The 57,671-nt window shown below is 58.4% G+C and carries 49 protein-coding genes and 1 riboswitch (2 of these 50 cut by a window edge); of the genes, 21 read left to right on the forward strand and 28 right to left on the reverse strand.

Annotation, left to right across the window (positions count from 1 at the left end):
- The 9 genes from ACVBEG_RS02495 to ACVBEG_RS02535 all read right to left on the reverse strand — a co-directional run.
- On the reverse strand, window positions 1-56 hold the beginning of the coding sequence (locus tag ACVBEG_RS02495) for a sensor domain-containing diguanylate cyclase (RefSeq protein ID WP_322217698.1). The gene continues 1,432 nt to the left of window position 1, outside the view; 56 of the gene's 1,488 nt are visible here — the first part of the coding sequence; it begins with the start codon at window positions 54-56; its stop codon lies beyond the left edge, outside the window.
- An 80-nt stretch (window positions 57-136) separates the two neighbouring features.
- On the reverse strand, window positions 137-3,487 hold the full coding sequence (locus ACVBEG_RS02500; protein ID WP_447107318.1) for a dermonecrotic toxin domain-containing protein: 3,351 nt from the start codon (window positions 3,485-3,487) through the stop codon (window positions 137-139).
- 169 nt (window positions 3,488-3,656) lie between these two features.
- A complete protein-coding gene (gene atzF, locus ACVBEG_RS02505; protein WP_447107319.1) occupies window positions 3,657-5,468 on the reverse strand; it encodes an allophanate hydrolase in 1,812 nt (603 codons plus the stop codon).
- A 30-nt stretch (window positions 5,469-5,498) separates the two neighbouring features.
- Window positions 5,499-9,116, reverse strand: coding sequence for an urea carboxylase (gene uca, locus ACVBEG_RS02510; RefSeq protein ID WP_447107320.1), 3,618 nt, complete (start codon window positions 9,114-9,116; stop codon window positions 5,499-5,501).
- Window positions 9,117-9,314: 198 nt separating this feature from the next.
- On the reverse strand, window positions 9,315-9,944 hold the full coding sequence (locus ACVBEG_RS02515) for an urea amidolyase associated protein UAAP2 (protein ID WP_447107321.1): 630 nt from the start codon (window positions 9,942-9,944) through the stop codon (window positions 9,315-9,317).
- Window positions 9,945-9,955: 11 nt separating this feature from the next.
- Window positions 9,956-10,681, reverse strand: a complete 726-nt coding sequence (locus ACVBEG_RS02520; RefSeq protein WP_322181563.1) for an urea amidolyase associated protein UAAP1 — start codon at window positions 10,679-10,681, stop codon at window positions 9,956-9,958.
- Between the two features lie 24 nt (window positions 10,682-10,705).
- Window positions 10,706-11,470 carry an ABC transporter ATP-binding protein gene (locus ACVBEG_RS02525; protein WP_219062127.1) on the reverse strand — a complete coding sequence of 255 codons (765 nt, stop codon included), beginning with the start codon at window positions 11,468-11,470 and terminating at the stop codon, window positions 10,706-10,708.
- Window positions 11,467-12,282 carry an ABC transporter permease gene (locus tag ACVBEG_RS02530; protein WP_322181559.1) on the reverse strand — a complete coding sequence of 272 codons (816 nt, stop codon included), beginning with the start codon at window positions 12,280-12,282 and terminating at the stop codon, window positions 11,467-11,469. Before ACVBEG_RS02530 ends, ACVBEG_RS02525 begins: the two co-directional genes overlap by 4 nt.
- 27 nt (window positions 12,283-12,309) lie before the next feature.
- Window positions 12,310-13,389, reverse strand: a complete 1,080-nt coding sequence (locus ACVBEG_RS02535; protein ID WP_416152007.1) for a putative urea ABC transporter substrate-binding protein — start codon at window positions 13,387-13,389, stop codon at window positions 12,310-12,312.
- A gap of 63 nt (window positions 13,390-13,452) precedes the next feature.
- A riboswitch (guanidine-I (ykkC/yxkD leader) is annotated at window positions 13,453-13,554 on the reverse strand.
- Window positions 13,555-13,857: 303 nt separating this feature from the next.
- Here ACVBEG_RS02535 and ACVBEG_RS02540 point away from each other — a divergent pair.
- Entirely contained in the window at window positions 13,858-14,307 is a 450-nt protein-coding gene (locus ACVBEG_RS02540; protein ID WP_322181557.1) for a hypothetical protein, read from the forward strand.
- A 37-nt stretch (window positions 14,308-14,344) separates the two neighbouring features.
- Here the strand turns inward: ACVBEG_RS02540 and ACVBEG_RS02545 are convergent, their stop codons facing one another.
- Complete coding sequence (locus ACVBEG_RS02545; protein WP_323569165.1) at window positions 14,345-15,457, reverse strand: enoyl-CoA hydratase/isomerase family protein; 1,113 nt, start codon at window positions 15,455-15,457, stop codon at window positions 14,345-14,347.
- A gap of 188 nt (window positions 15,458-15,645) precedes the next feature.
- Here ACVBEG_RS02545 and ung point away from each other — a divergent pair, with 188 nt between their 5' ends.
- Window positions 15,646-16,338 (forward strand): uracil-DNA glycosylase, encoded by a 693-nt coding sequence (gene ung / locus ACVBEG_RS02550; RefSeq protein WP_219062123.1) that lies wholly within the window; start codon window positions 15,646-15,648, stop codon window positions 16,336-16,338.
- Between the two features lie 94 nt (window positions 16,339-16,432).
- Here the strand turns inward: ung and ACVBEG_RS02555 are convergent, their stop codons facing one another.
- From ACVBEG_RS02555 to ACVBEG_RS02575, 5 genes are all read right to left on the reverse strand, one after another.
- Entirely contained in the window at window positions 16,433-17,464 is a 1,032-nt protein-coding gene (locus ACVBEG_RS02555; protein WP_323565654.1) for an AbrB family transcriptional regulator, read from the reverse strand.
- Window positions 17,457-18,971, reverse strand: coding sequence for a tripartite tricarboxylate transporter permease (locus ACVBEG_RS02560; protein ID WP_447107322.1), 1,515 nt, complete (start codon window positions 18,969-18,971; stop codon window positions 17,457-17,459). The genes ACVBEG_RS02555 and ACVBEG_RS02560 overlap by 8 nt, the downstream gene beginning before the upstream one ends.
- Window position 18,972: 1 nt before the next feature.
- Window positions 18,973-19,431, reverse strand: a complete 459-nt coding sequence (locus ACVBEG_RS02565; RefSeq protein WP_322181549.1) for a tripartite tricarboxylate transporter TctB family protein — start codon at window positions 19,429-19,431, stop codon at window positions 18,973-18,975.
- Between the two features lie 64 nt (window positions 19,432-19,495).
- Window positions 19,496-20,476 carry a Bug family tripartite tricarboxylate transporter substrate binding protein gene (locus tag ACVBEG_RS02570; protein WP_322181547.1) on the reverse strand — a complete coding sequence of 327 codons (981 nt, stop codon included), beginning with the start codon at window positions 20,474-20,476 and terminating at the stop codon, window positions 19,496-19,498.
- A 47-nt stretch (window positions 20,477-20,523) separates the two neighbouring features.
- On the reverse strand, window positions 20,524-21,819 hold the full coding sequence (locus ACVBEG_RS02575; protein ID WP_322181545.1) for an OprD family porin: 1,296 nt from the start codon (window positions 21,817-21,819) through the stop codon (window positions 20,524-20,526).
- A gap of 217 nt (window positions 21,820-22,036) precedes the next feature.
- Here ACVBEG_RS02575 and ACVBEG_RS02580 point away from each other — a divergent pair, with 217 nt between their 5' ends.
- Entirely contained in the window at window positions 22,037-22,708 is a 672-nt protein-coding gene (locus ACVBEG_RS02580) for a response regulator (RefSeq protein WP_322181543.1), read from the forward strand.
- On the forward strand, window positions 22,701-24,110 hold the full coding sequence (locus ACVBEG_RS02585; protein WP_322181541.1) for a sensor histidine kinase: 1,410 nt from the start codon (window positions 22,701-22,703) through the stop codon (window positions 24,108-24,110). Before ACVBEG_RS02580 ends, ACVBEG_RS02585 begins: the two co-directional genes overlap by 8 nt.
- On the opposite strand, the gene ACVBEG_RS02590 is transcribed toward ACVBEG_RS02585, so the two are convergent.
- The gene (locus ACVBEG_RS02590; protein WP_322217663.1) at window positions 24,104-24,925 is read right to left on the reverse strand and encodes an HDOD domain-containing protein; all 822 of its coding nucleotides are present in this window, start codon (window positions 24,923-24,925) and stop codon (window positions 24,104-24,106) included. The genes ACVBEG_RS02585 and ACVBEG_RS02590 overlap by 7 nt on opposite strands.
- Window positions 24,926-25,031: 106 nt before the next feature.
- Window positions 25,032-25,973 carry a CAF17-like 4Fe-4S cluster assembly/insertion protein YgfZ gene (gene ygfZ, locus ACVBEG_RS02595; RefSeq protein ID WP_322181537.1) on the reverse strand — a complete coding sequence of 314 codons (942 nt, stop codon included), beginning with the start codon at window positions 25,971-25,973 and terminating at the stop codon, window positions 25,032-25,034.
- A gap of 159 nt (window positions 25,974-26,132) precedes the next feature.
- Here ygfZ and ACVBEG_RS02600 point away from each other — a divergent pair, with 159 nt between their 5' ends.
- Both ACVBEG_RS02600 and ACVBEG_RS02605 read left to right on the forward strand, forming a co-directional pair.
- Window positions 26,133-26,387 (forward strand): FAD assembly factor SdhE, encoded by a 255-nt coding sequence (locus tag ACVBEG_RS02600; protein WP_322181535.1) that lies wholly within the window; start codon window positions 26,133-26,135, stop codon window positions 26,385-26,387.
- Window positions 26,371-26,838 carry a protein YgfX gene (locus ACVBEG_RS02605; RefSeq protein ID WP_322181533.1) on the forward strand — a complete coding sequence of 156 codons (468 nt, stop codon included), beginning with the start codon at window positions 26,371-26,373 and terminating at the stop codon, window positions 26,836-26,838. The genes ACVBEG_RS02600 and ACVBEG_RS02605 overlap by 17 nt, the downstream gene beginning before the upstream one ends.
- Here the strand turns inward: ACVBEG_RS02605 and nadB are convergent.
- On the reverse strand, window positions 26,807-28,423 hold the full coding sequence (gene nadB, locus ACVBEG_RS02610; RefSeq protein ID WP_322181531.1) for an L-aspartate oxidase: 1,617 nt from the start codon (window positions 28,421-28,423) through the stop codon (window positions 26,807-26,809). The genes ACVBEG_RS02605 and nadB overlap by 32 nt on opposite strands.
- Before the next feature lie 508 nt (window positions 28,424-28,931).
- Between nadB and rpoE the strand changes: the two genes are divergently transcribed.
- The 11 genes from rpoE (at window position 28,932) to pdxJ (ending at window position 39,347) form a co-directional block, all read left to right on the forward strand.
- Window positions 28,932-29,513, forward strand: a complete 582-nt coding sequence (gene rpoE / locus ACVBEG_RS02615) for an RNA polymerase sigma factor RpoE (RefSeq protein WP_219062107.1) — start codon at window positions 28,932-28,934, stop codon at window positions 29,511-29,513.
- Window positions 29,514-29,544: 31 nt separating this feature from the next.
- Complete coding sequence (locus ACVBEG_RS02620) at window positions 29,545-30,138, forward strand: anti sigma-E factor RseA C-terminal domain-containing protein (RefSeq protein WP_322181529.1); 594 nt, start codon at window positions 29,545-29,547, stop codon at window positions 30,136-30,138.
- 8 nt (window positions 30,139-30,146) lie between these two features.
- Window positions 30,147-31,115 carry a MucB/RseB C-terminal domain-containing protein gene (locus ACVBEG_RS02625; protein ID WP_322181527.1) on the forward strand — a complete coding sequence of 323 codons (969 nt, stop codon included), beginning with the start codon at window positions 30,147-30,149 and terminating at the stop codon, window positions 31,113-31,115.
- Between the two features lie 312 nt (window positions 31,116-31,427).
- Complete coding sequence (locus ACVBEG_RS02630; RefSeq protein WP_322182832.1) at window positions 31,428-32,849, forward strand: DegQ family serine endoprotease; 1,422 nt, start codon at window positions 31,428-31,430, stop codon at window positions 32,847-32,849.
- Window positions 32,850-33,028: 179 nt separating this feature from the next.
- Window positions 33,029-34,828 carry a translation elongation factor 4 gene (gene lepA / locus ACVBEG_RS02635; protein ID WP_322181525.1) on the forward strand — a complete coding sequence of 600 codons (1,800 nt, stop codon included), beginning with the start codon at window positions 33,029-33,031 and terminating at the stop codon, window positions 34,826-34,828.
- 5 nt (window positions 34,829-34,833) lie between these two features.
- Window positions 34,834-35,688, forward strand: coding sequence for a signal peptidase I (gene lepB, locus ACVBEG_RS02640; RefSeq protein WP_322181523.1), 855 nt, complete (start codon window positions 34,834-34,836; stop codon window positions 35,686-35,688).
- Window positions 35,689-35,797: 109 nt separating this feature from the next.
- A complete protein-coding gene (locus tag ACVBEG_RS02645; protein ID WP_322181521.1) occupies window positions 35,798-36,175 on the forward strand; it encodes a DUF4845 domain-containing protein in 378 nt (125 codons plus the stop codon).
- Entirely contained in the window at window positions 36,172-36,861 is a 690-nt protein-coding gene (gene rnc / locus ACVBEG_RS02650; RefSeq protein WP_322181519.1) for a ribonuclease III, read from the forward strand. Before ACVBEG_RS02645 ends, rnc begins: the two co-directional genes overlap by 4 nt.
- On the forward strand, window positions 36,854-37,756 hold the full coding sequence (gene era / locus ACVBEG_RS02655) for a GTPase Era (protein WP_322181517.1): 903 nt from the start codon (window positions 36,854-36,856) through the stop codon (window positions 37,754-37,756). Before rnc ends, era begins: the two co-directional genes overlap by 8 nt.
- A 108-nt stretch (window positions 37,757-37,864) precedes the next feature.
- Window positions 37,865-38,548, forward strand: a complete 684-nt coding sequence (gene recO / locus ACVBEG_RS02660; protein WP_219062098.1) for a DNA repair protein RecO — start codon at window positions 37,865-37,867, stop codon at window positions 38,546-38,548.
- Window positions 38,549-38,600: 52 nt separating this feature from the next.
- On the forward strand, window positions 38,601-39,347 hold the full coding sequence (gene pdxJ, locus ACVBEG_RS02665) for a pyridoxine 5'-phosphate synthase (RefSeq protein ID WP_322217638.1): 747 nt from the start codon (window positions 38,601-38,603) through the stop codon (window positions 39,345-39,347).
- Between the two features lie 56 nt (window positions 39,348-39,403).
- Here the strand turns inward: pdxJ and cmoB are convergent, their stop codons facing one another.
- The 5 genes from cmoB to ACVBEG_RS02690 form a co-directional block, all read right to left on the reverse strand.
- Entirely contained in the window at window positions 39,404-40,363 is a 960-nt protein-coding gene (cmoB, locus tag ACVBEG_RS02670; protein WP_322217636.1) for a tRNA 5-methoxyuridine(34)/uridine 5-oxyacetic acid(34) synthase CmoB, read from the reverse strand.
- Window positions 40,360-41,103 carry a carboxy-S-adenosyl-L-methionine synthase CmoA gene (cmoA, locus tag ACVBEG_RS02675; RefSeq protein ID WP_322217634.1) on the reverse strand — a complete coding sequence of 248 codons (744 nt, stop codon included), beginning with the start codon at window positions 41,101-41,103 and terminating at the stop codon, window positions 40,360-40,362. Before cmoA ends, cmoB begins: the two co-directional genes overlap by 4 nt.
- A 116-nt stretch (window positions 41,104-41,219) precedes the next feature.
- Window positions 41,220-41,612: a protease inhibitor I42 family protein gene (locus tag ACVBEG_RS02680; RefSeq protein ID WP_322181508.1), complete on the reverse strand. Its 393-nt coding sequence runs from the start codon at window positions 41,610-41,612 to the stop codon at window positions 41,220-41,222.
- A 117-nt stretch (window positions 41,613-41,729) separates the two neighbouring features.
- A complete protein-coding gene (lon, locus tag ACVBEG_RS02685) occupies window positions 41,730-44,120 on the reverse strand; it encodes an endopeptidase La (protein WP_322182829.1) in 2,391 nt (796 codons plus the stop codon).
- Window positions 44,121-44,426: 306 nt separating this feature from the next.
- Window positions 44,427-46,871 (reverse strand): glucose/quinate/shikimate family membrane-bound PQQ-dependent dehydrogenase, encoded by a 2,445-nt coding sequence (locus ACVBEG_RS02690; protein WP_322181506.1) that lies wholly within the window; start codon window positions 46,869-46,871, stop codon window positions 44,427-44,429.
- 485 nt (window positions 46,872-47,356) lie between these two features.
- Between ACVBEG_RS02690 and ACVBEG_RS02695 the strand changes: the two genes are divergently transcribed.
- Both ACVBEG_RS02695 and ACVBEG_RS02700 read left to right on the forward strand, forming a co-directional pair.
- Window positions 47,357-47,584 carry a VF530 family protein gene (locus ACVBEG_RS02695; RefSeq protein ID WP_219062087.1) on the forward strand — a complete coding sequence of 76 codons (228 nt, stop codon included), beginning with the start codon at window positions 47,357-47,359 and terminating at the stop codon, window positions 47,582-47,584.
- 42 nt (window positions 47,585-47,626) lie between these two features.
- A complete protein-coding gene (locus ACVBEG_RS02700) occupies window positions 47,627-48,289 on the forward strand; it encodes a Pr6Pr family membrane protein (protein WP_322181503.1) in 663 nt (220 codons plus the stop codon).
- Between the two features lie 39 nt (window positions 48,290-48,328).
- Here the strand turns inward: ACVBEG_RS02700 and ACVBEG_RS02705 are convergent, their stop codons facing one another.
- From ACVBEG_RS02705 to ACVBEG_RS02715, 3 genes are all read right to left on the reverse strand, one after another.
- Window positions 48,329-49,099, reverse strand: a complete 771-nt coding sequence (locus ACVBEG_RS02705) for a siderophore-interacting protein (protein ID WP_322181500.1) — start codon at window positions 49,097-49,099, stop codon at window positions 48,329-48,331.
- Window positions 49,099-49,686: a PadR family transcriptional regulator gene (locus ACVBEG_RS02710; protein ID WP_322181498.1), complete on the reverse strand. Its 588-nt coding sequence runs from the start codon at window positions 49,684-49,686 to the stop codon at window positions 49,099-49,101. The genes ACVBEG_RS02705 and ACVBEG_RS02710 overlap by 1 nt, the downstream gene beginning before the upstream one ends.
- Window positions 49,687-49,763: 77 nt before the next feature.
- Window positions 49,764-52,889 carry a transglycosylase domain-containing protein gene (locus tag ACVBEG_RS02715; protein WP_322181496.1) on the reverse strand — a complete coding sequence of 1,042 codons (3,126 nt, stop codon included), beginning with the start codon at window positions 52,887-52,889 and terminating at the stop codon, window positions 49,764-49,766.
- 532 nt (window positions 52,890-53,421) lie between these two features.
- Here ACVBEG_RS02715 and ACVBEG_RS02720 point away from each other — a divergent pair.
- Window positions 53,422-54,843 carry an amino acid permease gene (locus ACVBEG_RS02720; protein ID WP_322217629.1) on the forward strand — a complete coding sequence of 474 codons (1,422 nt, stop codon included), beginning with the start codon at window positions 53,422-53,424 and terminating at the stop codon, window positions 54,841-54,843.
- Here the strand turns inward: ACVBEG_RS02720 and ACVBEG_RS02725 are convergent.
- Window positions 54,824-55,351, reverse strand: coding sequence for a hypothetical protein (locus ACVBEG_RS02725; protein WP_447107323.1), 528 nt, complete (start codon window positions 55,349-55,351; stop codon window positions 54,824-54,826). The two genes, ACVBEG_RS02720 and ACVBEG_RS02725, sit on opposite strands and share 20 nt — an antisense overlap.
- Window positions 55,352-55,466: 115 nt before the next feature.
- Entirely contained in the window at window positions 55,467-56,594 is a 1,128-nt protein-coding gene (locus ACVBEG_RS02730) for an OpgC domain-containing protein (RefSeq protein ID WP_322217624.1), read from the reverse strand.
- A gap of 242 nt (window positions 56,595-56,836) precedes the next feature.
- On the opposite strand from ACVBEG_RS02730, the gene ACVBEG_RS02735 reads away from it, so the two are divergent.
- A protein-coding gene (locus ACVBEG_RS02735; RefSeq protein WP_447107324.1) for a glycosyltransferase family 39 protein crosses the window boundary here: on the forward strand, window positions 56,837-57,671 show its 5' portion. Its footprint extends 758 nt past the window's final position; only the first 835 of its 1,593 coding nucleotides appear in the window; its start codon is at window positions 56,837-56,839; the stop codon falls past the right edge of the window.

Raw genomic sequence — 57,671 nt, forward strand, 5'->3', positions numbered from 1 at the left:
ACCACCAACGTCAGGATCAACGAACGCTGGGAATTGAGTGGAGAGCGAAGTGGCATGACGAGTCCGGTGAGGAGAAGATCAATAGAGGTCGCATGCTAGCGTGTTGCTACTGTTCTGCGCTATGGCCGATTCAGGTTCACGGTGTAATCGGCATGTTCGCGGTCGGTGCTATATACGCGGGTGAGCGGCCTATCAAAGAGTTGATGGCAGAACAACGGCAGTGCACCAATAAAATTTTGTCGTAGTGGATACCCTGTTCAGACAATGATTTGAAAAGATCCTGCAGGTTCGGATAAGTCATGCCGAGGCGATTTCTGACAGTCAGTACGTCCATGGGCGTAGCGGGAAGACCGTTTAAAGGCGACAGGTTCGAATGACGCACCACGTGACTGATTTCTTGATACGTCTCGCCGCGAGTACTCTGGAATTTCATCAGCGAATAATTCTTGATATTGCCCGGAAGGGATGTTCCGGCCAGCACCTTATCGGTGATGGCATACGGCGGCAGCGGGCCTGGAGGACGCGCGAGGCTGTTGTTTGCGTTATTTAAAATAGAAAACGGTTTGACCCTCTGGCTCACGACTCGGTGAAGCGTTGGGTCGACCAGCTCATAACCATGGGGTGCGTAGGTTCTAAGTTCGGTGCCATTGGGGATCCGTGCAGTGTTAGTCCACGGCAAGTAATGCCCGTGTGTACTTACAACCAGGGTTCTGGCTTGAGCCTTGTCCGAGGTCCAGAGCAGGAATTTTCGACCAAGCTTCCATACTTTGACGGGTAAGGTGCCGAAGGTGCTATGACCGGGAATGTTCCAGGTCTTGAGCAGGCTGTTGGTATTGAAAAATGTTTCCAGGCGGGTTTTACGGGCATTCATTGATCGGCCAAGCCAGGAGCCGAAGCTTTTTGTGGCGGCGGACGTAGCGCTAGCCCCCGCTATGGCTGTTTTCCCCAGAACGTTGAATGTGTTGAACAAACGCAGCAATCGGGGGGTGTAGGGCGCCAGCTGCAACAGCCCTAAAGACAGCACGTTGAGCGCTGTCTGGGTTTTTTCGGTGTTCCGGTTTCCCGGTAATGCTGCTGTCGCGATGCCCAGGTAGATGGACCCGGCGTGAGTCGCAAGAGAGGCCAGCGCCACGGGCGTCAGCAGCAGCGACATGGGCGCCAGCACCAGCTGTAGGTGGTTGAGCTGACGCGTCCAATAGCGCAGCGAAACTTCTTTCGAGGTCACGATGTGTTCATTCGCATCATCTTGATAGTTGCGCTCAAGCGTCTCGCGCATGAAGACGAACGGCGACGAAGTAATGGGCTGCTCGCAGAGGGCTCGGGCTTTGGCTTTATGCAGGTCGTTGGCGTAAACCACGTCTGTCCAGGGCCGAAGCAGGGAGGAAGCCGGGTCGGGGATGCTGTTACCGCTCCAAACATCAAGAAGATACATAAACTTCTCGTGGAGTCTGACCGGTATATAGCTCAACAGCATGCGTTGCCACTGCTTATCCTTGGCGGCGGTTTGTATATAACGGGTAAGTTCGATGTCGCGACTGAATTCGATAAATGCCACCGACTGACCGGCCTGGTACAGCACCGTCAAGGGTGTGTCGGCGTGGGTGAATACCAGCAGACCGGCACAGGGTTGGCATTGCGTGCCTTCTATCAGCGAGGGTTTCAGGTAAAAACCCAACGCTTTGCAGCGGATGCTGGTAGACGTCGTGTCCAGCATTTCGACGATGAGATCGAATCCAGCGCGTGTTAACTGTTTCTGTTTGAGGCTGATCACTGCCTGCGCCATAAAGGTTGTCTTGAACGACTGCTCGATAGCAGTTCCCTGCTTCTCCCAAAACCGGTTGAGTTGTTTCGACATCAGGTCAAGAAAGTTAATGCTCCTGATGTGGCTTTCGATGACCTCCGGGGATATCTCAAGCGCAGCGCCTTCGGACCATTGCCCCTTGCCTGTGGGGTCGGTGTAAACCGTCGTACGGGCGCCGTTATCGATATAACCCACCGGCCGCTCGACCCGGTAGTTACTCAACAGGGCGTTGCTCAGGCTGATCGGGGTTTCGTCGGGGGGTTGAACATACGTGATGGGCGAGTGGGCGCTACCCAATGGGGTGGTCGATGTGCCTCGAACATAGCGAATGAAAACATGATCCGGATTCACATCCAGTTGATGGTCGTTTTTCAGGTAGCCGCGCATCAGTCGGTTGGCGGCCATCAGTGGGTTGGGTATCCGCTTCACGATATCCGGCTGAAGTTCCCAGCGATCAAGAACGCTCACCAGGGTCAGGCCGCGTTCGACCAGCATGAACAAGGCGTCCGTGTGGGTGTGTTGTGAGTGCTGCTCGAATGAAAACGCTTTCTGGGCGCGGGTGAGCGCGGAAAAAATATCCTCATCGAGAGTTTTTATATCGAGAGTGAAGGGCGAGTTCCCTTGTTTGTCGGCAGCGTCCAGATACGACGCGAGCCAAGGCGACGTGTTCAACGCGTCGAGGAGTTTTTGCCTCATTAACTCAGGGTTGTCGCTGATGTATTCGAAAACGGCAGGTTTTTGACCGGTGATGTGAATAAAACTGTGCGATGTATTTTTTGAGGTCAGCTGAAAGATGCCCGGCAGGATTTGGTCATTCAGCAGCACTACACGGACGACCGTGCGCTCGCCTTTGGCTGATGTTTCCAGGGTTTCAACGGTGGTGGGGAACCGGTCGAGTCCCATGGCTTCAAGCGTCAGGTTATAACCGTCCAGGCTGATCATTTTACGCGTGTGGTACCGGCTCAGCGTGTCGAGAAATGAAAGTTTGGCGAGGGTGCGATACGTCAGTTCATGCCTGGCCCAGAAGACGGCAAGTAGGGTCTCGTAGTGTCGAGGCCAGTCCGCCTTGTCGATCAGCGTGAGGACCAGGGTTGTGCTCAGCGAAGGTGTTGCCTCATCAAACAGGCGCTCAGGTTCAGCGCTCTGCATCAGGGCATAAAAACTGGCTGCATCGAAAGAGGTAACCGCCACGTCGGTGAGGGACAGACGCCGCGTGTAAAGTTCTTGCCCATCGACAAAGACGGCCGGACGCGTATCGGTCGTGAAGTTCATGTAAATATGGTCCGGCAGGGAGGGCTTACCGGTCTGCTCAAATAAAAGCCGAGTCAGTTGTTCGTTGACATAGGCGTGCACTCCCGGCGGGCAGTCCATGTCCATCTGCCAGGCTTTCAAACTCAAGGGCGACATGGCGAGCAGTCTGGCGGCGCGGCTCTTTCTGAGCGTGGCGAGTTGTTTGTGGTTTAGCGCTGTGGCGGGTGGCGGTACCTGCGACAGTCCCTCCAGATGATCGTCGGGCGTTGCGTAATAAAACGGCGACAGCGCAAAGGCTCCAGAGGAAGGTAGGGTATCGCTCTGTTCACTGTGGTTGCCGGTCAGGTGCGTAAGTGCGGGGTGTTCGAGGCTGTATGTTGGGGCGGGTGCAGTGCGTGCTGGAACAGGGGGGACTGGATTTTCTGGGTCATTCATGTGGATGGCTGAACGTGATGAGGGGCGCGTCACTGTGTCATCAGGGATCTCTTCATGTCGTACATCTATGTAACGACGGGGTGCGTGTAAACAGGGGTATGCAGGACGCTGTGGCTGCGCACTGAAACGTGCGCAGCCACGTTCGTCGTCGGGCTACTTAATGGTTGGGTCAGGCACTCAAATAGGCGCGCCATCCGCCTAGGTGGCTGATATCTGTCGCGCCCTCCAGGCCATAAGGTTCGCAGATGAAACCGCTTTCCCAGCGTCCGTCGGCCAACTGAACCTTGCCCAGGCCCAAGGGTGCCGGAATGCCGGAGAGGAATGACCCCAGTTCGCGGCTTGGCAGTTCCCAGACTTCCACGGCAATCGCTACGCCGCCTTGCGCGACCCGCAGCATGCCGGGCCGAAACGGTGGTCCACCGGCCAATGCGTAGAGCTGGTAATCCGCCGAGCTTTGGGTGACCTCCAGCAAGCGGCCACCGCGCTGCTTGAGTTGCCAGTTCAGCGCCAGGCCATCCAGGTGCGCGCCGCACACCACTAAGCGTGCCATGTCGTTGCGGGCGACAGTGGTCGGTGCTGACAGGTTGGGTGCGTGGCCGCCGATCACCGGCAGGCCGGTATGGCGTTGCAGGGCGTCGGCCAGGCTGAGCAGATAGTGATCAGTGAAGACCCGACCGAACAGGGTCACGCCCCACGGCAGGCCGTTGTCCATGAAGGCACTCGGTACGGCGACGGCGGCGTAGTCCAGCAGGTTCATGAAATTGGTGTAGTAACCCAATTCCGAGTTGCGCAGCACCGGTTCAGCCTCCAGTTCGGCGAGGGTCACCGGGCGACCGATGGAGGGCGTCACTACGCAGTCGAGACCTTCAAGGGCTTTGTCGCACAGGGCTTTGAGTGCTTGCAGGCGGTAGTGCGCACGGAACGTTTGCACGCCGGTCACGGCCGGTGCTTTCGACAGTACTGCGCGGATCACCGGCAATACCGCTTCTGGGTTGTGCTCCATCAGTTCGCCCGCAACGCTGTAGCGTTCGGCAACCCATGGGCCGTCATACAGCAGGCGCGCAGCTTCGAGGAAGGGTGACAGGTCCAGCGTCACTGCTTCGCCGCCCATCGCGGTCAGACGGTCGATGGCATCGCCGAACAGCAGGGGCCCTTGCTCGCAGCCGAAGAACGCCAGGTCCTGCGCACGGGGTACGCCGAAACGAAACGGGCGGGGCGCACCGAACGCAGAGGCGTCGTTCCACAGCGGGTTGCTGCGGCTGTATTCGTCACGCGAATCGAGTCGGGCTACCAGACCGAGCAACTGGCTGGCTTCGCGCGCGGTGGCGGTGAAAGTGGTCACGCAATCAAGGGTGCGGCAGGCGGGCACCACCCCGGCAGTGGAGATCAGGCCCTTACTGGCCTTGAGTCCCACCAGATTGTTCAGTGCTGCGGGCACTCGGCCGGACCCGGCGGTGTCGGTGCCGAGGGCGAAGCTGGCGACGCCGAGCGCCACGGCCAACGATGATCCTGCGCTGGAGCCGCCTGACGGGTACTCGGCCAGCACACTGTTCGGGCAGGCCCCATAGGGGGAGCGGCTGCCATTCAGCCCGGTGGCAAACTGGTCGAGGTTGGTTTTGCCCAACGGAATTGCGCCGAGGCCGATCAACTGCTCGACGATGGTCGCCGAGCGCTCCGGGGTATAGGCGAATGCCGGGCAGGCTGCGGTCGTGGGGATGCCGGCCAGGTCGATGTTGTCTTTGATCGCGAACGGCACGCCATACAGCGGCAGGTCGTTGAGGTCGCTGTTTTCCAGCGCGGCCAGATAGGGTTCCAGCTCGGTAGCACTCAGCAGATGGATGAACAGGTGATAGTCCGGGTTCAACGCAGCGGCTTTTTCGCGCAGGGCGAGGATCAGTTGCCGAGGTGTCTGGCGACCGTCTTGATACGCGGCGCGAACGCTGTCGAGGCGCAGGTCGCTTGAATGCAGGTCATGGCTCATGGCGTAATTCCGTCAAAAAAATAAGTAAGTTCAGTCAGCTTCAAGCACCACGACCCGCTGCCCGGCGCGCACCGCCGAGCCGGGCTGCACCCTTACTTCAAGCACGGTGCCAGCCAGGGTTGCCAGTAGCGGAATTTCCATCTTCATCGACTCCAGAATCACCAGCACATCGCCCACTTCAACCCGATGGCCGACCTCGACCTGCACCTGCCACAGGTTGCCGGCGATATGGCTGTCGATGCCGTGCTGGCCTGCGTCAAGAGGGGCGTCGTCGGTGGCTGGGATAGCGGCTTCGTCGCTTTCAAAATGTGCCTGACCGCTGGCGATCCAACGTTCGCGTTCGGCGTTGAAGGCCCCTTGCTGCTGAGCACGAAATGCGGCGATACCCTCGGCTTCACGGGCGAGAAAAGCCTGATAGTCAGCCAGGTTCAAGGTGCTGTGCTCGATGCTTAGCGGGTACCGGCCCAAGGGAAAATCGCGGCGGATGCGCAGCAGCTCTTCGGCGCTGACCGGGTAAAAACGAATCTGATCGAAGAAGCGCAGCAGCCACGGTTTGCCATCGAACGCCGCGACTTCGCGGTAGCGGTTCCACATCTGCAACGTGCGCCCGACAAACTGATAACCACCGGGGCCTTCCATGCCGTACACGCACATATAGGCGCCACCGATGCCGACCGAGTTCTCTGCCGTCCAGGTCCGTGCCGGGTTGTACTTGGTCGTCACCAGCCGGTGCCGTGGGTCGAGCGGGGTGGCGACAGGCGCGCCGAGGTACACGTCGCCCAGGCCCATCACCAAGTAGCTGGCGTCGAACACCGTGCGCTGCACTTGGTCGAGGTTGGGCAGGTCGTTGATGCGGCGGATGAACTCCAGGTTGCTTGGGCACCACGGGGCGTCCTTGCGCACGGTAGTCATGTATTTCTCGATGGCCAACTGGCACGCCGGGTCATCCCAGGACAGCGGCAAGTGCACGATTCGCGACGGCACTTGCAGGTCTTTGGCGGCGCACACGGCGTCCCATTCGCCGACGACGATATCCAGTAAATCCGCAAGCGGCAGTTGTTCGGGCTGGTAATGCACTTGCAGGGAACGAATGCCCGGCGTCAGGTCGATCACGCCCTGTAGCGCTTTGGCTTCGAGGGCCTGCATCAGCGCATGACCGCGAAAGCGCAGTACCAGGTCCAGCTCGGGTGCGCCGATTTCCAGGAGCAAATGAGTGTCGCCAGACAGACGCGCCATCAGCCGTGTGTCGTCCTGGCCGATGTCCAATACAACAGGTGAAATTAACCCTTGTGCTAGCGAGCTCATTCGCGATGAGGCCAGATCTGGCACCGCGTCGCTTTCCTCGTGAGCACGTTCGCTCATGCAGAAGATCGTGCGTGCAGCATCGATACTGACCGGATGGAACTGCACGTTGTCGCCGGCCTTGAGTTGCCCCAGTTGCCAGAGGTCGGCTTCGATGATGGTCACCGGGCAGACGAAACCGCCCAGGCTCGGGCCATCCGGGCCAAGGATGACCGGCATGTCGCCAGTGAAATCCACGGCGCCGATGGCGTACGGGTTGTCGTGGATGTTCGAGGGGTGCAAGCCCGCTTCGCCACCGTCGGCGCGGACCCATTCCGGCTTGGGACCAATCAGGCGGACGCCGGTACGGCTGGAATTGAAATGCACTTCCCATTGAGTGGCGAAGAAGGTCTCGATGTAGCGCTCGGTGAAATATTCCGGCGCGCCATGCGGGCCGTAAATGACCCGGATCTGACGCACGGCAGGCAAGGCGTGAAGCTGGTCGTCCGGTACGCGCTGACCGATGCTGCGGTCACTCAGGGCTGGAATGTGCAGCACATCGCCAGCCCGTAAAGCGCGGCCGCCATGCCCGCCAAATTGACCCAGGGTGAACGTGCTTTTGCTGCCCAGATAGTCCGGCAGCTCCAACCCGCCGCGCACACAGAGGTAGCTTCGTGCACCGGCGCCCGCGATGGTGCCCAGCGCCAGGGTTGAACCGGCGGGTACCAGCAACGCGGTATTCAGCGCCTGGGGCTGACCGTCCAGGGTCAGCGGAATCGGCGCGCCGGTGATGGCGACCACGGCGTCGGTGTTGAAGCGCAGCAGCGGGCCGCTCATGGTGATTTCCAGCGCGGCACAGCCTTCGGCGTTGCCCAGCAGACGGTTGCCCAGACGCAGTGCGCGACTGTCCATTGGCCCGGACGGCGGCACACCGACCGCCCAGTAACCGAGACGCCCGGGATAGTCCTGCACGCTGGTCTGGGTACCGCCACTCAGCACTTCAAAGGTGTTGGCGCGATACACCAGACCTTCCAGGCACCGAGTCCATGGCTGGCCACTGGCGAAGGGCGCGTCGAGCAGAATCTGCCGCAGGTAATCGCGGTTGGTTTCCACGCCATACAGGTGGCTGTCACTCAGCGCTTGAGCAAGTCCGGCGCTGGCCTGCTCGCGGGTTGGCGCCCAACTGATCAGCTTGGCAATCATGGGGTCGAAGAACGGCGGGATCTCGCAACCGGCTTCGACCCAGGTGTCGATGCGCAAGGTCTTGCCATCGGCGGTCGGGAAATTCACCGCAGTCAGCAAGCCGGGGCAGGGCTGGAAATCCCGGCCCGGGTCTTCGGCATACAGCCGCGCCTGAATCGCATGACCGTTTGCCTGCAAGCCCGTGCGCAACTGACTGAGTGGCGGTAGATCACCCGCTGCCAGCTGGACCATCCAGCTGACCAGATCGACGCCCCACACTTGTTCAGTGACCCCGTGCTCGACCTGCAAGCGGGTGTTCACTTCGAGGAAATAGAAACGCTGGCCCTCGCTGTCGAACACGAACTCCACGGTCCCGGCGCTGCGGTAATTGACCGCTTTGGCCAGCTTGATCGCTGCCGCACACAGTTCGTCGGCCATGCCGTCTGGCAGGTTCGGCGCCGGGGTTTCTTCGAGGACTTTCTGGTTGCGCCGTTGTACCGAGCAATCACGCACACCGAGGGCGATAACGTCGCCCTGGCCGTCGCCGAACACCTGCACTTCCAAGTGCCGGGCGCGCTGGATGTACTTCTCGATAAAGACGCCAGCGTCGCTGAAGTTGTTCTGTCCCAGACGTTTCACCGCGTCGAACGATTCGCTCAGTTCGAGCGCACTGCGGCACACGCGCATGCCGATCCCGCCACCACCGGCCGTGCTTTTCAGCATCACCGGGTAGCCGATCAGCTCGCCAGCGTTGAGGGCATCGTCGAGGCTGTCGAGCAGTTCGGTGCCCTCGAGCATTGGCACGCCGTGCTGCTTGGCCAGGGCACGCGCCGTGTGTTTGAGGCCGAACACCCGAAGCTGGTCGGGTGTCGGGCCGACGAAGGCGATGCCAGCGTCTTCGCAGGCTTGGGCGAACGCGGCGTTTTCGGAGAGGAACCCGTAACCGGGATGGATCGCCGTGGCGCCGCTGGCTTTGGCGATGGCGAGTATTTTATCCACCGCCAAATAGGTGCCGGCTGCGCCACCTTCACCCAGGCTGTGGGCTTCATCGGCTTGAAGAATATGCAGGCTGGCGGCATCGGCTTCGGAATAGACCGCCACGCCCTTGACCTGCAAGGCGCGCAAGGTACGCAGGATGCGGCAGGCAATGGCGCCACGGTTGGCGATCAGCAGTGTCTTGAACATGGCATAAACCCCAGAAACCGATGGCTGATCGGTTTCTTGCCGGGAAGCGGGCCGTCCCGCTGTTTTCGTAGTGCCTCGAGGCCGTCCCCGATGGCGAAACCTGGTGCTCTTACAGGGGAGGCTGGCGCTTTGACGCCACGCACTGCCCGGAGCGGCTTTGGCACAGGCTGAATAACCAGCTGCGCAGCTTCAAAAGGTTCAGTTCCATATCAGCAGCTGCGCAGGCGTTGGGTTGTAGGCGTTGCACGGGTTGTTCAATTGCGGGCAGTTGGAAATCAGCACGATCACGTCCATTTCCGCACGCAGTTCGACATATTTACCGGGCGCCGAGATGCCATCTTCGAAGGTCAGGCCTCCGTCTGCTGTGACCGGCACGTTCATGAAGAAATTGATGTTCGGGCCGATGTCACCTTTGCTCAGTCGACCGTCATGGGCACACGCGCGCAGGTAGTTGTCGCGACAACTGTGCATGTGACGTTTTTCCAGAGAGTAGCGCACGGTGTTGCTCTCCTGCGCGCAAGCCCCGCCGAGGGTGTCATGGCGTCCGCAGGTGTCTTCGACGATGGTCAGCATCGGTTTGCCGAGGTTGGAATACAGCACGCTGCCGGTGGTCAGGTACACGCTGTTCTGCCGCCGCAAGGTACGCTGCACGTCATACCGTTCGCGGGGGTTGGCCAGGCTGTAGAACAGCGTATCGACTGCTTGATTGCCTTCCAGGTCGAGGATGCGCAGGGTTTGTCCGGCCTTGACTTCGGTCAGCCAAGGCTCGCCTGCGGGGATGGTCGCATTGTAGATCGCCGCTTCCGGCTGTTTGGAGAGTGTGGTCATGGCAGCGATCCTCAGGCGAACAGGCGATCAGTGTTGATAAAACCGCGCTCGTTTTCCGGGCGGGAGGTGCGGCAGTACTCGGCGATGCTGGGATCGGCGTTCATCCAGCCGAGCTTGAGCGGTTTGGGCGCGTACTGTGGATCAGGGTCCATCGGGTGCTGCAGGGCGGTCAGCACCACCAGGGTGTCCATCGGCGCATACAGCTCGATGTAGTCACCGGCTTTGGAGTTGTTCGCAACGAAGTGAAAGTGTCCGTCTTCATCGACCCGGACTTTGCTGAACAGGTTCAGGGTCATCAGCAGGTCGGACAGGCCCAGGCCCCATTTACCCAGTTCCACCAGCAGGTTATCGGTGCCGTTGCGAAAGAAGCCGTTGCGCAGTTCCTGATAGCGGCCTTGGCCATATTTTTCCGCGACCTCTTCAGCGCACAGCACCCCACCGAAGCTGTCGCTCCAGCCGCAGGTATCCGCCGTGATCGCTGCCAGCACCCGGCCCATGTCCGAGTACAGGCAGTGGCCGGTGGTCAGTTTTGCGGTGTGTTGGCATTTGAGGCTGTCCGGCAGGTTCAGTCGCTCGGTTTTCTCGTTGGCGTTAAGCAGGGTCAGGCTGACGTTGGCGCCGCCACGGACGTCGGTCAGGCGCAGCAGTTGGCCGCGCTTGAGCACGAACGAACGGTGGCCGCCGCCGGGCAGGATTTCTTCAGCAAAGACGGGGAACAGGGATGTTGAGTCGGTCATGTGCGCGTTCATAAAAAGGATCCTCTAAACCGTTTGCAGCGAATCAATAGCGGCGCGTGCGGCGCGGCGATCGCTGTTCAAGGGAATGTCGTAGGTGATGCGGGCGCCATAAGCGCCGGGCGCGTGTGGGTCATGGCGAACCTTGTCGAACACCAGCAGACGTGTGCCGAGGTTGAAGCCCTCGGACAGGTCGTGGGTGACCATGAACACCGTCAGGCGGGTCTCGCGCCACAGCTCCAGCAACAGGACATGCATGTCCTTGCGGATACCTGGATCGAGCGCGCCGAAGGGTTCGTCCAGCAGCAATACACGCGGTTTCATGATCAGCGCTTGAGCGATGGCCAACCGTTGCTGCATGCCGCCCGACAGTTGCGTCGGGTACTTGTCCTGCGCATGGGCCAGGCCCACTTTGCTCAGCAGGGCCGCGGCCTGTTCCCGAGCCTCGCGTTTGGCCGTGCCGAACAGGCGCCCAAGCAGTGGCGAGCGTGGCAACTCCAGACCCAGAGCCACGTTGTCCAGCACTGACAGATGCGGAAACACCGAGTAGCGCTGAAACACCACGCCACGGCTGGCGTCCGGTTCGCCAGCCAGCGGCTTGCCGTCGAGATGGATCTGGCCGCGACTGGGCACTTCCTGGCCGAGCAGCAAGCGCAAGAAAGTGGATTTGCCGCAGCCCGAGGCGCCGACCAAGGTGCAGAACTCACCTTCGTTGACGCTCAGGTTCAGGCCTTCGAGCACCACTTGATCGTCGTACTGTTGCCAGACGTTTTTCACCGAAATAAAGCTCATCCGCGTGCCCCTTCATACCAGGGGAATGCACGCCGGGTCAGAGCCTTGAGCCCCCAATCCATCAGCCAGGCGAGCAGGGTGATCCAGACCACGTAGGGCAGGATCACGTCCATGGCCAGGTAGCGTCGTACCAGAAAAATCCGATACCCCAAGCCGTCGGTGGAGGCAATGGCTTCGGCCGCGATCAGGAACAACCAAGCCGAACCCAGCACCAGACGCAAGGCAATCAGCAGGCGTGGCAGCAGTTGCGGCAGGATCACCCGCAGGACCAAGGTCCAGGTCGAGGCGCCGAGGGTTTGCGCCTTGATCAGCAGCTCGACCGGAATCTCTCGGGCGCGCTGCTCCAGATCCCGCGCCAGAATCGGTGTAATGCCAATCACGATCAGCATGACTTTCGACAGCTCACCCAAGCCAAACACGATGAACAGGATCGGCAGAATCGCCAGTGGCGGGACCATCGACAACACCGTCAGCAGCGGTGACAACGGTGCGCCGAACAGCGGCAGAATCCCCGACGCGATACCCAGGCACAAGCCGAGCAGGGCGCTGATGCCAAGACCAATCGCCAGGCGTTGCAGGCTGGAGGCAGTGTCTTGCCACAGTAGATAACCGCCGCTGCGTTGGTCTTCGGTAAAGGCCATGCGCTTGACCGCATCGGTCATCTGCACCGCGCTGGGCAGCAGTTTGTCGTTGGGGTTTTCCGTCAGCCGAGTCGCCGATCCCATGAAATAGGCGAACAGCAACAAGGCGAACGGCAGGATCACCAAAATCAGACGGCTGGCGCGATCCGGGCGGCGGTTTATCAAGCGCATGGCAATAACCTTTGGGCTGGAACGCGATTACAATTTGCCTTCGGCAGCCATCTGTACGTAGCTCGGGTCGAAGCGCAGCTTGAGGTTGGTCTTGTCGCCGCTGGTCACGCCGTTGGCGAAAGACATGCCGATTGCACTGGTGTCCTTGGCACCCTCACCGAGCAGCCCATGTTGAAAGGAGAACTCGGCGACCTTGCGCATGGTTTGTGGCAGTTGAGCGCTGGCGGCGAAGTCGAGTGCTTCCTTGGGGGTCGCGAACAGCTTGGTGGTGTTCAGTTGCGACTGGAAGCCAGCCAGGTCGGTGCCCGAGGCTTTGGCCATGTGTTCCAGTGCAGCGGTGCTGGCGGCGGATTTGCTGTTCATCAGTGCGACCACTTCGAACCAGGCTCCGGTCAGGGCCTTGCCCAGTGCCGGGTTGTCTTTCAGGGTCTGGGTGTTGACCACCATCATGTCCATGATTTCGCCAGGAATCTTGCTCGAATCGAACACTTCGGTCACGCCGGGTTTGGCCTTGATGTCCGAAAGCATTGGGTTCCAGGTGGTCACCGCTTTGACGTCATCGGTGTTGAAGGCAGCAGAAATGTCGGCATCCGAGGTGTTGACGACCTTAAGGTCTTTCTCGGTAAGGTCAGCGCTGTCCAAGGCACGGGCCAGCAAGTAGTGAGAAACCGACAGCTCGACCAGATTAACCTTCATGCCTTTGAGGTCGGCAACTTTCTTGCCTTCACCCTTGATCACGATGCCGTCGTTGCCGTTGGAGAAATCGCTGACGATCAGCGCGGTGCTGTCGACGCCACCTGCGGCCGGAATAGTCAGCGCGTCCATGTTGGTCATGGAGCAGCCATCGAATTGGCCGGCGGTGTATTGGTTGATCGATTCGACGTAGTCGTTGATCTGGGTGACATCAATGGTGATGCCGTATTTCTTCGCCCATTTGTCGACGATGCCTTGGGTGCCCGCGTATTCCCAGGGCATCCAGCCGGCATAGATGGTCCAGCAAACGTTGAAGTGTTCTTTCGGGGCGGCGTGTGCCGAGAGGCTCAATGCCGCGACGAGGCCAGCGGCGAGCATGGCGAACAGACGGGGCTTTTTAATGTTGCTCTGCATATAAGAACCTCCAGTAGGAAAAAAAACGAGCGGTCAGGAGTCACGCGACACCACTGGTGTCCTGTCTCCCGGGCTTTTATCCCGCCGTGTAACCTCTACTGGAGGTCGCCAACTCTCGGACCAGCCACTCGCGTCAAGCGAATCGGAACCCTAGTCAGCTATTGTAAATTGTGGTGCCGCGAACCTGTTTTGACTCCTGCACATCAAGTCATAAGCGAGAGGCGTGCCAAGTCTCACCACGCCTTGCGGCAGTTGGGTTGCGCAGTTGAAGGGGGAGCGAGAACGGGAGTGGGTGCTTTAGCGTGGTGCGTGCACGCACCTGTTTGGGGCGCATCTTGAGTGGGATATAGTTTTTGGGGCAGGGCACTCGGTGAATTATTTGCGGTCTGATTTTTCGTCAGTCAGCGGTTTTGACCGATGCCGACCAGCGTCGCTGGTTTGAGCTCTCTAGCGGTCCAGGAGGCCGCCATGTATCGACGACCCTTGCTTATAGTTGTGCTTGGTTTAATCCTCGCTGGTTGTTATGCAGGTCCCGGTTATTACGAATCCGATGTCTATACACAGCCGGTTTACGGTGGCGCTTACTATGGCAGTTATGACCGGTCCTACCGTCCGAGCTATTACGTAGCGCCTCCCCGTTATTACGGGCCGCGTCCGGCGCCTTATTACGCCCCTCGGCCTGATTATGGTCCGAGACCTATGCCTTACGCCGGACGGGGTTACTACCGCAGTGATCAGGGTGGCCATGAGGGTCGTGGCGGACACTACAACCCTTCATGGAATGAAGGCCGGAATGACGGTGACCGTGGACACGGTGGTGGCAGTCGCGGTCATGACAATGGTTCAGGCGGCCGGGGTGATCACGGCAATCGCGGAGGCGACGGCCGTGGCGGCGATGGTCGGGGTGGAAACAGGTGAAGCGTCGCTACGTCGGCGCTTCACCTGCTTTAAGGGTCTAGTAGTCTAAAAGGTCCGCCAGGGGGTGCCGTCCTTCCCATACCTTGGCGAAGTGCGCATCGATCACGGCGTCCGGGATGTTGGCGACGTCTTGCCAGTGCCAATGAGGCTTTTGATCCTTATCGATCAGGCGCGCCCGCACGCCTTCGCTGAACTCGGGATGACGACAGCAATTCAGGCTCAGGGTGTATTCCATCTGGAATACCTGAGCCAGCGACATGTGTCGGGCGCGGACAATCTGCTCCCACACCAGATGGGCAGTCAGGGGGCAACCTTCAGTCAGATTCTTTGCCGCACGGCTGAGCAGGGCATCGCCGTGCGTGTTCCATTGACTGATGGCACGCCAGGCGCACGGCAGAGTCGCGACGTCCAGCAGTTCATCAATCTGCGCTCGACGCGGCAACCATTGCGCATCAGGCAATTGCCCGATGGCTTCCTGTTGCAGCGCCTTGAGCAGGCTGTTGAGTTGCACCGGGCTTTGTTCCTGCCAGTTCAGTTGTAGCAGCCCCTCGACCAACTCTTCTTGCTGTTCATCCAGCAGGAAACGGTCGGCCAGGTCCAGATCCAGCGCGTCGCGCCCGTTGATGTGTGAACCGGTCAGTCCGAGGAACAGGCCCAGTTTGCCGGGCAGTCGGGAAAGGAACCAACTGGCGCCGACATCAGGGTATAAGCCGATACTGACTTCCGGCATTGCCAGGCGACTGGTCGGGGTGACGATGCGAATGCCCGCGCCTTGCAACAAGCCCATGCCGCCACCCAGCACGTAACCATGGCCCCAGCAGATCAAGGGTTTGGGGTACGTGTGCAGACGGTAATCGAGCCGGTATTCCGCCGCGAAAAAATGCGCGGCCAGCGGTGGGACTTCGCCGGGATGGGCACGGCAGGCGTCGACCAATGCTCGTACATCGCCGCCGGCACAAAAAGATTTAGAGCCATTGCCGCGCAGCAGTACACAAACGATTTGCGGGTCATCGGCCCATTTTTCAAGACGATCCATCAGCGCCTGGATCATCGGCAGCGACAACGCATTCAGAGACTTTTCCGCATCCAGGCTGGCAACACCAATGCGCGCGCCGTCTTGGGCGTGGAGTTCTTCAAATTGCAGATTCATCATGACCTCTCGGGGGGCGGGGCAACTGTCCATTGGGTCTGTGATACCCCTATGCGGGGGTAAGTTGCAAACGGTGATTACAGGGAGTGTAGGAAAGAGGCAGGGGCCGCGTGGTGCAATGACATTGGTCGATTGACATCGGCGGCCAGCTTTCCTAGTGTCCGCGCATTGATTTTTGCAGGTGTGCCATGACAAACGATGACCGTATCAAACTCGAATCCGGCTGGAAGCACGCGTTGCGTGAGGAATTCGAAAAACCGTATATGAACGAACTGCGTGAGTTCTTGCGCCAGGAGCACACCGCAGGCAAGGAAATCTATCCACCGGGCCCGATGATCTTCAATGCGTTGAACTCGACGCCGCTGGACAAGGTCAAGGTGGTGATCCTTGGCCAGGATCCGTACCACGGCCCAGGTCAGGCCCATGGCTTGTGCTTCTCGGTGCAGCCAGGCGTGCCAACGCCGCCATCGCTGGTCAATATCTATAAAGAGCTCAAGCGTGACCTGAACATCGACATCGCCAATCACGGCTGCTTGCAGTCCTGGGCCGATCAGGGCGTGCTGCTGCTCAACACCACCATGACCGTCGAACGCGCGAACGCTGCTTCACACGCAAAAAAAGGCTGGCAGATCTTCACCGATAAGGTGATTGAGGTCGTCAGCGAACATCAGCCGCATCTGGTGTTTATGCTGTGGGGTGCTCATGCCCAAAGCAAACAGAAACTGATCGACGCCAGCAAACACCTGGTACTGACCTCGGTACACCCCTCGCCGCTGTCCGCCTACAAAGGCTTTCTCGGCAACGGACACTTTGGCCGGGCCAACAAGTTCTTGCAACAGAATGGATTGACACCGATTGACTGGAGATTGCCGCCGGTTTGACCTGAATGCAGTGGCGGGCATCCTGCCATCTTCGCGAATGAATTCGTTCCCACAGAAAATAGCGAGCTCATTCGCGAACGGGTCAACCCGGTCTCTACTCAGCCCGCTTATCCCAGTGCCGAAACAGCGGCTCGGCGAGGAACAGTACAAACAGCAGGCGCATGACCTGCATTGCCGTGACCAGCGGCACCGACAGTTGTAAGACTTCCGCTGTCAGGCTCATTTCGGCGATGCCGCCGGGCATCATGCCCAGGGTCAGTGAGCGCAGGTCCAGATGGGTCATCACACTCAGGCACCCAGCGGCGAGGGCGGCGATCAGCATGGTCAGTGCAGTGCCCAGCAATGTTCGGCCAATAAACGACGGCGCCCGCCGAAAGAACGAACGATTGAAATGGCAGCCCAGGCCGCTTCCGATCAGCCATTGGCCGATCTGGCTGCCGCCTTGCGGTAAGCCGATGTGCAAGTCCCAGGTGATGCTCACCGCAGCACTGAGCAGTAGCGGCCCGAACAGCCATGGATTGGGTTGCTTCAGCCGTTGCCAGAGCCACGCCAGCAATCCGCCTGCCGGAAACAGCACCAGCAGCCAGGACCAGTCAACGGCTGCCGGATTCGATGCAGGCGCACCGTCGCCCAGCAGATACTTGAACAGTGCGGGCACGCACAGCACCACCATCAACACTCGCAAACTCTGTCCCGCCGCGACGCTGCTGAGGATTGCGCCGTTGCGCGCTCCGAGGTTGACCATTTCGCCAGAGCCGCCCGGCATGCTGGAAAAGAACGCCGTTGCGCGATCTTCGCCGCTACGTCGCATCAGCCAGACTCCGACCACGCTGGAAACACTGGTGACCAGTGCTCCGAAGAAGATCAGGCCGAAATGCGACATGACCTGTTCGATGACAACCGGCGTGAAGTGCAGGCCGATGCCAATCCCGACAATCCACTGCCCGCCTTTACGGCCGCCGGGGATTTCCGCAAGTTGCCAGGGCGTCAGGCAGCGCACCAGGATGATCGCCAGCAGCGAGCCCACCATCCACGGCAGCGGCCAGCCGACCTGGCTGGCGAGGTAACCGCCCAGCAGGCCGACCAGCGGGGTTCCCCACCACGTATTTAAGGAGCGATCAGACATTGGCCACGGCACGACGCTGCAGGGAGCGCTTGCGCCAGATCCGCACGACAGGCATCAGCAGCATGATGGCCGTCAGCACCCATATCCCGAAGGTAATCGGGCTGGACCAAAGAATTTCCAGCGCACCGTTGGAGATCGACAGGGCACGGCGCAGGTTCTGTTCCATCAAGCCGCCGAGGATAAAGCCCAGCAGGACCGGCGACAGAGGAAAGTCCATCTTGCGCAGGATGTAGCCGAAGATACCGATACCAACCATCAAGAACAGGTCGAAGGTGGTGGCATGCACGGCGTAGACGCCAATCGCAGTGATGATCGCGATCACCGGCACCAGTGCCCAGTTCGGCACGGCGAGGATGCGGGTGAAGATGCGGATCATCGGGATGTTGAGGATCACCAGCATGACGTTGGCGACGAACAATGAGGCGATCAGGCCCCAGACGATGTCGGGCTGCTGTTGAAACAGCAATGGGCCGGGCGTGATGTTGTACAGCGACAAAGCGCCGATCATCACTGCTGTCGTTCCCGAGCCCGGGACACCGAGGGTCAGCATCGGCACCAGCGCTCCACATGCCGCACCGCCGATGGCGGTTTCCGGGGCCGCGAGGCCGCGTATGTCACCTTGTCCGAATTTTCCGGTCTTGCCCGCCAGACGCTTCTCGGTCATGTAGGCCACGGCGCTGGCCAGTGTCGCGCCAGCACCCGGCAGCACGCCCATGATGAAACCGAGCACACCGCAACGCAGGTTCACCACGAACACCGAGCTGGCTTCTTTGAAGTTGAACATCATGCGGCCGGTGGCTTTGACCGCCTCTTGCCCGCGATGGGTTTTTTCCAGCAGCAATAGAATTTCGCTGATCGAGAACAGCCCCAGAACCAACACCACGAACTGAATCCCGTCAGTCAGGTGGATATTGTCGCCGGTGAAACGGTACACACCGCTGTTGGCGTCGATGCCGACCATGGACAGAAACAGCCCGATCAGCGCCGCGATAAACGTCTTCAGTGGACGATCACCGGCCATGCCGCCGAGGCAGACGATTGCGAACACCATCAGTACGAAATATTCCGCCGGTCCGAAGGCAATCGCCCACTTCGCCAGCAAGGGCGCGAACAGCACCATGCCGCAGGTGGCAATGAACGCACCGATAAACGAGCTCCACGCCGACAGCGACAAGGCGACACCGGCCAGACCCTGGCGAGCCATCGGGTAACCGTCGAGAGTGGTCATCACCGTGGACGCTTCGCCCGGAATGTTCAGCAGGATCGAGCTGATCCGGCCGCCGTATTCGCAGCCCAGGTACACCGCCGCCAGCAGGATCAACGCTGACTCCGGGGGTAACCCGAGGGCGAACGCGATAGGGATCAACAGCGCCACGCCATTGATCGGGCCAAGGCCGGGCAGCAAACCGACAACGGTGCCAATCAGGGTGCCACACAGGGCGGTGATCAAGTTGTAAGGGGTCAGCGCAACGCCGAAGCCTTGGCTCAGGTAGCTAAAAGTGTCCACATTAATTCTCCAGAACGTCGAGCAGGCCCAGCGGCAACGGAACGTCCATGGCTTTATCGAACAACAGGTAAAGGCCGACGCTGATCAAGGTCACGACCACCACGCTCAGCTTCCAGCGACCGCCGTACAGACGGGCCATGGGGATGCCGATCAGGATGCTGCTGAGGATGAAACCCAAGGGTTCGAACAGGCCGGCGAAAATAAGGAGCAAAACCGTGCAAGTGGCGATTTTGATCAGGGTAGGGCGGTCCAGTTGAGGGTCTTCTTCGCTGTGGACGAGGGGTGTCGGGCGAAACAGCATGTACAGCAAGCCCAGGCCCATCAGCCCCAGCATCAGCAGGGGAAACGCCCGAGGTCCTACAGGTTCATAGGAAAATGCGGCCTGATAAGGCCAGGCCATGAGCGCAAGACCGACGCACGCCAGCAGCAACGCCGAGGCGAAAATTCGTTGTAAGAGCATGGGTAACTCCTGTGTCGCGTCGCCTCGAATGGGCGACGCAACCACTGATATCAATTGAGTTCAATCACTGAATCAGGCCGAATTCCTTGGCCAGGATCTTGTAGTCGGCGACCTGCTTCTTCACGTACGCGTCCAGTTCCGGGCCCGTCATGGCAAAGGGAAACAGTTCGCGCTGGTCACGTAGCTTGGCGAAGTCATCGGAGGCCAGCAGTTTGTCGAAGGCCGCTTTCCACCAGGCGTAGTCTTCGTCGCTGACTTTTGGCCCGAGGTAGAAGCCGCGTACCACCGGCCAGACGATGTCGTAGCCTTGTTCCTTGGCGGTCGGAATGTCTTTCATTTCCGGCTCGTCCAGGCGTTTTTCGGAGAACACGGCGAGCAAGCGCATGTCTCCGCTAAGGATGTGCGGCATGGAGTCGGAGATGTCGGTGCTGCCTACTTGAATGTGCCCGCCGAGCAACGCGGTGGCGATTTCACCGCCGCCTTCAAGGGCAACATAACGCAGGTCACGCGGGTTGATGCCCGCGGCTTTGGCGATCAGGGCGGTCTGCATCCAGTCTTGGCTGCCGACGGTGCCCCCGGAGCCGATCACCACTTTGCTAGGGTCTTTTTTCAGCGCTTCGACCAGGTCGTTGAGGTTCTTGTAGGGCGAGTCGCTTTTCACGGCGATGGCGCCATAGCTGGTGCCGACCGCCGCGAGCCAGCGCACGGCGTTCTCATCGAAGCGGCCGAACTTGCCCTGTGCCAGGTTCAGCAGCGAGCCGCTGGACCAGGCCACCAGCGTGCCGGCGTCGGCCGGTCGCTGGGCAACCACTGCGTTGTACGCCACTGCGCCGACACCGCCGGGCATGTAGGTCACGCGCATCGGTTTGCTCAGCAGCTTTTCGTTGACCAGCGCGCTCTGTGCCAGCTTGCAGGTCAGGTCAAATCCGCCCCCCGGTGAGGCCGGAGCGATGCATTCCGGGCGCTTGGGTTCAGCTGCGAGCAGTTGGGTAGCCACTAGCATGCAGCTGGCGGCGAGGGCGAAACGACGCAAAGATAAAGTCATGGTTGTCTCCAGGGGAGTTGTTATTTTGGGCCCAGCTGTTCTAACGATTACCAGATCGCGACCGTGTAACTGACGAGCAGGCGCACTTCATCGGCGTCCCGGGCGAAGTTCGATCGGTACGTGGCGTTGCGCAGGCGCACGGCGACGTTTTTCAGTGCGCCGCTCTGTACCACGTATTTGATTTCGCTGTCGCGTTCCCACTCTTTGCCTTCGCCGTCATGGCTCGCCACTTTAGCGTTGTCACCACTGACGTAGCGGCTCATGAATGTCAGGCCGGGGACGCCCAGCTTGGCGAAGTCATAGTCGTAACGCGCTTGCCAGGAATGCTCGTTGGCTTCGGCGAAATCACCGATCTGTACGAAGTTGATGAGGAACGGATCGCTGCCATCCACATACGGGAAGGCGCTGTCACCGGACATGTGCTGATAGCCCGCGCTGAACTTATGACCAGTGAGGCTGTAGCTGACGATGCCATTGAATGATTTGTTGTCGATGTTACCGCCGCGAGCCGAACCCTGATCGCCGCTGACCGCGAAACGCACATCAGTGGCCAGGGTGCCTGGGCCCACGGGTTGCGAGGCGACAAGGCCGACAAAATGCTGGTCGTAGACCTGATCAAGTTGAGCAAAGTGATAGCTGGCAGTGATTTTGTCGGTGAGTTTGTAATCAAACCCGGCCATGTCGAAGTGATCACCCGTCACCGTGCCAGCGAAGCGTTTGTTCTTGTTGTTCAGCGCGATGTCTTCGCTGCTGGTGTCATCGCGGTCCTTGACCTTCTCCAGACGACCGCCGGTAAAAGTCAGGTTCTTGAACTCTCTGGAGGTGAGCATACCGCCTTCAAAGGTCTGCGGCAGGATGCGCCCGTCATTGGGCTTCAACGTTTGCAGCTCAGGGATCAGCGTGCCGACTTTCAGTTCGGTGGCCGAGATTTTCATCTTGCCCGTCAGGCCCCACTTGGAATATTCGTCGGCGGCGCGGCCATTGTCGTGGGTCGGTAGTAGGCCGGTGCCAGTGCGATCCGGGCTTGAGTCGAGCTTGATCCCCAACATGCCAATGGCATCCACGCCGAACCCGACGGTGCCTGCTGTGTAGCCTGACTGGACGTTGAGGATAAAGCCCTGGGCCCACTCGTCGCGCTTGGATTGCTGGGCGCTGGTGCCGTCGCGGAAGTCGCGGTTGAAGTACATGTTGCGGGTTTCCAGGCTGGCGCTGCTGTCGTCGATAAAATCGGCGTAGCTGAGCGGGCTGAAACCGGCAAGGGCAACGGCGCTGGCAAGCGCGGAGGGGTTTAGGCGAAGGGGACGAGCAGGCGAGGCGGCCTGAGTCTGCAAGGACAGCGTCATGAAATACTCCGTTGTTGTTATTATTTTTTTAATAAAACCTTTGAAAACGCTTCAAGGCGCTTTTCAGTTTTGCGGCAGGTATAAGCCACCGTAGCGCGATGCTAGAAGGTGAAACTTTCACTAACCTTTCAGCTGTCGTTGATTTTTTCTGTGCTTCACAGCCAACGATGCGGCTGTAAACTCCGCGCCTTATAAGCCCAAGAATCTGGAGAAGTCGATGCGTGTTCTTCTCGTCGAAGACCATCTGCAATTAGCCGAAAGCGTGGCTCAAGCCCTCAAAAGTATGGGTTTGACCGTGGACGTTTTGCACGATGGGGTGGCCGCCGATTTGGCGTTGAGCAGTGAGGAATATGCCGTCGCGATTCTGGACGTGGGCTTGCCGCGCATGGACGGTTTTGAAGTGTTGGGCCGCTTGCGGGCCCGAGGGAAAAATCTGCCAGTGCTGATGCTGACCGCGCGGAGCGATGTCAAAGATCGTGTGCACGGCCTCAATCTGGGTGCTGATGATTATTTGGCCAAACCCTTTGAACTGACCGAGTTGGAAGCACGGGTCAAGGCGTTGCTCCGCCGTAGCGTGCTCGGCGGCGAACGCCAGCAGCGTTGCGGGGTGCTGGTCTATGACCTCGACACTCGGCGCTTCACCCTGGGCGATGAGCTGCTGGCCCTCACGTCTCGTGAACAGGCGGTGCTTGAAGCGCTAATCGCCCGACCCGGCCGGGTGATGAGTAAAGAACAGTTGGCGGCGCAAGTGTTTGGCCTCGATGAAGATGCCAGTCCCGACGCCATCGAAATCTACGTACACCGCCTGCGCAAAAAGCTTGATGGCCAACCTGTTGTCATTGTTACGTTCCGCGGTCTTGGCTATTTGCTGGAAAGCCGTGATGCTTAAGCTGCCTACCCACAGCAGCCTGCGTTGGCGGTTGTTGTGGAACCTGGGTCTGCTGCTCACCGTATTGATGCTGGCCAGCGGCTTGAGCGCTTACTGGAATGGTCGCGAAGCGGCCGACACGGCCTATGACCGAACCTTGCTGGCGTCGGCGCGAACCATTGCCGCCGGGCTTTCGCAGCGCGACGGCGGTTTGAGCGCGGATGTGCCGTATGTCGCACTGGACACCTTTGCGTATGACAGTGCGGGGCGGATCTATTACCAAGTCAACGACATCGACAAAAAGCTGATCTCTGGCTACGAAAATCTACCCGCGCCGCCGCCGGGCACCTTGCGCACAGATGACTACCCGGCGCTGGCGAGCTTTTACAATGGGCGGTATCAGGGGCAGGACGTACGGGTGGTCAGCCTGCTCAAGCCCGTCAGTGAACCGAACATGAACGGTATGGCGGAGATTCGCGTGGCCGAGACGGAGGAAGCCCGGGTGCGTATGGCGCGCAGCCTGATGGCTGACACGTTATTGCGTCTGGGCATGCTCGGCATGGGCGCGTTGGTGTTGGTGTGGTTCACCGTCAGCGCGGCGTTGCGTCCGCTGGAGCGTTTGCGTACTGCGGTCGAAGAGCGCCAGCCCGACGATCTAAGGGCGTTGCCGCTTGTGGAAGTCCAGCGTGAGTTGCGCCCGCTGGTGGGTGCGCTCAATCACTTCACCGAACGTCTGCGCGTGCAGTTTGAGCGTCAGGCGCAATTCATCGCAGATGCCGCCCATGAGTTACGCACACCATTAGCCGCGCTCAAGGCGCGTATCGAATTGGGGTTGCGTGATACCGATCCGGCAAACTGGCGCACCACTCTGGAATCAGCTGCGCAGGGCACTGATCGTCTGACGCATCTGGCCAATCAATTACTGTCTCTGGCACGTATCGAAAACGGTGCGCGGGCGATTGCTGAAGGGGGCGCCCAGTTGCTCGACTTGAGCCAACTGGCTCGCGAGCTGGGCATGGCCATGGCGCCGCTGGCCCATGCGCGTGGTGTTGCGTTGGCGCTGGAGGCCGAAGACCCTGTGTGGCTGCGCGGCGAGCCGACATTGCTCAACGAATTGCTGAGCAATCTGGTGGATAACGCCCTGGCGCATACTCCGACGGGTGGCAATGTGATTCTGCGGGTGAGGGCACCCTGCATTCTTGAAGTCGAGGACGACGGCCTGGGGATCCCTGAAACAGAGCGTGAACGGGTGTTTGAACGCTTCTATCGGCGTCAGCAGCAGGGTGCGGGGTCAGGCTTGGGTTTGGCGATTGTCGGTGAGATCTGTCGCGCACATCTGGCGCAGATCAGCCTGCATGACGGTGCCGAAGGCGGTTTGAAGGTGCGGGTGAGTTTTGTCCCTGTTCAAAACGGCGCTCAATAGAGCATGTTCATGGCTTCATTCATTTCGGAAACAAGACGGCCATCGCCAAGGTCCAGACCCAGCCGGGCGAAGGCAGGCAAGCTGCTCAGTTCAATTCCAGCATAAGGATGGCTGGTGCCGTGGTAGCTGTGCACCGTTGCAATCTGCACCAGATCGACGTAATCGGCACACTCCGACTGGCGGGTGAAATCCTGGAACTGCCCCGGCACCTTGGCGAGCGGCTCCGGGAACTCCCAGCTGATGAGCAGTTTTTCACCGATAATCGGGTGAATATGCTCGATCACATGGTTGAGGCTGACGGAGTCCGAGAGCAGTTCGTAATGGTCTTCGGCGTACGTCAGGATTGGCAGTACACCAATCAGGTGCACCATGCCCGCCAAGGTCGCTTGATCCGGTTTAAGCTTCGAGTAGGTGCGGCACAGCTTGTAGCTGATACCCGCAACTTGCAGGCTTTGCTTCCAGATATCGCGCATCTTGCGCTCTACCACCTTGGATTTGGCCTGAAACATCTGCTCCACCACCAGTCCGATTGCCAGATTGCAGCTGTAATTGATCCCCAGCCGGGTGATGGCGGTGTGCAGGTCGCTGACCTCGACACTGGCGCGCATCTGCGGGCTATTCACTACTTTGATCAGGCGTGCTGAAAGCGCGGTATCGCCGCCGATTACCTTGCTCAGTTCGCTGACGCTGATGTCAGGATTTTCGGCGGCGAGACGAATTTTCAGCGCAACTTCCGGCAGTGTTGGCAGAAACAGAGCATCGTTATTGATCGCCTTGATCAAGTCCGCTTGCACGTTGTCAGCCATGTCGCTCATGTCGAATCTCTTGGTATTGCGTGATCCGAGCCCTAAGCGCTCGACGAGCGCTTGGGGTGATTTTTCGGTTTTTTGGTTTGAGCGGGGAAGAGGGTACTTGCCGCGATCAACGCTGGGTTTCGAGCTTGGCGTCCAATGTATAAGGCAGGTCGGTCAACAGCAGCGCCGGGCCTTCCAGAGTGCCGAGTCGGATATTCCCGTCCTCCACCGCTTCGGCCTGCAACACCGCCAACAGCTCGATACCGTTGGTTGCCTGCGCGGCAATCACGACTTCGCCCACGGCGCTGGCATGAACCGGCGAGAACAGTGGCGTGCCGGGCTCAGGGATTTCAGCGCCAGTCAGGGTCAAGCGATACAGTCGTCGCTTGAGTTTGCCCAGGTACTGCATGCGCGCGACGATTTCCTGGCCGGTGTAGCAGCCTTTCTTGAAGCTCACGCCGCCCACGGCTTGCAGGTTGATCATCTGCGGAATGAAGGTTTCCCGAGTACCGCCCGTCACTTGACCGATGCCGGCGCGAATCTGACCCAGCAGCCAGTCATTCAATGTGCCCTGAGCCAGTTGCGCCGCAAGACGAGCCCGTACGTTTTCGGCCTGATCGGCCGGCACCCACAGTTCAGTACGGGCAGGAGATACGCGAATGGCGATCAGGCCATTGGCCCGCGTCACGCTGTCTGACGCTTGCGGCACATCCAGCCCCAGCGCTATCAGTGTGTCGTCGCCGTTGCTGAGGCCGAAACGGACCCAGGCCGGGCTTTCGTCGGTCAGCTTTGATTTGGAGAACACCGCATATTTCTTTAAATCAGCCAATTGCGGCTCAATCAGTTCAGACGCCATTGCCAGCAGGCAGCCATCGCCTTCAAGCAGGATGCGGAAGCTCGATTGCATGCGGCCTTTCTGCGTGCAGCGTGCACCCAGGGTCGCGGTGGTGTCGTTCAGGTAATTGAGATTGCAGCTCAATTGGCCCTGTAGGAACTTGCTGGCGTCAGGACCGCGGACGGCGAGAATGCCCTCGTGGGACAGCGTGCAGAAAAAAGCTGAGTCGGCCATTAGTCATCGCAGAGTAAAAAGTCTGGGCACCATGATAGTGCGGTGTCTGCAGAATGGGTACAGGCGCGATCACACGTCGTTGAAAACTGCTGCGACCAAAGCGCAGTGCGCCTTCTGGAACTGCGCCTGTATACTTGCCGCCTATTTGAGGAGCGCTCCATGGTCGATGACGTTGAACTCAACCGGCTTTATTGGCACAGCCGTCGTGGCATGCTTGAGCTGGACGTGTTGCTGGTACCTTTTGTAAGGGAGGTTTATTCCACCCTTAATGCCGAAGATCGCGATCTTTATCGCAAATTGCTGACGTGTGAAGATCAGGATATGTTCGGCTGGTTCATGCAGCGCGCCGAATCTGAAGATCCGGAGCTGCAGCGCATGGTTCGCATGATTCTGGATCGTGTCCAGCCGAAGTGATCGTTTCGAATGCCGTTGGCAGGCCTCACGGCTCCTGCTGACGGCCTATCTGATCGCTCAGGCGTTGGCCCTGGTTTCGTTATATTTTCTTGATGTCCCCGACTGGGCAGGCGCGCTCGGTGTTTTGCTGTGCCTGATGCATGGAGGCTGGGCACTGCCGCGCTTCATTTTACTGAGCAGTCCCTCGGCGTTCACCGGTTTACGCCGTGATGCTGACGGTTGGCAGCTTTGGAGTGCTCGTTCAGGCTGGAAGGCGGTGCAACTGCGTCGAGACAGTCTGGCGCTGCCTTTGGCGGTGGTGCTGCGTTTTCGTCTGGCAGGAGCGTCTGGCGTCGTTGGGCGGCGGGTGCGCAGTGTGTGCATTCCACGCGACGCGTTGGCGCCGGAAGTACACCGGCGTTTGCGCGTGCGGTTGAAGTTCAGCCGACGTAGGTGGGCGGCACCAGAATAGTGTCCAGGGCCTCAGGCAGCATGTCTGGGTAGTCCAGCGTGTAGTGCAATCCCCGGCTTTCCTTGCGTTCCATGGCCGAGCGGATCATCAACTCTGCCACTTGCGCTAGGTTGCGCAGTTCGATCAGGTCGCGGCTGACTTTATAGTTGCTGTAGAACTCGTCGATCTCGTCCAGCAGCAAGCGCACCCGATGCTGGGCACGTTGCAAGCGCTTGTTGGTGCGCACGATACCCACGTAGTCCCACATGAACCGCCGCAACTCATCCCAGTTGTGGGCAATGATCACGTCTTCGTCGGAGTCGGTGACCTGGCTTGCATCCCAGGTCGGTAGCGCCTCAGGCTGGGGTACATTGGGCAGTTGCTCAACGATATCGGCGGCGGCAGAGCGGGCGTAGACGAAGCATTCCAGCAGCGAATTACTGGCCATGCGGTTGGCGCCGTGCAGGCCGGTGAAACTGGTTTCGCCGATGGCGTAAAGGCCTGGCACGTCGGTGCGGCTCTGTTCGTTGACCATCACGCCGCCACATGTGTAATGCGCGGCCGGCACCACCGGGATCGGCTGCTTGGTGATGTCGATGGAAAACTCAAGGCAGCGCTCGTAGACCGTCGGGAAATGGGTCTTGATGAATTCTGCCGGTTTATGGCTGATGTCCAGGTACACGCAATCAACGCCCAGACGCTTCATTTCATGGTCGATAGCTCGGGCCACGATGTCTCGTGGCGCCAGTTCGGCCCGAGGATCGAAGCGCTGCATGAAGCGCTCGCCGTTCGGCAGTTTTAGCCAGGCGCCTTCTCCGCGCAGGGCTTCGGTTACCAGAAAACTTTTGGCTTGTGGGTGATACAGGCAAGTAGGGTGAAACTGGTTGAATTCCAGATTCGCCACCCGGCAACCGGAGCGCCAGGCCATCGCTATGCCGTCACCGCAGGCTCCGTCAGGGTTGCTGGTGTACAGGTAAACCTTCGCCGCGCCACCGGACGCCAAGGCGGTAAAGCGCGCGCCGTAGGTGTCGACTTCGCCGGTGGCGCGATTGAGCACGTAGGCGCCCAGGCACCGTTGACCGTCCAGACCCAAGCGACGTTCGGTGATCAGATCGACCGCGACGCGCTGTTCCAGTAGTTCAATGTTGGGCCTGAGCCGGGCTTGCGCGAGCAGGGTTTTGAAAATCGCAGCGCCTGTTGCATCGGCGGCATGGATGATACGCCGATGGCTATGGCCACCTTCCCGGGTCAGGTGAAACTCGAAACCGCCGTCTTCCGTGGTTGACTGGTCATCGCGAGTAAACGGCACGCCTTGGTCGATCAGCCACTGAATGGCCTCGCGGCTGTGCTCGACGGTGAAGCGCACAGCGTCTTCATGGCACAGGCCACCGCCAGCATTCAGGGTGTCTTCGACATGGGATTGCACGGTGTCGGTGTCGTCCAGCACGGCGGCAACGCCGCCCTGGGCCCAGAATGTCGAGCCGCTGGCCAGGTCGCCCTTGCTCAAAACGGCAACGCGTAAATGGCTCGGTAAGGTTAGCGCAAGGCTCAGCCCTGCGGCACCGCTGCCAATTACCAGGACGTCGTGTTGGAAATGTTGGCTCATGTCTGAATTCCGAGCTTGGCGGGCACTAGTATATAGAGGGGTGGATCGGCACAATAGCCGCGCTTTTATGGCATTGTGAAACCACGGCGGGCTCGGATTGTGCTCCAGTCGGAACGATGATGCACACCGTTTTCCCTGCAAAAGGGTCCGTGTTGCGATTGTTTCAAGGCTGAATCAGCATTTACTCGAGAGCCGCAGTGAGCTTCTTACACCTGAGCGCGGACCCCGGGAACTTTTCATGCACGCCTGGGCTCAATAGCAGGTTGCCTATAAAGGAACATGTTGGGTATTTGCGGGGGGTCAAAAGCAGCTTCCACCACGCGCGTATTCGACGACAAGATTATTCACGTAGCCGGCCATGTCCGGGCTGCGTTTTTCGTGCGGGTCTGATGACTGCCCGCAGGAAACTTGCTGAGAGGGGAGAACTTTTGCGCAAAGCCCGAGTCTATGTTTGCAAGCCTGTTCAAGGGTTGATGCAACACTCCTTCAGCTTCAATGAGGAGCGTTCATGTTGACCCAGGAAGAAGATCAGCAGCTGGTCGAGCGCGTACAACGCGGCGACAAGCGAGCTTTTGATCTGCTCGTGCTGAAATACCAGCACAAGATTCTTGGTTTGATCGTGCGATTTGTGCACGACACCCATGAAGCGCAGGATGTTGCACAGGAGGCCTTTATCAAGGCTTATCGTGCACTGGGTAACTTTCGCGGCGACAGCGCTTTTTATACATGGCTGTACCGCATCGCTATTAATACGGCAAAAAACTATTTGGTGTCGCGCGGTCGGCGACCACCGGACAGCGATGTAAGGTCTGAAGACGCGGAGTTCTACGATGGCGATCATGGCCTCAAGGATATCGAGTCGCCAGAGCGCGCATTGTTAAGGGATGAGATCGAGGGCACTGTCCATCGAACTATCCAGTTACTTCCAGAAGATTTACGGACAGCCCTAACTTTACGTGAATTCGATGGTCTGAGTTACGAGGACATTGCGAGCGTCATGCAGTGTCCGGTGGGTACCGTGCGCTCTCGCATTTTCCGCGCTCGGGAAGCCATAGACAAAGCCCTGCAACCCTTGTTGCAGGACTCCTGAGACAGCGGCGATAGCCAAGAGAGGAACCGCCATGAGTCGTGAAGCCCTGCAGGAATCGCTGTCCGCGGTGATGGATAACGAAGCGGATGAATTGGAATTGCGCCGGGTATTGAATGCCTTCGGCGATGCGGATACACGTGCCACATGGTCGCGTTATCAAGTTGCCCGTGCAGCCATGCACAAAGACTTGTTGCTGCCTCATCTGGATATATCGGCGGCTGTTTCTGCTGCGATCGCCGATGAAGTTACTCCGCTCAAGACAAGCCGTAGCCCTTGGCGCAGCTTGGGCCGACTGGCCGTTGCCGCGTCGGTAACCGTTGCTGTGTTGGCCGGTGTACGTTTGTACAATCAGGACGAAATCGCGGGTGTTGAATTGGCGCAGCAAGCCGCTCAGCCAGCGAATCTGTCGGTACCACAAGTAAAAGGCCCTGCAGTATTGGCCGGTTACAACGAAAGCGCCGAGCAAGCCCCGGGTCCGATGGCCAGTGGTGTCTTGCAAGGTCAGACTGGCTGGCATGATCAGCGTCTGCCAGGCTATCTGCGTCAACATGCTCAGCAAGCCGCTTTGAAGGGCACCGAAAGTGCCTTGCCGTATGCTCGTGCTGCCAGCCTGGAAAACCGTTAAGGAGGATCATGCGCGCCATCCCTCTATTACCGCTTCTACTCGTTGGATGGCTGGTTCTTCCGGCGCATGCCGATGACGCGCAAAACATGCTCAAGCGTTTTGCGCAGGCTGACCAGACACAAAGTTTCCAAGGCACTTTCGTTTACGAGCGTAACGGTAGTTTCTCTACCCACCGTATTTGGCATCGTGTGACTGATGGCAAGGTTCGTGAGCATCTGCTTCAGCTGGATGGTTCTGCACAGGAAGTGCTGCGCGTTGATGGGCTTACCCAATGCGTCAGCGGCACGCTTGTAGCCGGGGTAGTCAATGTGCGCGACTCGTCGGCACGGGGTCTTGACTCGAAAAAGCTATCTGCTTGGTATGACATGAAAGTCGTCGGGAAATCGCGGGTTGCGGGTCGTGATGCAATCATCATTTCGATGACGCCTCGAGATCAACACCGCTACGGCGTCGAATTGCACCTGGACAGCGAAACAGCATTGCCGTTGAAGTCGTTGCTGTTGAACGATAAAGGTCAGCTGCTCGAACGCTTCCAGTTTACCGAGCTTGATACCCGGGACATCCCAACCGATCAAATGCTTGAAGTCAGTCCTGATTGCAAGCCGGTACAGATGGTCAAAACCAGGGACGAAGCACCGAATGTTCGTTCCACGTGGCGCTCTGACTGGTTGCCGGACGGCTTCGAGTTGAGCAGCAGTGCGGTGCGCAAGGATCCGGTTACCAAGACTTTGGTGACTAGTTTGATGTACGACGACGGGCTTGCACGATTCTCTGTTTTTATCGAGCCGTTGAACGGAGATGCTGTTACTGATATCCGGACCCAGTTCGGTCCGACAGTGGCGGTGTCGCGTCGGGTGACGACAGCTGTCGGAGACGCCATGGTCACTGTGGTGGGAGAAATACCGATAGGCACCGCAGAGCGGATTGCGCTCTCGATGCGTAGCGCTGATGATCAAGCCCAGCCAGCCACCAAGTGAGCGGCTGGGTAAGCAAGGATTGGAGGCAGTGCCCGGGATGAGAGACGTTTATTTCAGGCTGTTTTCTCTGCAAGGCAAGCCTGTGCTTGTCTTGCGGCCGAGATGCTGACATGTTTGGTGATACTTCCAGGTTGCAAAAAACTTCGATTTTTTTTATAGGTCATGGCTTGGCAGCTCTGGCCTTCGTCGTTTCTGGGGTAAAAAAATGCCCCACAGAGGCGCGCAGCGATTGCTTGTGATGCGCACATGCTCCGCGGGCCCCTTGGCCCGTACTGTTTAACCATGCTCGTTGTGAACGGGAGCCGTATGTTGATTCCACGCTTGAAGTCTTACCTGTCAATTGTCACTGCAGTCCTGATACTGGGTCAGATGGCCACCGCGCAGGCGGAGGCTTTGCCTGACTTCACCGATCTGGTTGTGCAGGCCTCGCCCGCTGTAGTGAACATCAGTACCCGCCAGAAAATGCCTGAGCGCTCTGTCGCGAACGCTCAAATGCCTGATCTGGAAGGGTTGCCACCTCAGCTTCGAGAGTTCTTTGAACGCAACATGCCTAAGGGGCAACGCACGCCCAAAGGTGATCGTCAGCGCGAAATCCAGTCTTTGGGTTCCGGCTTTATTATTTCTGCCGACGGTTATGTGTTGACCAACAACCATGTCATCGACGGCGCGGATGAAATTCTCGTGCGTCTTTCCGACCGTAGCGAGTTGAAGGCCAAATTGATTGGCACTGATCCGCGTACGGATGTCGCGGTCTTGAAGATCGAGGGCAAAGACCTGCCAGTCGTCAAGATTGGCAACTCCGACAAACTGAAAGTCGGTGAGTGGGTGCTGGCCATTGGTTCACCATTCGGCTTCGATCACTCGGTGACCAAGGGTATCGTCAGCGCCAAGGGCCGCAGCCTGCCGAACGATACTTATGTACCGTTCATCCAGACCGATGTCGCGATCAATCCGGGTAACTCCGGCGGTCCGCTGTTCAACATGTCTGGCGAAGTGGTCGGGATCAACTCCCAGATATTCACCCGCTCCGGTGGTTTCATGGGTTTGTCGTTTGCCATCCCGATCGACGTCGCGATGGATGTCGCGAACCAGTTGAAAGCGGGCGGCAAGGTCAATCGTGGCTGGTTGGGGGTGGTGATTCAGGAGGTCAACAAAGACCTGGCTGAATCCTTCGGTCTGGATAAGCCGGCCGGTGCGTTGGTGGCTCAGGTGTTGGAGAACGGTCCTGCGGCGAAAGGCGGCGTGCTGGTGGGTGACGTTATCCTCAGTGCCAATGGTCAGCCGATTGTGATGTCTGCCGACTTGCCACATCTGGTCGGCAATCTGAAAGACGGCAGCAAGGCCGATCTGGAAGTGATCCGTGACGGCAAGCGTAAACACTTGACCGTGACCATCGGCGCGCTGCCCGAAGAAGGTCAGGAAATGGATGTTCCGGATTCTGGCGTCGAGCGCAGCAGCAATCGCCTGGGTGTGTCGGTAGCCGATCTGACCGCTGAACAGAAAAAAAGCTACGACCTCAAGGGTGGCGTGGTCATCAAGGAAGTGCAGGACGGTCCTGCAGCCTTGATCGGCTTGCAACCGGGCGATGTGATCACTCATCTGAACAATCAGGCGATCACGTCGGCCACGAACTTCACCGAGGTTGCCAAGGAGTTGCCGAAGAATCGTTCCGTGTCCATGCGCGTTCTGCGTCAGGGTCGGGCTAGCTTCATCACCTTCAAATTGGCCGAGTAACAGATTGGCGTGACGAAAAGGGCGGTGATCACCGCCCTTTTTTGCACCTGTCGTCCAGAGAATGCGGTTACTGACCGCTGGTGTGGCCTGCGAACGTGACGCCCCAGTCTTCCATCAGGTACAATTCCCGGCTATTTTTCGGCGGGCAATCTGCCTGCAACCTTTTTGAGTGTTGATCCGTGAGTGATTTGAGTCATATCCGCAATTTCTCCATCATCGCCCACATTGACCATGGCAAGTCGACGCTGGCCGACCGCTTCATTCAGATGTGCGGTGGCTTGTCCGAGCGCGAAATGGAAGCTCAAGTCCTCGATTCCATGGACCTGGAACGCGAACGCGGCATCACCATCAAGGCCCATAGCGTTACCCTGTATTACAAAGCGCTGGACGGCAAAACCTACCAGCTGAACTTCATCGACACCCCAGGTCACGTAGACTTCACCTATGAAGTCAGCCGGTCTCTTGCGGCCTGCGAAGGCGCGTTGTTGGTTGTCGATGCGGGTCAAGGGGTCGAAGCCCAGTCCGTCGCTAACTGCTACACCGCTATCGAGCAGGGCCTTGAGGTCATGCCGGTACTCAACAAGATCGACTTGCCGCAGGCCGACCCGGACCGCGTCAAGGAAGAAATCGAGAAAATCATCGGTATCGATGCAACCGACGCGGTCGCCTGCTCGGCCAAGACCGGTCTGGGCGTCGATGAAGTGCTTGAACGTCTGGTTCACACCATTCCCGCGCCGACCGGCAACATCGAAGATCCGCTGCAAGCGTTGATCATCGATTCCTGGTTTGACAACTACCTGGGCGTTGTCTCGCTGGTGCGTGTACGCCACGGTTGCGTACGCAAGGGCGACAAAATCCTGGTCAAGTCCACCGGCAAGGTGCATCTGGTCGACAGCGTGGGTGTTTTCTCCCCCAAACATACGCAGACCGTTGACCTGAAAGCCGGTGAAGTAGGCTTCATCATCGCGGGTATCAAGGATATTCACGGCGCCCCTGTCGGCGACACCCTGACCTTGAACACTACGCCCGACGTGGATGTACTGCCAGGCTTCAAACGTGTTCAGCCGCAGGTGTATGCCGGTCTGTTCCCGGTCAGCTCGGATGACTTCGAGGACTTCCGCGAAGCGTTGCAAAAACTGACGCTCAACGACTCGTCCCTGCAGTATTCGCCAGAAAGCTCCGACGCACTGGGTTTCGGCTTCCGTTGCGGATTCCTGGGCATGCTCCACATGGAGATCATCCAGGAGCGTCTGGAGCGCGAGTACGATCTGGACCTGATCACCACCGCGCCAACGGTAATTTTTGAATTACTGTTGAAGACCGGTGAAACGATTTACGTCGACAACCCGTCCAAGCTTCCTGATCAGTCCGTAATCGAAGACATGCGCGAGCCGATCGTGCGGGCGAATATTCTTGTGCCGCAAGAGCACCTGGGCAACGTCATTACATTGTGCATTGAAAAGCGTGGTGTACAGCACGACATGTTGTTCCTGGGGACTCAGGTGCAAGTGACTTACGACCTGCCGATGAACGAAGTGGTCCTGGACTTCTTCGACCGTCTCAAGTCAGTGAGCCGTGGTTATGCGTCTCTGGACTATCATTTCAACCGTTATCAGTCAGCAAATCTGGTCAAGCTCGATGTATTGATCAACGGTGAAAAAGTCGACGCCCTGGCGTTGATCGTGCATCGCGATACGGCGAATTATAAAGGTCGCGCGTTGACCGAAAAGATGAAGGAACTGATCCCGCGGCAGATGTTCGACGTAGCAATCCAGGCCGCCATTGGCGGGCAGGTTATAGCGCGTACATCCGTCAAGGCACTCAGAAAGAACGTACTGGCCAAATGTTACGGCGGTGACGTAAGCCGTAAGCGTAAACTGCTCGAGAAGCAAAAGGCCGGTAAAAAACGCATGAAGCAAGTAGGTAACGTGGAAATTCCACAGGAAGCCTTCCTTGCAGTGCTCAGGTTGGATAGTTAGGTCCTATGTCACTAAATTTCCCGCTGTTGTTGGTCATCGCTGTCGTCGTATGCGGTTCACTTGCATTGCTCGATTTGCTCATTCTGGCACCACGCCGGCGGACTGCCATCGCGACTTATCAGGGCAGCGTCAGCCAGCCGGATGTCGCGGTATTGGAACGCCTGGACAAAGAGCCTTTGCTGGTTGAATACGGCAAATCATTCTTTCCGGTGCTGTTTATCGTGCTGGTGCTGCGCTCATTTCTGGTCGAGCCCTTCCAGATCCCTTCAGGGTCGATGAAGCCAACACTGGACGTGGGTGATTTCATCCTCGTGAACAAGTTCTCCTACGGTATTCGCCTGCCGGTGCTGGATCAGAAAGTGATTCGGATCGGTGATCCTCAACGCGGCGATGTGATGGTGTTCCGTTACCCAAGCGACCCGACCGTCAACTACATCAAGCGTGTGGTCGGTTTGCCAGGTGATCAGATCCGTTACACCAGCGACAAGCGTCTGTTCGTCAACGGTGATTTGGTGGCCAAACAACTGATTGGCTCCGAGCCGGGGACCTTGGGCAGCGCGGATCTTTATCTTGAGCAGCTTGGTGCCGTTGAACACCAGATTCGCCAGGAAATGAGCCGCTACCGTGCACCACCAGATCATGAGTGGACTGTGCCGGCCGGGCACTACTTCATGATGGGTGACAACCGGGACAACTCGAACGACAGCCGTTTCTGGGATGATCCAAACATTCCCAAGGATGAGCTGGGCATGGTTCCCGACAAGAATATCGTCGGCAAGGCCTTTGCTGTCTGGATGAGCTGGCCTGAGCCGAAACTGAGCCACCTGCCGAACTTCTCGCGGGTTGGGCTGATCAAGTAGCCAATACGGCGCTGTACTCAACAGCGCCGTACGTCGTTTGGGCTGCGTTGAAACGATGGCAATGGAACACCTTGCCGGCACTATGGAACAGCTACGCTTGAGGTCGAACATGACACCTGCCGGTTCGCAGAAAGGCTTGTCGTTCGTGGGGTGGTTGCTGGCTTTGGCTTTGATCGCGTTTGCGGCAAGCACGGCCTTCAAACTGATTCCGCATTACCTCGACTATATGTCGATGAAGAAAATCATTAGCTCGGTCGAAACCGACAAAACGCTGGAAATTACAACGGTCAGCGATTTTTACAGCCATGTCAGTAAAGGCATGCAGGTCAACAGCATTCGGGATTTGGATTTGAACAAGGCGTTAAGTGTGACGGTGGAGAACAACAAGTTTCTCGCCCATTTGAAATACGAAAATCGTGAGCCACTGATCCAGAACATTGATCTGGTGGTCAAGTTCGACCACGAATTCAGCGTGGGCAAACCGTGAGCGTTTCCTTGAGTCGCCTGGAGCGTCAGCTCGGCTACACCTTTAAAGACCAGGAACTGATGATCCTGGCCCTGACTCACCGCAGTTTTGCCGGGCGTAATAACGAGCGCCTGGAATTCCTCGGCGATGCCATTCTCAATTTCGTCGCCGGTGAAGCCTTGTTCGACCGCTTCCCTCTGGCGCGCGAAGGCCAGTTGTCGCGCTTGCGGGCGCGGCTGGTGAAGGGCGAGACACTGGCCCTGCTGGCCCGTGGTTTCGACTTGGGCGAGTACTTGCGCCTGGGCTCCGGCGAATTGAAAAGCGGTGGTTTTCGCCGCGAATCGATTCTGGCCGACGCCCTGGAAGCGCTGATCGGTGCTATCTACCTGGATGCTGGCATGGACATGGCGCGTGAGCGCGTGTTGGCCTGGCTGACCACCGAGTTCGACAGCCTGACCCTGGTCGATACCAACAAAGATCCTAAAACCCGGCTGCAGGAGTTTCTCCAGTCGCGTGCCTGTGACCTGCCGCGTTACGAAGTGGTGGATATCCAGGGCGAGCCGCACTGCCGAATGTTTTTCGTCGAGTGCGAGATTAACTTATTGAATGAAAAAAGCCGGGGTCAGGGTGTTAGCCGTCGTATTGCCGAACAGGTAGCAGCGGCCGCAGCACTCATTGCCCTTGGCGTGGAGAACGGCCATGACTGATTCAACTGCAACACGCTGTGGCTATGTTGCCATTGTTGGCCGGCCCAACGTGGGCAAGTCCACGCTGCTGAACCACATCCTTGGGCAAAAACTGGCGATCACGTCGCGCAAGCCGCAGACCACTCGCCACAACATGCTCGGTATCAAGACCGAAGGCTTGGTACAGGCGGTCTACGTCGATACCCCGGGCATGCACAAGAACGGCGAGAAAGCGCTCAACCGTTACATGAACAAGACTGCCTCGGCCGCGTTGAAAGACGTCGACGTGGTGATTTTCGTGGTTGACCGTACCCGTTGGACCGATGAAGACCAGATGGTGCTCGAGCGTGTGCAATACGTGCAAGGCCCGGTGATTCTCGCGATCAACAAGACTGACCGCCTTGAAGACAAAGCCGCGCTGATGCCGCACCTGGAGTGGCTGCAAGGCCAACTGCCGAATGCGCAGATCGTGCCGATTTCTGCTCAACAGGGTCATAACCTCGAAGCACTTGAAGGCCTGATCGCCGCCCATTTGCCGGAAAACGATCACTTTTTCCCGGAAGATCAAATCACCGACCGCAGCAGCCGTTTCCTGGCCGCCGAGTTGGTCCGCGAGAAGATCATGCGTCAGCTCGGTGCCGAGTTGCCATACCAGATCACCGTGGAAATCGAAGAATTCAAGCAGCAGGGCAAGACCCTGCACATCCACGCGCTGATTCTGGTCGAGCGTGATGGTCAGAAAAAAATCATCATTGGCGACAAAGGTGAGCGGATCAAACGTATCGGCACAGATGCACGCCGGGACATGGAGTTGTTGTTTGACTCCAAGGTCATGCTCAACCTGTGGGTCAAGGTCAAAGGTGGCTGGTCCGATGACGAGCGCGCCCTGCGTTCGTTGGGCTACGGCGACCTGTAAGTCTCATGGCCTGGTGATTGGTCGCTTAGCCGTCGATCACCGGGCAACGCCGCATCTTTTCCTGGCTATGCCCTTCCTACTGCTGCGATCTGCGAGCCTGCCTGAACGATGAGCACGCCCACCGGCCAACTTGCTTATGTGCTGCACAGCCGGGCGTACCGCGAAAGCAGCGCATTGGTCGATTTCCTTACCCCGCAAGGCCGATTGCGAGCTGTGCTGCGCAGCGCTCGCGGCAAGGCCGGCACCTTGGCACGTCCCTTTGTCCCGCTTGAAATCGAGTTTCGCGGGCGGGGCGAACTGAAAAATGTCGGGCGCATGGAAAGCGCAGGCCTTTCCACCTGGCTGGTTGGCGAAGCCTTGTTCAGCGGTCTTTACTTGAATGAACTGCTGATCCGTCTGCTGCCCGCCGAAGATCCTCACCCCGCTGTTTTCGATCATTACGCCGCCACCTTGCTGGCACTGGCTGAAGGTCGGCCGCTCGAACCCTTGTTGCGCTCCTTTGAATGGCGACTGCTCGATGATCTGGGCTACGGCTTCGATCTGGACGCTGACATCAACGGTGATCCGGTGGAAGCCGACGGCTTGTATCGCTTGCAAGTGGATGCCGGGCTGGAGCGAGTATGGTTGTTGCAGCCGGGGCTGTTTCAGGGGGCTGAGTTGTTGGCCATGGCTGAAGCCGATTGGAGCGCCACGGGTGCCCTGGCAGCAGCCAAGCGATTGATGCGTCAAGCGTTGGCCGTGCACCTTGGCGGTCGCCCGTTAGTCAGCCGTGAACTGTTTCGCAAGCCGTGAGCAAGCTTTATGCTTGCGCGGTCTGTTTTGATCAAATTTCTAGGAGCGATCCGTGACCCATAACACTCGCATTCTTCTTGGCGTGAACATCGACCATGTCGCCACCCTGCGTCAGGCCCGTGGTACCCGCTATCCGGACCCGGTGAAAGCAGCGCTGGATGCTGAAGAGGCGGGTGCCGATGGCATCACCGTGCATTTGCGTGAAGACCGTCGGCATATTCAGGAGCGCGACGTACTGTTGCTCAAGGATGTACTGCAAACACGCATGAACTTCGAAATGGGCGTCACCGAAGAAATGCTCGTGTTCGCCGAGCGTCTGCGTCCGGCACACATTTGCCTGGTCCCGGAAACCCGTCAGGAACTGACCACCGAAGGCGGTCTGGACGTTGCCGGTCAAGAGGCGCGGATCAAGGCTGCAGTGGACCGTCTGGCGAAAGTCGGCTGTGAAGTATCGTTGTTCATCGACCCTGATGAGCGGCAGATAGCCGCGTCGAAACGCATAGGTGCGCCCGCCATCGAGTTGCACACCGGCCGTTATGCCGACGCGCAAACACCGAGCGAAGTCGCGGAAGAATTGAAACGCATCGCTGACGGGGTGGCGTTTGGCCTGGCCCAGGGCCTGATCGTCAACGCGGGTCACGGTTTGCACTACCACAACGTCGAAGCGGTGGCGGCGATTAAGGGCATCAACGAGTTGAACATTGGCCACGCGCTGGTGGCTCATGCGCTTTTCGTCGGCTTCAAGTCCGCCGTGGCTGAAATGAAGGCATTGATACTGGCAGCGGCTGCCAAGGGCTGAATTAGATAGACCTCCATTCAACCCATTCGCGAAGACCGATTTTCAGACGATGAGGTCTAAGGCTTGCGCGCCACGATCACCGCGCGCATCGGTGCGGGCAGGCCTTCCACCGTGCGACTGTGGTCGGCCGGGTCGAGGTAGTCGCTCAATGACTGAAAGCGCATCCAGTCGGTGCCACGCTGTTCCTCGACGGTGGTAATGCTGACATCCACGCAGCGCACATCGACAAATCCGGCACGGCGCAACCATAGTTCAAGGGCCGGTACCGACGGCAGGAACCAGACGTTGCGCATCTGCGCGTAGCGATCTTCCGGCACCAGCACTTGCTGCACATCACCTTTCACCACTAACGTCTCCAGCACCAGTTCGCCACCTTTGACCAGGCAGTCTTTCAACGCCAGTAAATGGTCAATGGGAGAGCGCCGGTGATAAAGCACGCCCATGGAAAATACTGTGTCGAAGCCTTCGAGATTGGCTGGCAGGTCTTCCAGGGCGAACGGCAGGTGCCAGGCAGGCAGGTCGGGCAAATAGCGCTGCATCGCCTGGAACTGGCAAAAGAACAGCCAGTTTGGATCGACGCCGATCACGCTGTCGGCCCCGGCACCGAGCATGCGCCATTGGTAATAGCCGTTGCCGCAACCCACATCCAGTACGCGCTTGCCCTTTAAATCGAGGTGCGGTGACACCCGCGACCATTTCCAGTCCGAGCGCCATTCGGTGTCGATATGCACACCAAACACATCGAACGGTCCTTTGCGCCACGGTGACAGGCCCATCAGCGCTTTGTGCAACTGCGCCCGCGTATCGGCATCGCAGTCGTTATCAAGGGTGAAGCTTTCAACCAGATCAATGCGTGTCGGCACTAATTCAGGCAGGGCGTCCAGCGCGCTTTGCCAGCGCTGCAGGTCGCCGTGGCTTTTGCTCATTTTGGCATCAAGTTGTGCTTGCAGGCCGTTGGCCCATTCAGCCAGGGGAGTGCCCGCCAAACGGCGGACCAGTGGAGCGAGATCAATCATGGCAGGGCAATCAACGAGGCAAAGTTAAGGCATTGAAACCATGGGACCACCTTGGAAAACCCGGCCGCCAATAGGCGATCACGGTGTTCTTCGAGGCTGTCTGGTTTCATGACGTTTTCAATGGCGCTGCGCTTCTGGGAAATCTCCAAGTCGCTGTAGCCGTTGGCGCGTTTGAACGCGATGTGTAAATCAGTGAGCAGGGCATGTTCCTGATCATCGTTAAAACGCAGTTTTTCCGAAAGAATCAGCGCGCCACCGGGCACCAGTGCCTGGCGGATGCGACCGAGTAAAGCCAACCGTTGTTCCGGGGCAACGAACTGCAAGGTGAAGTTCAGCGCCACCACCGAAGCGGGCTGGAATTGCAGCGCAAGAATATCGCCCTCAATCACTTCAACCGGCAACAACTCCTGGAACATCGAGTCTTGAGCTTTCAGGTATTCACGGCAGCGCTCAACCATCGCGCTCGAGTTATCCACAGCGATCACGCGACAGCCTTCACTGCGCACGTGACGGCGCAACGATTGGGTGACGGCACCGAGGGAGCTGCCCAGGTCATAAAGAATGCTATTAGGTTGAGCGAATTGCGCCGCAAGCACACCCAGGTTTTCGACAATAGTCGGGTAGCCCGGTACCGAACGTTTGATCATGTCCGGAAACACCCGCACCACGTCCTCGTTAAAGGCGAAGTCCGGCACCTGGGCCAGGGGCTGGGCGAAAATGCGGTCGGGTTCTTTGCTCACGGCGGTTCCAGCGGAGAGGGCGAAAAGGCGGGCATTTTAGCCAGTTTGCGCTCAGGATGCGACGTGTCCTGTCAGACGGGTCGCATCAGGGCTTTCGCGAATGTGGGCGCTGAGCCTCAGTTAACCGTGATCGCACAATCGAAGGTCTGAACAGGTGCCACTTCAGGCGCCCACGGCTGTTGATACATCATCAACAGCTGCCCATCTCCCGCGCTGGCAGCCTGGTAGCGCCATACCGATTGCCCGGAGCTCCCCACAAGCCCTGCCTCTTCCGGGTTGCTATAGACCTCCGGCCCTAAACTGCGCAGCACGCCCGACGCAGGCGTCTGCACCTTCCATCGATAACCGGTAGTGGGTGTACTGGGCAGGGTCAGGATCAAGGTTTGCCCGGTTTTCAGCTTCAACGGGCACTGGCTTTGCTTTTCAACGGAGACGATTTGCCTTGGTTGTTGCGCACACGCAGCAAGCAGGACAAGGCTCAGAGGGACGAGCAGGCGGACAGCAGTCATGGAAGCTCCAGTCGTTTTCAACGAACAGGGAGCATAACCTTTCTCACCATCAAGTTGGCGCCTACAGATAAGCGAGGTCTTCTGTAGGGGTCAACGTGCTGGCGAGACCATTGGCGCTTAGAACAAAATCTTCGCGACGTCAGCAAAGCGTTTAGCGAAGTGCACGGTGATGCCTTCCTTGAGGTAGTCGGGCAGTTCTTCGAAGTTGCCACGGTTTGGCTCAGGCAAGATCAACTCGTGGATCTTCTGCCGACGCGCCGCGATAACCTTTTCGCGCACACCGCCAATCGGCAATACATGCCCTGTCAGTGTCAGTTCGCCGGTCATGGCCACGCCTTTTTTTGGCGCTTGATTGCGGGCCAGGGACAGCAACGCGCTGGCCATGGTCACCCCTGCACTCGGGCCGTCTTTAGGCGTCGCGCCTTCGGGCACGTGCACGTGCACAAAAGCCTCGTCAAAGAAACGCGGATCACCACCGAATTGCGCCAGGTTCGCGCTGATGTAGCTGTAGGCAATTTCCGCCGACTCTTTCATCACATCGCCCAGCTGCCCGGTGAGTTTGAAGCCGCGGTTGAGCGTGTGGATTCGGGTCGCCTCGATCGGTAATGTGGCACCACCCATGCTGGTCCACGCCAGACCGGTGATGACGCCGGTACCTGACAGCACTTGTTCGTTACGAAATACTGGCATGCCCAGCGAAGCTTCCAGGTCTTTGGGCGCGATCTTGATCACCGAATTCGGCTCATCCAGCAGCTTGACCACGGATTTACGCACCAGCTTGCCCAGTTGTTTCTCCAACTGCCGGACCCCGGCTTCACGGGCATATCCATCGATGACGGCCCGCAACGCAGTGTCACTGATGGACAGGCTGCTTTTGGCCACACCAGCCTTCTCCAATTGCTTAGGCCACAGGTGGCGTTTGGCGATGGCGACTTTCTCTTCGGTGATATAGCCAGACAGGCGAATCACTTCCATTCGGTCGATCAATGGGCCGGGGATTGAATCCAGGGTGTTGGCGGTGCAGATGAACAGGACTTTCGACAAGTCCAGACGCAGGTCCAGGTAGTGATCGAGGAATTCCACGTTCTGTTCCGGGTCGAGGGTTTCCAGCAACGCCGAGGCTGGGTCGCCCTGGTAGCTCTGGCCCATCTTGTCGATCTCGTCGAGCATGATCACCGGGTTCATCACTTCGACGTCTTTGAGCGCCTGGACCAGTTTGCCCGGTTGCGCGCCGATGTACGTGCGACGGTGGCCCTTGATCTCTGCCTCGTCGCGCATGCCGCCGACGCTGAACCGATAGAACGGCCGACCCAATGATTCGGCAATCGAGCGGCCCACACTGGTTTTGCCCACGCCCGGCGGGCCGACCAGCAAGACGATGGAGCCGCTGATCTCCCCCTTGTAAGCGCCCACCGCGAGAAACTCGAGAATTCGGCTCTTGATGTCATCCAGGCCCGCATGGTGCTGATCGAGCACCTTGCGCGCGTGCTTCAAATCGAGCTTGTCCTTGCCATAAACGCCCCACGGCACCGAACTGGCCCAATCCAGATAGTTGCGCGTCACCGCGTATTCCGGTGAGCCGGTTTCCAGTATCGAGAGTTTGTTTATTTCTTCGTCGATCCGCTTGCGTGCCTGAGGCGGCAGGGTTTTGCCCTCCAGGCGCTGCTCGAACTGCTCGATGTCGGCGCTGCGATCATCTTTGCTCAAGCCCAGCTCTTGCTGGATCACTTTGAGCTGCTCCTTGAGGAAAAATTCGCGCTGGTGTTCACCGATCTTGCGGTTCACTTCAGCAGAGATTTCTTTCTGCAGGCGCGCGACTTCGACTTCCTTGCGCAGCATAGGCAGGACTTTGCCCATGCGCTTGAGCATGGGTACGCAATCGAGCACTTCTTGCAGTTCGACGCCGTTGGCCGAGGTCAGTGCTGCCGCGAAATCGGTGAGCGGCGACGGATCGTTTGGGCTGAAGCGGTTCAGATAGTTCTTCAGCTCTTCGCTGTACAGCGGGTTGAGCGGCAGCAGTTCCTTGATCGCATTGATCAGGGCCATGCCATAGGCCTTGACCTCATCAGTCGTCTCATTGGGTTGATGCGGGTACTCGACTTCCACCAGATACGGCGGGCGATGGTGCTTGAGCCAGGTGCGAATACGTACCCGACTTAGACCCTGGGCCACGAATTGCAGTTTGCCGTTCTCGCGACTGGCGTGGTGGACCTTTACCAGCGTGCCGTATTCAGGCAGGGCATTGGTGTCGAAATGGCGGGGATCGTCGGGGGGCGTGTCCATGAAAAACAGCGCCAGTGAATGATGGTCCGACTTGCTGACCAGCTCGAGGGTCTCGGCCCAAGGCTCTTCGTTGACAATCACCGGCAGCACTTGAGCCGGGAAGAACGGGCGGTTGTGGATCGGGATGATGTAGACCTTGTCCGGGAGGTTTTGCCCCGGAAGGGCCAGGCTGGTGTTGGTTGAACCCTGGTCTATGTCGTGCTCGGCATTAACGTCATCTGACAAATTTTGTGAGTCTGTTTGCTGGTCGCTCATGGGGCACCTGCACAATTGAACATGGAGTTTAGATGGGGCGCAGCAGCAAGGGTTTCAATGGTGAGTACAAATAGATTCGGTCGAGCCTGGGTTCTCGTTCAATGCGCCGATAATTTTTTGTAAGCCCTGGCAGGATGATAGTTAAAGGCCGTGCTCAGTATAGGGGCGCTTGTGGCAACCCCATGGCAGATGTCCACAAAGCTCCGAACGGGACAAGCCCTGCAAAAAAGGCGGCTACTTTTCGGTAGCCGCCTTTTTCATTGGGTCACTTCATCATCAGTCCGGCAGTTTGAACGCCAGGATGTAATCGCCTTGTTTGGTGCCCAGTGAACCGTGACCGCCCGCCATGACCAGCACGTACTGCTTGCCGTCCTTGCCGGTGTAGGTCATCGGCGTGGTCTGGGCGCCTGCTGGCAGGCGACCTTCCCACAGTTGCTTGCCGTTACGAACATCGTAGGCGCGCAGGTACTGGTCGAGGGTGCCGCTCAGGAACGCCACGCCACCCTTGGTGACAAACGTTCCGCCCAGGCTAGGTACGCCCATGGTCAACGGGATCGGTACTGGCGCACTGTCACGCACAGTGCCGTTCTGGTGTTTCCAGATCGTGGTGTGATTGGTCAGGTCCACGGCTGCGACGTAACCCCAGGCTGGCGCTTGGCAAGGCAGGCCCATCGGCGACAGCATCGCTTCGAGGATCACACCATAAGGTGCTCCTTTGTTGGGTTGTACGCCTTGAGTTTCGCTTTTACGGCCTGGGCCACCTTCAACCTCGGCTGCTGGAACCAGTTTGGATTTGAAGGCCATGTAGCTTGGGTTTACGAACGCGATCTGACGCACCGGATCAACCGAGATACCGCCCCAGTCGAACACGCCGAAATTGCCTGGATAGACGATCGAACCTTGCAGCGATGGGGGAGTGAAGGGGCCGTCATAGCGCAGGGATTTGAAGTCGATCCGGCACAGCATTTGATCGAATGGCGTCACGCCCCACATGTCGCGCTCTTTCAGGGGCGGCGGCATGAAGTTCAGGTCGGACTTGGGCTGGGTCGGCGACGTGTGATCGCCGGCAACCGCGCCTTGTGGTACCGGGATTTCGTTGATCGGCACGATCGGTTGACCGTTGCTGCGGTCCAGCACGTAGATGCTGCCCTGCTTGGTCGATGCCAGGACGGCTTGTTTCATGCCATCCGCGGTTTTCATGTCCATCAGCGTCGGTTGGCCGCCAACGTCCATGTCCCACAAATCGTGATGGGTGAACTGGAAGTTCCAGCGTACGTGGCCGGTAGCGATGTCCAGCGCAACGAGGCCGGCGCTGTACTTCTCTGATTCAGGGGTGCGATTGCCGCCCCACTGGTCAGGCATCTGGTTACCCATCGGCAGGTAAAGCATGCCGAGTTTTTCGTCGACGCTGAACATCGACCACATGTTGGGAGAGTTACGGGTGTAGGTTTTGCCCGCAGCAATCGGCGTGGTGTCGTTCGGATTGCCGCTGTCCCAGTTCCAGACCAGACGACCGGTGTGCACGTCGAACGCGCGAATCACCCCGGACGGCTCATCGGTGGAGAGGTTGTCAGTGACATGACCACCGATGACGACCAGATTTTGGGTCACGGCAGGCGGCGAGGTGGAGTAGTAGCCACCTGGCGTGAAGGCACCGATGTTGGCGCCCAGATCAATCGAGCCGTTAACACCGAAGTCTTCGCACGGCTTGCCGGTGTCGGCGTTCAGCGCGATCAGACGGGTGTCCGCGGTTGGCAGTAACAGGCGACGTGGGCACGAGTTTGCGCTGGTCGCCGATGTTGCTGCTGGCACGGGGCTTCGCGCAGGTACTGCCGACGGCGCGGGAGCGGGAGCGGGAGTCGCAGCGTAAGCGGCGTCATCGTGATACGACACGCCGCGGCAGGTCATGTGCGCCCAACCCTTGAAGTTAGCCGCTTTCTGCGTGCTGATCTTCGGGTCGAAACGCCAGATTTCCTTGCCTGTGTCCGGGTCCAGTGCGATCACCTGGCTGTGCGGTGTGCACACATAGAGCATCCCGTTGACCTTGAGCGGGGTGTTCTCGGCTGTGGTTTCACCCGGATCGTTCGGTCCAGGGATATCCCCTGTGCGGTAGGTCCAGGCAGGCACCAGCTTACCCGCGTTTTCAGGAGTTATCTGCGCCAGCGGCGAATAGCGATCACCGAACGCGGTGCGCCCATAGGATTGCCAATCACCGTCGGGCATGGCCGGGGCGGTGTTGGTGGTGCCTGCGGTTTCGCGGTCCAGTTGGCCTTTGATCTCACCAGGGTGGGTGAACTGGCTGGCCAACGCTGTAAGGCCGGCCAGCACCACGGCGATGCTTAATGCGCCGGTGGCCATGGGGGCGGGTTGCCCACGCAGCAGGGGACGACGGAACCACGGCAGCAAAAGCACGATGCCCAACGCGAACCACAGCGCCAGACGCGGCACCAGTTGCCACCAATCCAGGCCCACTTCCCACAGCGCCCAGAGCGTGCTGGCGAGCAGAAGCAGCGCGTACAGGCCTAGCGCGGCACGGCGTGCTGCGATGAGCAACACGCCAGTCAGGGCAAAGCCGATACCGGCCAGCAGGTAGTACAGCGAGCCGCCCAGCAGCGTCAGCTTGATGCCTCCTGCCAACATGGCCAGGCCCATCAGCAGCAACACCAGACCGAGCAATGTCGGTAACAGGCGTGTTCTGCTTAAAGCACCATCAGTGCTCATAATGTGTTTCTCCAGGACGATTAAGGGGATGTCGCTTGGTGCGTAACGTCTGTTTGTGAGCCTAGTCCAGTCACATGCATGCGCATTGAAGCCACTGATTTTGGCGATTGGATGCGTTCCATCGGCGGGGGCGCAGTCAGGATTTGACGGGGTTATTTCATAGGCAGCTATCGATGCACAGAGTTCAGGCCTCTGTGCCAAACATGAGGCGTATTCGTTGATTAATCGATTCAGCAGTGATTTGTAATGATAGAGACCTGAGCCAATAAGCGAAAGGGAAGGATGCGCCAAGGTTTGTTGCGGATTTAGTAACAGTGAAAGGCAGGCAGTGCAGGTGACGGGGTTATGTCCTACAACTTCTATCGGTGTTCGTCTGATGCCAATCTGATGCCTTGGGGCGTTAAGCTCTTCCCGCTACGGGGAGGCTCGGCTAAGGTGCGCACCTTACGGGGCAAACCCCGCTTAAATCAGTTCGAAGGCCTGGTATGACGACATCCAACAACAACCCTCTGCATGGCGTAACACTGGAGCAGATCCTCACCGCGCTGGTGGCGCACTACGAATGGTCGGGATTGGCGGAGCGCATTGATATTCGCTGTTTCAAAAGCGATCCGAGCATCAAGTCCAGCCTGACGTTTTTGCGCAAGACCCCGTGGGCGCGGGAGAAGGTCGAAGGTTTGTACGTGAAGCTGGCACGCAGCAAAGGCTGGTGAGGGCCCTGCTTTCTCTGCCGATACCCAAGGATGATTAAAACGATGCACAGCGAACATTCGCAACAGTCGCAAGGACAGCGCAGCTTCATCATCATCGCAGCACTGCTGGGATGGTCGGCATTGGCTATCCAGCTGTATCTGATTTTTTTCGCGCGGTGGGCGGATCAAGCGAGTCTGCTCGGTGGGCTGGTAAGGTTCTTCAGTTTTTTTACCATACTCACTAACACCTTGGTGGCGATTGCCCTGACCTGCGCGGTCGTTAGCAGAAGCGATGGTGTTCATCGCTTTTTCCGAACGCCTTGGGTGTGCAGCGGCATTGCTGCCAGCATTGTCCTGGTGGGGCTCGCTTACAACGTGCTCCTGCGCCATTTGTGGCAGCCCCAGGGCTGGCAATGGATCGCGGACGAATTGCTGCACGACATCATGCCGCTGCTGTTTCTTGTGTACTGGTGGCTATACGTCCAGAAAGGGGGATTGCGCTTGAGCCACGTGCTGCTGTGGGGGATTTACCCGCTGGTGTATTTCGCTTACGTGCTGTTGCGGGGGGATTTGATTGGCGACTATATGTACCCCTTTATTGATGTCGGCACCCTCGGTTATGCCAAGGCCTTTATCAATGCAGGTGGCGTGCTGGCCGGGTTTTTCATGATCTCGCTGGTACTGGTCGGGCTGGATAGGGTCAAGGGCCACAGCGTCAGACGGTGAAGGAATGCGGTCTGTTCAAGACCGCATCGCCGACATCGTTCAACCGTTGTCGGCCTCATTCAGGCGCCAGTAACCGACGGTTTTTACCAGACTTTCCTCCAGGCCAAATTCATTCAGCAATACACGACGAATCTTGCGTGACAACGCCGCTTCAGTTGCCACCCAGGCGTATAGCTTGCCTTCCGGCATTTCCAGCCTGCGGGTAACCTTCACCAGATCCTGCTCGCCCCGCACAATCCAGATCACGTCGACCTGAGCCAGACTGTGCAAGGTCTGCTGCTCGGACGAGTCGGCGATCTCGACCACCACCAGCGCACTGCGGTTGGCCGGCAGGCTTTCTACACGGCGGGCAATGGCGGGGAGGGCGGTTTCATCGCCGATCAGCAAGTAGCTGTCGAAGATATCCGGGACGATCATCGAGCCCCGTGGCCCGGCGATGTACAGCGTTTGCCCCGGTTTGGCCTGCGCTGCCCACGTGGCGGCAGGCCCCTCGCCGTGGAGGACGAAATCGATATCCAGTTCGCCAGCCTCTGCGTCATGGCGCCGAGGCGTGTAGTCGCGCATCGCCGGGCTTGGGCCATCGCTTGGGGAGCCGGGGACGAAGGTCTCGAGTGCCGCCTGCTCTTCGGCCGTTTGCGCGAAGATCAACTTCACGTGGTCATCGGTGCCCAGGCTGACAAAGCCCTGCAGTTGCGGCCCGCCCAAGGTGATGCGGCGCATCCGGGGTGTCAGGTCGATGACGCGCAGCACCTCCAGCTTGCGGCGTTTGATGTCATGGCTGACGCGGTGAATGGTCTGTTGCAAATTCATCAAGACTTCTCCGTGGCGCTGACAGGGCCGTCAACGATAGCTTTGGCGGTGTCGTTCAGCAGGGTGCTCACGCGCAGGATTTCTGCCGCATCCCAGCGCCCGTGATGCAGTTGCAGCGCATGCCGCAGGTTGTGCACGGCTTCATGGATTTGCGGCGGCCGATCATGTCCGCGCAAGGCGCGCTTACTGACGTCGATGCGCATGTGCACCCCCTCCAGCGCGATGGCCTGTTCAGTCAGCGAATGCTCACCACTCGGGGTCACGACGTAGCGTTTTTTCCCGCCGAAGGCGTCGCCGAGGATCATTTCGCTTTCTTCAAGAAAGGTCAGTGTCGGGTAGATCACCCCCGGGCTTGGGCTGTAGGCGCCGTCGAACATACCTTCGATCTGGCGGATCAAGTCATAGCCGTGGCTGGGTTGTTCGGCGATCAACGCGAGCAGCAGTAATTTCAGGTCGCCGGGAGCAAAGACCCGCGGGCCGCGTCCTCCGCGCTCACGGCCGGGACGTTTTTCGAAACCATCGCGGCCGTCACCGTGATCGCGGTGGTCTTGATGGGCATGGTGAGTGGGGTCACCTGGTTCGCTCATTTCTCTGTCTCCTGCGAAAGTTAGATATACCTTAAGATATATCTAACTTTTAACGCAAGAGATAAAGAGAATCATTATTATTGAGTGCTGACCTGCAATGACACGGGCGGGGCGTTACAGGCGGTGTGGCTGCCCGGCACGAGATAGGGGTTAAGGATCGGCGCCATGCCTTTGAGCACCTGCACGGGCAACGCTGACGTGAACTTGAAGGCTTCGGACGCGCGACCGGGTACGAACGCCGTCAACGTCCCGAAGTGATTGGCGCCGATGTAGAACACAAACGTCGCCGTGCGGTTGATTGACCGCGACCCGAGGATTCTGCCTCTGGCGCCAATGCTCTCGATCCGGTTGTCACCGGTCCCGGTTTTGCCGCCCATGGCCAGCACGGTGCCGTCCTCGAGTTTGAAGCTGCCCTGCACACGCCGCGCCGTGCCGGCATCCACCACTTGCGACAGCGCCTCACGCATGGCCGTTGCGACCTCGACCGGCAGCACACGCTTACCCAGATTGGGATTATTCGCCAACTGCGTTTCGTAGGGCGTGCCAGCAGCAAAGTGCAGGCTGTCGACGCGCAGTACAGGCAGGCGGATACCATCGTTCTGAATGATCCCGATCAACTCGGCCAATGCTGCCGGACGGTCCCCCGAGCTGCCGATGGCGGTCGCCAGTGACGGCACCAGATGATCGAACGGATAACCCAGTCGTTGCCAGCGGCTATGAATATCGAGGAACGCTTCGATCTCCATCATCGTGCGAATCCGCGTGTCGCGGGCGCTTTTGTGCCGACTTTTGAACAGCCAGCTATACACCTCTTGACGCTCGTTTTGACTGGCGACAAGTGCTTCGCTGAACTTCGCTTGCGGGTGTTGCAGCAGGTAGCCCACCAGCCACAGATCCAAGGGGTGAACCTTGGCGATATACCCTTGATCCGGCAGGTTGTACGCGCCCGGCCCGTAGTTTTGATACAGCTCGCCAAGGCGCTTGTCGGTCAATTTGTCGACCGCCGCTTTGTCATCGGCCAAGTGCGCGCGAACGAAAGCGTTAAACGCGCTCTGATCGGCATTGGGCAATAAGTAACGGTGCACGGCGGCCAGGCGAATCGCCGTGGGGTGCATGCCGTCGAGGAAGGTATCCAGCCGGTCCTGGGTGGACTTGTTCTTGTAGCGCTTCCAGAAGCGCAGAAGAAACACCGTGCCCTCGCGATCGGCAAACTGGCTCAGGTATTCCTGGCGTCTGGGGTCGTTATCATCCTTGAGCAACAGGGCGTTGCTGTTGGCCGACTGATAGATGCTGTAACGCACAAGGTCACGCATCAAGCGTATGAACGGCAGGTTGATGGACTCGCGTATCGCGTCGCGCAAGCTTGGGCTCCGACCATTGTCTTCTTTGCGAAAGTTATTGAAGTGATGCATCCCGCCGCCAGTGAAAAAACTTTCGCCGGGGCTGGCGGAGTACTGCCGATCCAGCGCTGCGGCGAGCATCTTCGACAGGTCTTGATCCTTGTTCTGCATCAGGTAATCGAGGGCCCAGCGGGTTAGCCGGTCCTGGTCTTCGACCGGGACTTTTTTCAGTTCGGAGGGCATTTTTCCGGCGTAGCGTTGATGCAGCTCAGACATGATTTCCAGGTAGGTGGTCAGCACCCGCATTTTTGCAGTAGAGCCCAGTTCCAGCTTGCTGCCCTCGTTGATGTCGAACGGTTGGTCGGTGCTGTCGGTCTGCACCCGCACCCGAGAACCATCCGGGTCGCGTTCGAACAAGGTGAAGCTGTAACGCACCTCCTGGGTGCTGGTCGGCGTCAGCAAATGTTCACCGATCAAGCCCATTTTTGTGGCGAAGGCCGGGTCCGCAAGATCCCGCAGGTATTGACTGACGCTGGTTTGCAACTCCCCTTGCAAGGTACTGGTCGCCGCCAGATCCAGACGGTCGAGGTCATACAGAGGGCGATTGAGCAGAGTGGACAGACGACTGCGGGCGACACTGATGCCCTTGTTGGTTTCGATGGGCTGAAGGGTCGGTTGCTGGGCCCAGTCACGATAGGTCACAGCGCTGGCCAGCGCTGCATTCGACAGCGCTTGATCAATGACATTGTTCTGCGCCAGCAGGCGGATATGGCTGTCAGTCAGTTGCGCCAACTCTTCGCGACCTCGGGCCAGATAATGCGAAGGCCGACGTTGGGCGATCACCAGTGACAACACCTGACGCAACGCCAGACCGCGTTCAGCGAGGCTTTTCGGGTCGTTGGCAGTGTCAGTCAGTTGCTGATTGACCTTATCGAAGTCTGCGCCATACCAGACGCGTAAACCCTCAGCCAGGCCATGCACTTCACCATGCCCCGGCACGGCTGACAGCGGGACACTGTTGAGGTAATCACGGACCACGCGCTGCCGTGCCTCCAGTGTCTGCGGGCCATCTTGATAGGCACGGACGCTGGCGGAAATCATCTGCCGCAGCTTCTCTGCACCGGACTGGGTCAATCCATCGGGTGAATGGCGATACTTTTCCAGTTGCGTGGCGAGTGTACTGCCGCCAGCGGATTGGCCGGGCAGGGCGAAAAGCTTGGCGACCTGGGAGAGCGCGGCCTTGGCAAAGCGCGGCCAGTCGACGGCAGGGTTGGCCAAGGGTTGTTGCGGGTCAAGCAGGTCGCGGTTCTCGATAAACAGCAAACTGTGGACCACCAAGGGCGGGATCGCCGCAAAGCTGGAATAGAGCTGCTGCGGATAACGGAACTGATAGAGCGGAGCTCCCCGACAATCAGTAATCGACAACCCTGCCTGAATTTTCTCTTGATAGGGCACGAAGAAACCGCGCTGGCTATAGGCGAGCAGGTCGGGAGAGAACCGGGTTTGCCGGGTCACTAGATAATCGCGTTTGAGCAAGCGTGGCAGAAACTCACCCAGCGCCGAATACCCCAGACGTCGATCGAACGGGCCCTCGCCGGGGTACATGATTGAGTTGCTCGGACCGGGCTGCATCGAATAACTGAGCGTGGCGGCGAAGCGGCTGAACTCACGGGCTTGCAGTTTTGAACTGCGGGTTTCGGCAGATATGGCAAGCCCTAGAGCGGCCAGCCCTATCAGCGACAGCAACCAGAACAGACGCCAGCCATACCGTTTACGGCGTGGACGTTTAGGCAGGGGAGCGTCATCAGGACCGTCAGCAGGAACCACGGTCTTCTTTGAATCGGAATGCCATAAAGCGCCCATAGTCGATTGGCCCGGTTAAGCGTGTTAATCGCACCTGTCACAAGCTTAGACGCTGGTCGCGATTGGTGAAAACTTTGTCATACGCATGTAGGCAAATTCCCTTGAAACCTCTCGCTCGATATCGAGGCATCAACCGTGCGTCAGGGTAGGGCGTGTGGGCGATACAAACCCTGTTTGCGCACGAGATAGATTAAAACCCTGCGGCAGAATATATCCCTCTTCTAAAGCGGTTTTTGCCGTGAATTATCGCCAAATTTAAGTGTTTATATAGTGAAAGCCACTGGCTGTGGATTTTTATACTGCGCGACCATCGCGAGAGTACGTATCTGGCCTTTTCCGATGGATGTTCTTTTTTGAGGCGTGATGCGCACGTTTGTTGTGCTGGGCTCGCCTCCGATTTCAGTAGGACCATTCGCGCATGACGGGCTCGCTCATAAGGACGAACCTGATAATGCGACGCGCAGGCTTACCCGCCGGTGCTTTGAATCGTCGACTGACTACATATCCAATAACAATATGAGGTTGTAAATTTATGCCAGTCGGCAAGCACACTTTGCACACCGAGACCGCTCAAGGCGGGCCTCTGAAACGAGAGTTGGGCGAGCGCCACATTCGTCTGATGGCCTTGGGTGCCTGTATTGGTGTCGGCCTGTTTCTCGGTTCCGCCAAAGCCATCGAGATGGCCGGGCCCGCGATCATGCTGTCGTACATCATCGGTGGCCTGGCCATCCTGGTGATCATGCGCGCGCTCGGCGAAATGGCCGTGCACAACCCGGTCGCTGGCTCTTTCAGCCGCTACGCACAAGACTATCTCGGCCCCTTGGCGGGCTTCCTTACCGGCTGGAACTACTGGTTCTTGTGGCTGGTGACCTGCGTTGCGGAAATCACCGCCGTGGCCGTTTACATGGGTGTCTGGTTTCCCGAGGTTCCGCGCTGGATATGGGCGTTAGCGGCACTGATCAGCATGGGCTCCATCAACCTGATCGCAGTCAAAGCCTTCGGTGAATTCGAGTTCTGGTTCGCCCTGATCAAAATCGTCACCATCATCGCCATGGTCGTCGGCGGTATTGGCGTCATCGCCTTCGGTTTCGGTAATGACGGTGTCGCGTTGGGCGTTGCCAACCTGTGGAGCCACGGCGGCTTCATGCCCCACGGCGTGCAAGGCATCCTGATGTCACTGCAAATGGTGATGTTCGCCTACCTCGGCGTTGAAATGATCGGCCTGACCGCCGGTGAAGCGAAGAACCCACAGAAAACCATTCCCAGTGCCATCGGTTCGGTGTTCTGGCGGATTCTGTTGTTCTACGTTGGTGCGCTGTTTGTGATCCTGTCGATCTACCCGTGGAACGAAATAGGCACCCAGGGCAGCCCTTTTGTGATGACCTTCGAGCGTCTGGGTATCAAGACCGCCGCCGGCATCATCAACTTCGTGGTCATCACTGCGGCACTGTCGTCCTGCAACGGCGGCATCTTCAGTACCGGACGCATGCTCTACAGCCTGGCGCAGAACGGCCAGGCACCGCGTGGCTTCGCCCAAACCTCGAGCAACGGCGTACCACGTCGTGCACTGCTGCTGTCGATTTTTGCCTTGTTGATCGGCGTATTTCTCAATTACCTGGTGCCGGAAAAAGTCTTCGTCTGGGTAACGGCCATCGCGACCTTCGGTGCGATCTGGACCTGGACCATGATCCTGCTGGCGCAACTCAACTTCCGCCGAGGCCTGAGCAAAACCGAGCGCGACCAACTGAAATTCCGTATGTGGCTATGGCCGCTCAGCTCTTATCTGGCGCTGGCGTTCCTGATCCTAGTGGTAGGCCTGATGGCTTACTTCGAAGAAACCCGCATCGCGTTGTATGTCGGGCCAGCGTTCCTGGTACTGCTGACGGTACTGTTCTACGTGTTCAACCTGGCGCCGAAAAACGAAGCAGTGGGCGCTATACGTCCGGCGTTGTAACACCGCCTGAAACGCAAAAAGCCCTGGTCGGTTCATAATGATCGGGGCTTTTTTTACCCCTCACTGTCTCCGGTATTTGGTGGGCTGATTTCGCAGGCGAGCCTGCTCCCACAGTTTTGTAGTTTTTTGACAATTCAGCGTTCGACAAACCAAGATCGGCTTTGAAAAGGATCAGTTCGGATTTTATGTGTTCAAGCTCTATCTCGGCATCCCATCTCAATGCCCATGTTTGGAACATACGGCATGTCCAGCAGCACTCTTTTTCTGTCAGCGGGATCATATCGGTTCCCCACGGATCTACCTCTCTCGTGTTGATCTCTGAAAGTTGGTCCTCCGACAGGGTTACAGGAAAACAACTTTTGGGTAAAAGCTTTTCCAGGGTATACATTTTAGGGCGCGTCATTGCCGCCAGATCTTCCGGACAATTCCAGTTTTCAGGCAGCGGTAGTAGCGGCTCCTCAATTGCCTGATATCCCCCTACCCAAACGGCAGTACCTTTGATTTCCATAATCCTTCCCTCACTGATTCGTTCACTCTCCTTGCATAACGACCCACCTTCAAAAAACTTGGCCTGATAAACCCGTAGGAAATTTCCGAGAGTGCGTTTCAGTGAGACGGCGTTCTCAAACTGCCACCACCTGCCCCGGCGTCCCCAGCCTTTTATTCAATTCCAGCCCGCTCGCCATGAGCATCATCAAGCCCAAACCCAGCAGAGCGGTAAAGACTTGCATCGGCCAGGTGTCGCCAGCGAGAGCGTTGGCCATGTCGGCCAGCGGCGCGAGCAGGACGCTGAGGCAGAAGACTTCCAGGGAATAGCGACCCATGCGGCAGGTTTGCTGGGCCGGCCAGTTGTTCAGCCATGCCTGACCTGTCGGCAGCAGTTTTGCGGCGCAGTAAGCCAGCGCCAGAAAGTGCAGCAGGCGCGCGGGCGAGAGGTCGGTTTTGCTGATCGGGTACAGCAGGTCGGAGATGGCTTTTGGTATCAACATCTCGTGCAGCCCCGGCCATTTCCACGACAGGGTAATCAGCCCGGAGATCACCACGTATGTCGCGCAGACGATGAACAACGGTTGCTGCTTCAGCGGGCGTGGTTGCGGGGCGCTCGGTCGTTGCCCACGAATTGCGCAGGCACCGCCGAGGACGAACAGCAGTTGCCAGGCCACGGGGTTGAAGTACCAGACGCCGCCTTCATAAGCCGAGAGATTCCAGCCAAATAGCGGCACCATCAGGTACAACGCAACGGACAGTCCGACCACGTATTCGGTCCGGCGCAGCATCCAGGGCAGGATCAGTGGCAAGGCCAGCAACAGCAGAATGTAGAGCGGCAACGGGTCAGTCAGGTTGGGTTTGAAGCGCAGGAGTAACTCATCGGCCAAGGCTTGTTGCGGGTTTCTGACGAAGTAGCTCAAGCCCATCTCCTGGATCATGTCGCGGGTTTCGACATGATTGTTGGCGACGAACACGATACCCATCAGCAGCGTCAACAGGAAGATATGCACCACATACAGCACCCACGCTCGCCGCAGGATGCGGACGCAGGCGACGACAAAACCGTCGCGCAAGGCGATGCGTCCATAGGCCAGCACTGCTGCATAACCGGCGAGAAATACAAAGATCTCCGCCGCATCGCTGAAGCCGTAGTTGCGTACAGTAAGTTGGGCGAAGGGGTTGCCAGGCACGTGATCCCAGAAAATGAAGATCAGCGCCAGACCTCGAAAGAAATCGATTCGAGGATCGCGTCCGTTAATCATGTCAGCGGGCTCTTCAGCGGGTGTTCGATCGGGAGGTGGGTGCGGCCTTGGAGGTTCCAAGTAGCACATCGGCGGCGCGCAGGGTGGCGTCATTGGTGAATAAATGCAAAAACAGGCTATTACTTAATGTCTCAGGAACATGGGGGCTGCTGCGGTAGAACCTTAGGCAATGGTCACAGTCTGCAGGGTATGCAGTGCTCATGATCGGTCTGGAAGCTTAAGCGCAAGTCGGGGGGATTCGCATGATGGAGCTACTTCAGCCCCAAAAAAGCACGAGTGCTGAACGTGTTGCATGGTTATTTCGGGAGCGCTGGGTGCTGCTGACCATCCTGGCCCTTGCAGCTTTGGTGCGCTTTTATGAAGTGACCGGGCCGGCCATCTGGTACGACGAAGCTGCCAGCGTGCTGATGAGTGAGTTTTCGTTCCCTCTCATCTGGTCTCACACCACATACGATGTTCATCCGCCTCTTTACTACCTGCTGCTGCATGGGTGGACGGCTGCATTTGGCAGCGGGGTTTTTGCGCTTCGGGCCATGAGTGTGTTGGCGGGCGGGGTGACTGTTGGGTTAGGTGTCTGGCTGGTGAGGTTGATTGCAACGCGTCGTGCCGCGATGCTGGCCGGGCTGCTTCTGGCACTTCTGCCTATTGCCGTGCGTTACAGCCAAGAGGTGCGGATGTACGCACTTCAGGGGGCCTGGCTGATGGGGGCGACGATAGCCCTGATTTACTGGATTAAACATCCGCAGCAGCGTCGATACCTGATCGTCTACACGCTGCTAATGGCAGCGGGGCTTTATACCCACTATTTTGCGGGGCTGTGTGTGGTCTCGCATTGGCTCTATCTGCTGTTGCTACGTTTCCAGCCCTCGCGTACATGCCACCTCATTTCACGACCTGCGTGGTGGACCGCCAACGCTGCCGTGGTGGTTCTTTACTTGCCCTGGGTCCCTCATTTAATCAATCAATTGTCGTTGACCGGGGAAGTGGGCTGGATACCGCCTGTCACAGTCTTCAGCGTGCCTTCCATTATTTGGGAATCGTTAACGCTCGATGATGGGAGAAGTCTGCCCTGGCCGA

Source organism: Pseudomonas sp. GG8 (assembly GCF_052976945.1).

Bases quoted from the DNA above. Each gene is read 5' to 3' on its own strand.
- ACVBEG_RS02525 (WP_219062127.1), bottom strand. From the start codon at position 11,470: ATGAGCTTTATTTCGGTGAAAAACGTCTGGCAACAGTACGACGATCAA.
- ACVBEG_RS02585 (WP_322181541.1), top strand. From the start codon at position 22,701: ATGCTTAAGCTGCCTACCCACAGCAGCCTGCGTTGGCGGTTGTTGTGG.
- ACVBEG_RS02695 (WP_219062087.1), top strand. From the start codon at position 47,357: ATGACGACATCCAACAACAACCCTCTGCATGGCGTAACACTGGAGCAG.
- ACVBEG_RS02515 (WP_447107321.1), bottom strand. From the start codon at position 9,944: ATGACCACACTCTCCAAACAGCCGGAAGCGGCGATCTACAATGCGACC.
- ACVBEG_RS02580 (WP_322181543.1), top strand. From the start codon at position 22,037: ATGCGTGTTCTTCTCGTCGAAGACCATCTGCAATTAGCCGAAAGCGTG.
- ACVBEG_RS02725 (WP_447107323.1), bottom strand. From the start codon at position 55,351: ATGGAAATCAAAGGTACTGCCGTTTGGGTAGGGGGATATCAGGCAATT.
- ACVBEG_RS02555 (WP_323565654.1), bottom strand. From the start codon at position 17,464: ATGTCTGATCGCTCCTTAAATACGTGGTGGGGAACCCCGCTGGTCGGC.
- ACVBEG_RS02535 (WP_416152007.1), bottom strand. From the start codon at position 13,389: ATGCAGAGCAACATTAAAAAGCCCCGTCTGTTCGCCATGCTCGCCGCT.
- ACVBEG_RS02625 (WP_322181527.1), top strand. From the start codon at position 30,147: ATGCGCGCCATCCCTCTATTACCGCTTCTACTCGTTGGATGGCTGGTT.
- ACVBEG_RS02730 (WP_322217624.1), bottom strand. From the start codon at position 56,594: ATGATTAACGGACGCGATCCTCGAATCGATTTCTTTCGAGGTCTGGCG.
- ACVBEG_RS02620 (WP_322181529.1), top strand. From the start codon at position 29,545: ATGAGTCGTGAAGCCCTGCAGGAATCGCTGTCCGCGGTGATGGATAAC.
- ACVBEG_RS02710 (WP_322181498.1), bottom strand. From the start codon at position 49,686: ATGAGCGAACCAGGTGACCCCACTCACCATGCCCATCAAGACCACCGC.
- recO (WP_219062098.1), top strand. From the start codon at position 37,865: ATGAGCACGCCCACCGGCCAACTTGCTTATGTGCTGCACAGCCGGGCG.
- ACVBEG_RS02540 (WP_322181557.1), top strand. From the start codon at position 13,858: ATGTATCGACGACCCTTGCTTATAGTTGTGCTTGGTTTAATCCTCGCT.
- ACVBEG_RS02575 (WP_322181545.1), bottom strand. From the start codon at position 21,819: ATGACGCTGTCCTTGCAGACTCAGGCCGCCTCGCCTGCTCGTCCCCTT.
- ACVBEG_RS02715 (WP_322181496.1), bottom strand. From the start codon at position 52,889: ATGGGCGCTTTATGGCATTCCGATTCAAAGAAGACCGTGGTTCCTGCT.
- ACVBEG_RS02565 (WP_322181549.1), bottom strand. From the start codon at position 19,431: ATGCTCTTACAACGAATTTTCGCCTCGGCGTTGCTGCTGGCGTGCGTC.
- ACVBEG_RS02570 (WP_322181547.1), bottom strand. From the start codon at position 20,476: ATGACTTTATCTTTGCGTCGTTTCGCCCTCGCCGCCAGCTGCATGCTA.
- cmoB (WP_322217636.1), bottom strand. From the start codon at position 40,363: ATGATTGATCTCGCTCCACTGGTCCGCCGTTTGGCGGGCACTCCCCTG.
- ACVBEG_RS02680 (WP_322181508.1), bottom strand. From the start codon at position 41,612: ATGACTGCTGTCCGCCTGCTCGTCCCTCTGAGCCTTGTCCTGCTTGCT.
- ACVBEG_RS02500 (WP_447107318.1), bottom strand. From the start codon at position 3,487: ATGAATGACCCAGAAAATCCAGTCCCCCCTGTTCCAGCACGCACTGCA.
- ACVBEG_RS02590 (WP_322217663.1), bottom strand. From the start codon at position 24,925: ATGAGCGACATGGCTGACAACGTGCAAGCGGACTTGATCAAGGCGATC.
- uca (WP_447107320.1), bottom strand. From the start codon at position 9,116: ATGTTCAAGACACTGCTGATCGCCAACCGTGGCGCCATTGCCTGCCGC.
- ACVBEG_RS02520 (WP_322181563.1), bottom strand. From the start codon at position 10,681: ATGACCGACTCAACATCCCTGTTCCCCGTCTTTGCTGAAGAAATCCTG.
- nadB (WP_322181531.1), bottom strand. From the start codon at position 28,423: ATGAGCCAACATTTCCAACACGACGTCCTGGTAATTGGCAGCGGTGCC.
- ACVBEG_RS02690 (WP_322181506.1), bottom strand. From the start codon at position 46,871: ATGAGCACTGATGGTGCTTTAAGCAGAACACGCCTGTTACCGACATTG.
- ACVBEG_RS02545 (WP_323569165.1), bottom strand. From the start codon at position 15,457: ATGAATCTGCAATTTGAAGAACTCCACGCCCAAGACGGCGCGCGCATT.
- ung (WP_219062123.1), top strand. From the start codon at position 15,646: ATGACAAACGATGACCGTATCAAACTCGAATCCGGCTGGAAGCACGCG.
- ACVBEG_RS02720 (WP_322217629.1), top strand. From the start codon at position 53,422: ATGCCAGTCGGCAAGCACACTTTGCACACCGAGACCGCTCAAGGCGGG.
- lepB (WP_322181523.1), top strand. From the start codon at position 34,834: ATGTCACTAAATTTCCCGCTGTTGTTGGTCATCGCTGTCGTCGTATGC.
- atzF (WP_447107319.1), bottom strand. From the start codon at position 5,468: ATGAGCCATGACCTGCATTCAAGCGACCTGCGCCTCGACAGCGTTCGC.
- ACVBEG_RS02700 (WP_322181503.1), top strand. From the start codon at position 47,627: ATGCACAGCGAACATTCGCAACAGTCGCAAGGACAGCGCAGCTTCATC.
- ACVBEG_RS02645 (WP_322181521.1), top strand. From the start codon at position 35,798: ATGACACCTGCCGGTTCGCAGAAAGGCTTGTCGTTCGTGGGGTGGTTG.
- ygfZ (WP_322181537.1), bottom strand. From the start codon at position 25,973: ATGGCCGACTCAGCTTTTTTCTGCACGCTGTCCCACGAGGGCATTCTC.
- ACVBEG_RS02530 (WP_322181559.1), bottom strand. From the start codon at position 12,282: ATGCGCTTGATAAACCGCCGCCCGGATCGCGCCAGCCGTCTGATTTTG.
- era (WP_322181517.1), top strand. From the start codon at position 36,854: ATGACTGATTCAACTGCAACACGCTGTGGCTATGTTGCCATTGTTGGC.
- ACVBEG_RS02600 (WP_322181535.1), top strand. From the start codon at position 26,133: ATGGTCGATGACGTTGAACTCAACCGGCTTTATTGGCACAGCCGTCGT.
- ACVBEG_RS02705 (WP_322181500.1), bottom strand. From the start codon at position 49,099: ATGAATTTGCAACAGACCATTCACCGCGTCAGCCATGACATCAAACGC.
- rpoE (WP_219062107.1), top strand. From the start codon at position 28,932: ATGTTGACCCAGGAAGAAGATCAGCAGCTGGTCGAGCGCGTACAACGC.